Annotated in this window: 54 protein-coding genes and 1 tRNA gene (1 of these 55 cut by a window edge); 29 read left to right on the top strand and 26 right to left on the bottom strand. The window is 67.7% G+C overall.

Going from position 1 to position 56,868, the window contains the following annotated elements; translation table 11 throughout:
* From V1Y59_RS16485 to V1Y59_RS16410, 16 genes are all read left to right on the top strand, one after another.
* On the top strand, positions 1-521 hold the 3' portion of the coding sequence (locus V1Y59_RS16485) for a TlyA family RNA methyltransferase (RefSeq protein ID WP_330506030.1). It extends 415 nt beyond the left edge of the window; the window shows 521 of its 936 coding nt (coding positions 416-936); its start codon lies beyond the left edge, outside the window; the stop codon is at positions 519-521.
* A 17-nt stretch (positions 522-538) separates the two neighbouring features.
* Positions 539-1,552, top strand: a complete 1,014-nt coding sequence (locus tag V1Y59_RS16480; protein ID WP_330437372.1) for an NAD kinase — start codon at positions 539-541, stop codon at positions 1,550-1,552.
* A 2-nt stretch (positions 1,553-1,554) separates the two neighbouring features.
* Positions 1,555-3,336 (top strand): DNA repair protein RecN, encoded by a 1,782-nt coding sequence (recN, locus tag V1Y59_RS16475; RefSeq protein ID WP_330506043.1) that lies wholly within the window; start codon positions 1,555-1,557, stop codon positions 3,334-3,336.
* Positions 3,337-3,444: 108 nt separating this feature from the next.
* A complete protein-coding gene (steA, locus tag V1Y59_RS16470; protein ID WP_330506029.1) occupies positions 3,445-4,632 on the top strand; it encodes a putative cytokinetic ring protein SteA in 1,188 nt (395 codons plus the stop codon).
* Positions 4,633-4,635: 3 nt separating this feature from the next.
* The gene (locus V1Y59_RS16465) at positions 4,636-5,571 is read left to right on the top strand and encodes a copper transporter (RefSeq protein ID WP_330506028.1); all 936 of its coding nucleotides are present in this window, start codon (positions 4,636-4,638) and stop codon (positions 5,569-5,571) included.
* 166 nt (positions 5,572-5,737) lie between these two features.
* Complete coding sequence (gene pyrG / locus V1Y59_RS16460) at positions 5,738-7,489, top strand: CTP synthase (protein ID WP_330506027.1); 1,752 nt, start codon at positions 5,738-5,740, stop codon at positions 7,487-7,489.
* Complete coding sequence (locus V1Y59_RS16455) at positions 7,486-8,142, top strand: NUDIX hydrolase (RefSeq protein ID WP_330506026.1); 657 nt, start codon at positions 7,486-7,488, stop codon at positions 8,140-8,142. Before pyrG ends, V1Y59_RS16455 begins: the two co-directional genes overlap by 4 nt.
* 11 nt (positions 8,143-8,153) lie before the next feature.
* A complete protein-coding gene (gene xerD, locus V1Y59_RS16450) occupies positions 8,154-9,080 on the top strand; it encodes a site-specific tyrosine recombinase XerD (RefSeq protein ID WP_330506025.1) in 927 nt (308 codons plus the stop codon).
* Between the two features lie 119 nt (positions 9,081-9,199).
* On the top strand, positions 9,200-10,138 hold the full coding sequence (locus tag V1Y59_RS16445) for a ParA family protein (RefSeq protein ID WP_330506024.1): 939 nt from the start codon (positions 9,200-9,202) through the stop codon (positions 10,136-10,138).
* On the top strand, positions 10,135-11,004 hold the full coding sequence (locus V1Y59_RS16440; protein WP_330506023.1) for a segregation and condensation protein A: 870 nt from the start codon (positions 10,135-10,137) through the stop codon (positions 11,002-11,004). The genes V1Y59_RS16445 and V1Y59_RS16440 overlap by 4 nt, the downstream gene beginning before the upstream one ends.
* Entirely contained in the window at positions 11,001-11,741 is a 741-nt protein-coding gene (gene scpB / locus V1Y59_RS16435) for an SMC-Scp complex subunit ScpB (RefSeq protein ID WP_431309194.1), read from the top strand. Before V1Y59_RS16440 ends, scpB begins: the two co-directional genes overlap by 4 nt.
* Position 11,742: 1 nt before the next feature.
* Complete coding sequence (locus V1Y59_RS16430; RefSeq protein WP_330506022.1) at positions 11,743-12,747, top strand: pseudouridine synthase; 1,005 nt, start codon at positions 11,743-11,745, stop codon at positions 12,745-12,747.
* Entirely contained in the window at positions 12,744-13,442 is a 699-nt protein-coding gene (gene cmk / locus V1Y59_RS16425) for a (d)CMP kinase (protein ID WP_330506021.1), read from the top strand. Before V1Y59_RS16430 ends, cmk begins: the two co-directional genes overlap by 4 nt.
* Positions 13,439-14,881, top strand: coding sequence for a ribosome biogenesis GTPase Der (gene der / locus V1Y59_RS16420; RefSeq protein ID WP_330506020.1), 1,443 nt, complete (start codon positions 13,439-13,441; stop codon positions 14,879-14,881). Before cmk ends, der begins: the two co-directional genes overlap by 4 nt.
* A 42-nt stretch (positions 14,882-14,923) precedes the next feature.
* Positions 14,924-15,187, top strand: a complete 264-nt coding sequence (locus tag V1Y59_RS16415) for a GlsB/YeaQ/YmgE family stress response membrane protein (RefSeq protein WP_330437384.1) — start codon at positions 14,924-14,926, stop codon at positions 15,185-15,187.
* A 75-nt stretch (positions 15,188-15,262) separates the two neighbouring features.
* A tRNA-Pro gene (locus V1Y59_RS16410) sits at positions 15,263-15,336 on the top strand.
* Between the two features lie 284 nt (positions 15,337-15,620).
* Here V1Y59_RS16410 and V1Y59_RS16405 read toward each other — a convergent pair.
* Together V1Y59_RS16405 and V1Y59_RS16400 are read right to left on the bottom strand one after the other, a co-directional pair.
* On the bottom strand, positions 15,621-16,034 hold the full coding sequence (locus tag V1Y59_RS16405; RefSeq protein WP_330506019.1) for a type II toxin-antitoxin system VapC family toxin: 414 nt from the start codon (positions 16,032-16,034) through the stop codon (positions 15,621-15,623).
* Positions 16,031-16,285, bottom strand: a complete 255-nt coding sequence (locus V1Y59_RS16400; RefSeq protein ID WP_330437390.1) for a FitA-like ribbon-helix-helix domain-containing protein — start codon at positions 16,283-16,285, stop codon at positions 16,031-16,033. The genes V1Y59_RS16405 and V1Y59_RS16400 overlap by 4 nt, the downstream gene beginning before the upstream one ends.
* Before the next feature lie 158 nt (positions 16,286-16,443).
* Here V1Y59_RS16400 and V1Y59_RS16395 point away from each other — a divergent pair, with 158 nt between their 5' ends.
* The 3 genes from V1Y59_RS16395 (at position 16,444) to V1Y59_RS16385 (ending at position 18,517) form a co-directional block, all read left to right on the top strand.
* Positions 16,444-17,076: a class I SAM-dependent methyltransferase gene (locus tag V1Y59_RS16395; RefSeq protein WP_330506018.1), complete on the top strand. Its 633-nt coding sequence runs from the start codon at positions 16,444-16,446 to the stop codon at positions 17,074-17,076.
* 67 nt (positions 17,077-17,143) lie between these two features.
* Positions 17,144-17,566, top strand: a complete 423-nt coding sequence (locus V1Y59_RS16390) for a nitroreductase family deazaflavin-dependent oxidoreductase (protein WP_330437392.1) — start codon at positions 17,144-17,146, stop codon at positions 17,564-17,566.
* An 84-nt stretch (positions 17,567-17,650) separates the two neighbouring features.
* Positions 17,651-18,517 carry an alpha/beta fold hydrolase gene (locus V1Y59_RS16385; RefSeq protein WP_330506017.1) on the top strand — a complete coding sequence of 289 codons (867 nt, stop codon included), beginning with the start codon at positions 17,651-17,653 and terminating at the stop codon, positions 18,515-18,517.
* A gap of 69 nt (positions 18,518-18,586) precedes the next feature.
* On the opposite strand, the gene ppsA is transcribed toward V1Y59_RS16385, so the two are convergent.
* The 3 genes from ppsA to V1Y59_RS16370 all read right to left on the bottom strand — a co-directional run bounded on the left by ppsA (position 18,587) and on the right by V1Y59_RS16370 (position 22,888).
* Positions 18,587-20,968 (bottom strand): phosphoenolpyruvate synthase, encoded by a 2,382-nt coding sequence (gene ppsA, locus V1Y59_RS16380; protein ID WP_330506016.1) that lies wholly within the window; start codon positions 20,966-20,968, stop codon positions 18,587-18,589.
* An 11-nt stretch (positions 20,969-20,979) separates the two neighbouring features.
* Positions 20,980-21,819 carry a pyruvate, water dikinase regulatory protein gene (locus tag V1Y59_RS16375; protein ID WP_330506015.1) on the bottom strand — a complete coding sequence of 280 codons (840 nt, stop codon included), beginning with the start codon at positions 21,817-21,819 and terminating at the stop codon, positions 20,980-20,982.
* A gap of 103 nt (positions 21,820-21,922) precedes the next feature.
* Positions 21,923-22,888 (bottom strand): helix-turn-helix transcriptional regulator, encoded by a 966-nt coding sequence (locus V1Y59_RS16370; protein ID WP_330506014.1) that lies wholly within the window; start codon positions 22,886-22,888, stop codon positions 21,923-21,925.
* A gap of 68 nt (positions 22,889-22,956) precedes the next feature.
* Between V1Y59_RS16370 and V1Y59_RS16365 the strand changes: the two genes are divergently transcribed.
* Both V1Y59_RS16365 and V1Y59_RS16360 read left to right on the top strand, forming a co-directional pair.
* The gene (locus V1Y59_RS16365; protein WP_330506013.1) at positions 22,957-24,087 is read left to right on the top strand and encodes an epoxide hydrolase family protein; all 1,131 of its coding nucleotides are present in this window, start codon (positions 22,957-22,959) and stop codon (positions 24,085-24,087) included.
* A 40-nt stretch (positions 24,088-24,127) separates the two neighbouring features.
* Complete coding sequence (locus tag V1Y59_RS16360; protein ID WP_330506012.1) at positions 24,128-24,283, top strand: DivIVA domain-containing protein; 156 nt, start codon at positions 24,128-24,130, stop codon at positions 24,281-24,283.
* Between the two features lie 13 nt (positions 24,284-24,296).
* Here V1Y59_RS16360 and V1Y59_RS16355 read toward each other — a convergent pair whose 3' ends face one another.
* The 8 genes from V1Y59_RS16355 to V1Y59_RS16320 form a co-directional block, all read right to left on the bottom strand.
* A complete protein-coding gene (locus V1Y59_RS16355; RefSeq protein WP_330506011.1) occupies positions 24,297-24,785 on the bottom strand; it encodes a GNAT family N-acetyltransferase in 489 nt (162 codons plus the stop codon).
* A gap of 125 nt (positions 24,786-24,910) precedes the next feature.
* Complete coding sequence (locus V1Y59_RS16350; RefSeq protein WP_330506010.1) at positions 24,911-25,795, bottom strand: haloalkane dehalogenase; 885 nt, start codon at positions 25,793-25,795, stop codon at positions 24,911-24,913.
* 72 nt (positions 25,796-25,867) lie between these two features.
* On the bottom strand, positions 25,868-26,668 hold the full coding sequence (locus V1Y59_RS16345; protein WP_330506009.1) for an MBL fold metallo-hydrolase: 801 nt from the start codon (positions 26,666-26,668) through the stop codon (positions 25,868-25,870).
* Between the two features lie 15 nt (positions 26,669-26,683).
* A complete protein-coding gene (locus V1Y59_RS16340; protein WP_330506008.1) occupies positions 26,684-27,445 on the bottom strand; it encodes a maleylpyruvate isomerase family mycothiol-dependent enzyme in 762 nt (253 codons plus the stop codon).
* Positions 27,442-28,041: a TetR/AcrR family transcriptional regulator gene (locus tag V1Y59_RS16335; protein WP_330506007.1), complete on the bottom strand. Its 600-nt coding sequence runs from the start codon at positions 28,039-28,041 to the stop codon at positions 27,442-27,444. Before V1Y59_RS16335 ends, V1Y59_RS16340 begins: the two co-directional genes overlap by 4 nt.
* 73 nt (positions 28,042-28,114) lie before the next feature.
* Positions 28,115-28,327 (bottom strand): hypothetical protein, encoded by a 213-nt coding sequence (locus V1Y59_RS16330; protein WP_330506006.1) that lies wholly within the window; start codon positions 28,325-28,327, stop codon positions 28,115-28,117.
* Positions 28,324-28,890 carry a recombinase family protein gene (locus tag V1Y59_RS16325; protein WP_330506005.1) on the bottom strand — a complete coding sequence of 189 codons (567 nt, stop codon included), beginning with the start codon at positions 28,888-28,890 and terminating at the stop codon, positions 28,324-28,326. The genes V1Y59_RS16330 and V1Y59_RS16325 overlap by 4 nt, the downstream gene beginning before the upstream one ends.
* A 200-nt stretch (positions 28,891-29,090) precedes the next feature.
* Positions 29,091-30,272 carry an acyltransferase family protein gene (locus V1Y59_RS16320; protein WP_330506004.1) on the bottom strand — a complete coding sequence of 394 codons (1,182 nt, stop codon included), beginning with the start codon at positions 30,270-30,272 and terminating at the stop codon, positions 29,091-29,093.
* A gap of 213 nt (positions 30,273-30,485) precedes the next feature.
* Here V1Y59_RS16320 and V1Y59_RS16315 point away from each other — a divergent pair, with 213 nt between their 5' ends.
* The 4 genes from V1Y59_RS16315 (at position 30,486) to V1Y59_RS16300 (ending at position 35,780) form a co-directional block, all read left to right on the top strand.
* Positions 30,486-31,475 (top strand): Acg family FMN-binding oxidoreductase, encoded by a 990-nt coding sequence (locus V1Y59_RS16315; RefSeq protein ID WP_330506003.1) that lies wholly within the window; start codon positions 30,486-30,488, stop codon positions 31,473-31,475.
* Between the two features lie 73 nt (positions 31,476-31,548).
* Entirely contained in the window at positions 31,549-32,190 is a 642-nt protein-coding gene (locus V1Y59_RS16310) for a hypothetical protein (protein ID WP_330506002.1), read from the top strand.
* A gap of 153 nt (positions 32,191-32,343) precedes the next feature.
* Positions 32,344-33,765: an aldehyde dehydrogenase family protein gene (locus V1Y59_RS16305; protein ID WP_330506001.1), complete on the top strand. Its 1,422-nt coding sequence runs from the start codon at positions 32,344-32,346 to the stop codon at positions 33,763-33,765.
* A 44-nt stretch (positions 33,766-33,809) separates the two neighbouring features.
* A complete protein-coding gene (locus V1Y59_RS16300; RefSeq protein WP_330506000.1) occupies positions 33,810-35,780 on the top strand; it encodes a GMC family oxidoreductase N-terminal domain-containing protein in 1,971 nt (656 codons plus the stop codon).
* 17 nt (positions 35,781-35,797) lie between these two features.
* Here V1Y59_RS16300 and V1Y59_RS16295 read toward each other — a convergent pair whose 3' ends face one another.
* Positions 35,798-37,066 (bottom strand): PucR family transcriptional regulator, encoded by a 1,269-nt coding sequence (locus V1Y59_RS16295; protein WP_330505999.1) that lies wholly within the window; start codon positions 37,064-37,066, stop codon positions 35,798-35,800.
* Positions 37,067-37,222: 156 nt separating this feature from the next.
* Here V1Y59_RS16295 and V1Y59_RS16290 point away from each other — a divergent pair, with 156 nt between their 5' ends.
* Positions 37,223-38,701, top strand: a complete 1,479-nt coding sequence (locus V1Y59_RS16290; RefSeq protein WP_330505998.1) for a class I adenylate-forming enzyme family protein — start codon at positions 37,223-37,225, stop codon at positions 38,699-38,701.
* A gap of 31 nt (positions 38,702-38,732) precedes the next feature.
* Here V1Y59_RS16290 and V1Y59_RS16285 read toward each other — a convergent pair whose 3' ends face one another.
* Entirely contained in the window at positions 38,733-40,352 is a 1,620-nt protein-coding gene (locus V1Y59_RS16285) for an FAD-dependent monooxygenase (protein WP_330505997.1), read from the bottom strand.
* Positions 40,353-40,508: 156 nt separating this feature from the next.
* Here V1Y59_RS16285 and V1Y59_RS16280 point away from each other — a divergent pair, with 156 nt between their 5' ends.
* Positions 40,509-42,878: a Tex family protein gene (locus V1Y59_RS16280; RefSeq protein ID WP_330505996.1), complete on the top strand. Its 2,370-nt coding sequence runs from the start codon at positions 40,509-40,511 to the stop codon at positions 42,876-42,878.
* A gap of 9 nt (positions 42,879-42,887) precedes the next feature.
* Here the strand turns inward: V1Y59_RS16280 and V1Y59_RS16275 are convergent, their stop codons facing one another.
* Both V1Y59_RS16275 and V1Y59_RS16270 read right to left on the bottom strand, forming a co-directional pair.
* Positions 42,888-44,225, bottom strand: a complete 1,338-nt coding sequence (locus V1Y59_RS16275; protein WP_330437407.1) for a glycoside hydrolase family 183 protein — start codon at positions 44,223-44,225, stop codon at positions 42,888-42,890.
* A gap of 138 nt (positions 44,226-44,363) precedes the next feature.
* The gene (locus V1Y59_RS16270) at positions 44,364-44,753 is read right to left on the bottom strand and encodes an SRPBCC family protein (protein ID WP_431309197.1); all 390 of its coding nucleotides are present in this window, start codon (positions 44,751-44,753) and stop codon (positions 44,364-44,366) included.
* Between the two features lie 67 nt (positions 44,754-44,820).
* Between V1Y59_RS16270 and V1Y59_RS16265 the strand changes: the two genes are divergently transcribed.
* A complete protein-coding gene (locus tag V1Y59_RS16265; RefSeq protein WP_330505994.1) occupies positions 44,821-45,648 on the top strand; it encodes a shikimate 5-dehydrogenase in 828 nt (275 codons plus the stop codon).
* 2 nt (positions 45,649-45,650) lie between these two features.
* Here the strand turns inward: V1Y59_RS16265 and V1Y59_RS16260 are convergent, their stop codons facing one another.
* From V1Y59_RS16260 to V1Y59_RS16245, 4 genes are all read right to left on the bottom strand, one after another.
* Entirely contained in the window at positions 45,651-46,511 is an 861-nt protein-coding gene (locus V1Y59_RS16260; RefSeq protein ID WP_330505993.1) for an arylamine N-acetyltransferase family protein, read from the bottom strand.
* On the bottom strand, positions 46,508-46,912 hold the full coding sequence (locus V1Y59_RS16255) for a PIN domain-containing protein (RefSeq protein ID WP_431309196.1): 405 nt from the start codon (positions 46,910-46,912) through the stop codon (positions 46,508-46,510). Before V1Y59_RS16255 ends, V1Y59_RS16260 begins: the two co-directional genes overlap by 4 nt.
* A 90-nt stretch (positions 46,913-47,002) precedes the next feature.
* Positions 47,003-48,442 carry an FAD-binding protein gene (locus V1Y59_RS16250; RefSeq protein WP_330505991.1) on the bottom strand — a complete coding sequence of 480 codons (1,440 nt, stop codon included), beginning with the start codon at positions 48,440-48,442 and terminating at the stop codon, positions 47,003-47,005.
* Between the two features lie 141 nt (positions 48,443-48,583).
* The gene (locus V1Y59_RS16245) at positions 48,584-51,871 is read right to left on the bottom strand and encodes an ATP-binding protein (RefSeq protein ID WP_431309193.1); all 3,288 of its coding nucleotides are present in this window, start codon (positions 51,869-51,871) and stop codon (positions 48,584-48,586) included.
* A 71-nt stretch (positions 51,872-51,942) separates the two neighbouring features.
* Here V1Y59_RS16245 and V1Y59_RS16240 point away from each other — a divergent pair, with 71 nt between their 5' ends.
* Positions 51,943-52,509, top strand: coding sequence for a mismatch-specific DNA-glycosylase (locus V1Y59_RS16240; protein ID WP_431309195.1), 567 nt, complete (start codon positions 51,943-51,945; stop codon positions 52,507-52,509).
* Between the two features lie 5 nt (positions 52,510-52,514).
* Here V1Y59_RS16240 and V1Y59_RS16235 read toward each other — a convergent pair whose 3' ends face one another.
* The 5 genes from V1Y59_RS16235 to V1Y59_RS16215 all read right to left on the bottom strand — a co-directional run bounded on the left by V1Y59_RS16235 (position 52,515) and on the right by V1Y59_RS16215 (position 56,664).
* Positions 52,515-52,811: a DUF503 domain-containing protein gene (locus V1Y59_RS16235; protein WP_330506041.1), complete on the bottom strand. Its 297-nt coding sequence runs from the start codon at positions 52,809-52,811 to the stop codon at positions 52,515-52,517.
* Between the two features lie 33 nt (positions 52,812-52,844).
* Positions 52,845-54,107, bottom strand: coding sequence for a polysaccharide pyruvyl transferase family protein (locus V1Y59_RS16230; RefSeq protein ID WP_330505988.1), 1,263 nt, complete (start codon positions 54,105-54,107; stop codon positions 52,845-52,847).
* 44 nt (positions 54,108-54,151) lie between these two features.
* Positions 54,152-54,988 carry a polyphosphate kinase 2 gene (gene ppk2, locus V1Y59_RS16225; protein ID WP_330505987.1) on the bottom strand — a complete coding sequence of 279 codons (837 nt, stop codon included), beginning with the start codon at positions 54,986-54,988 and terminating at the stop codon, positions 54,152-54,154.
* 65 nt (positions 54,989-55,053) lie between these two features.
* Entirely contained in the window at positions 55,054-56,046 is a 993-nt protein-coding gene (locus V1Y59_RS16220; RefSeq protein ID WP_330505986.1) for a malate dehydrogenase, read from the bottom strand.
* 15 nt (positions 56,047-56,061) lie between these two features.
* Entirely contained in the window at positions 56,062-56,664 is a 603-nt protein-coding gene (locus V1Y59_RS16215) for an META domain-containing protein (RefSeq protein WP_330505985.1), read from the bottom strand.
* Positions 56,665-56,868 lie beyond the last annotated feature (204 nt).

The raw sequence follows: 56,868 nt of genomic DNA, 5'->3' as shown, positions 1-56,868 counted from the left end.
TGCGGCACCTGCGAGCCGACGACATCGGCGGCCGGGTGGACCTCGTCGTCGCGGACCTGTCGTTCATCTCCCTCGGGCTGGTGCTGCCGGCGCTCGCCGGCGCGGTGCGACTCGGGGGTGACCTGATCCCGATGGTCAAGCCGCAATTCGAAGTGGGCAAGGACCGCGTCGGCTCGGGCGGTGTGGTGCGCGATCCGGCGCAGCGGATCGATGCGGTCCTGGGAGTGGCGCGGGCTGCGCGGCAACTCGGATTGTCGACGCTGGGCGCGATCGCGAGCCCCTTACCGGGACCGTCCGGCAACGTCGAGTACTTTCTGTGGCTGCGTCGGGACCACGCGGACCACCGCGGCGCCATTCCGGACCCGAACCGGCCCGGCACGGATCCCGGGGTGCCGGATAGGGTCGGAGATCGAGCAGATGAGGCGCCGGATGACGACGTCGTCGCCGGCGACTCCGGGGCATCCGACGACCCGGAATTGGTCGCGATGATCACACGGGCCGTCGAAGACGGGCCCCGCTGACAGACGAAGGGACCACAGTGGCCAATGACGAGGTCGCCGGTCCGGGGGAGCATCGGGAGTTCCTGGTGGTCGCTCATACCGGTCGAGAAGTCGTCACGCAGACGATGGACTCCATCGCGCGGTATTGCGCTGCGGCCGGTGTACGGCTCCGGGTGGTCGACTACGACACGAAAACCCGTGACACGGTTGCCACGGAGTCCGACGAGGGCCCGACCGGACGGGCGCGCCCGGTGAGCCATCCGGTCGACACCGAACATCTGCGCGATCTGGGTGCCGCCGTGCAGCTGGCATCGCCGGAGCCGGCGTCTGCCGAGGGGTGCGAACTCGTGATCGTGCTCGGTGGTGACGGCACATTCCTTCGGGCCGCCGAACTGGCCTATCCGGCGCAGGTCCCGCTCATCGGGATCAACCTCGGACACATCGGGTTCCTGGCCGAAGCGGAAGCCAATCGAGTCGACGCCGTCATGCAGCAGCTCATCGCCGGTGACTATCGGGTCGAGCCGCGAATGACCCTCGATGTGACGGTCATCGACCCCGCCCGGCCCGACAACCCCGTCGCACGTACCTGGGCATTGAACGAGATCGCCATCCTCAACGCCCAGAACAAGGGCGTCCTCGAGGTGGTCACCGAGGTCGACGGCCGGCCGGTGTCCGCGTTCGGGGCCGACGGCGTGCTGGTGTCGACGCCGACCGGTTCGACGGCGTACGCGTTCTCCGCGGGCGGACCGGTGATGTGGCCGGATCTCGAGGCCATCCTGGTGGTCCCGAGCAATGCCCACGCGTTGTTCGCGCGCCCACTGGTGACCAGTCCGCTCTCACGCGTGGCGGTGGAGATCGACAAACGCGGCCGCGCCGCTGTGGCGTTGTGTGACGGGAGACGTCGGATCGATGTCTCGGCCGGTGCTCGGGTGGAGGTGGTCCGAAGTGACCGATCGGTGCTGTGGGTACGAATCGACGCCGAACCGTTCACGGACCGACTGGTGACCAAATTCGACCTACCGGTGACGGGATGGCGGGGGAGGCAGACCTGACGATGTTGGAAGAACTGTCGATCGAGGGACTCGGCGTCATCGAGCGGGCGTCGGCACGATTCCATCCCGGATTCACCGCTCTCACCGGTGAGACGGGCGCGGGCAAGACCATGATCGTGACGAGCCTGCACCTGCTGTCTGGAGCGCGCGCCGACGCGTCCCGGGTCCGGTCCGGGGATACGAAAGCGACCGTCGAGGGCCGGTTCCGGCTCGCGTCTTCGGAGTCGACCGCGGATCAACCGGTCACCGACCCCGTCGTCGGCGAGATCCTGGAGGCGTCGGGCGCCGAGGTCGACGAGGACGGCACCGTCATCGCGATCCGGTCGGTCGGTGCCGATGGGCGCTCCCGTGCCCACCTCGGCGGCCGATCGGTGCCCGTCGGCGTGATGGGACGGCTCACCAATCACCTGCTCACCATCCACGGACAGAACGATCAGCTGCGGCTGATGAAGCCCGAGCACCAGCGGGCCGCGCTCGATGCGTTCGCCGGGTCGTCGGCGACGACGGCGATCGAGGCCTACCGCGCGGCGCGCGACGAATGGATCACCGTTCTCGACGACCTCGACGCCCGCCGCACCGACGAGCGGGAACTCGCCCAGGAGGCGGACCGGCTGCGGTTCGGAGTCGACGAGATCTCCGCGGTCGATCCACAACCCGGCGAGGACGAGGATCTGGCCGCGACCATCCGGCGTCTGACCGACCTGGAGAGCATCCGCACCGCAGGTTCGCAGTCCCATGAACTCGTCGCCGGCGACGAGGGATCGGTCATCGACGGCCTGGGACAGGTCCGCAGCATCCTCGAATCCAGCGGAGATGATTCGCTGCGCGCTCTGCTGCCGAGGGTCGGCGAGGCGCTGACGGTGATCACCGATGTCGGCGACGAACTGTCCGGATTCTTGGCCGATCTCCCGGCCGACGCCGAGGAACTCGACAAGATGCTGACCCGGCAGGCGGACCTGAAGGCCCTGGTACGCAAGTACGCTCCCGACATCGACGGTGTGATCGCCTGGCGGGACACCGCCCGTGCGCGACTCGCCGAGATCGACGACCCACAGCAGTCGATCGAAGAACTCGAAGCAGCCGCTGCCGCCGCCCGGGACAAGGTGACCGAAGCGGCATCCAAACTCCGGCGCCGACGTCGCACCGCCGCCAAGTCGATGGCGACCAAGGTGTCGAGCGAACTGGGCGGACTCGCGATGGGCGATGCGGCCCTGTCCGTGGATGTCGGTATCGAAGCCGCGGCGGACGACGACCGCCTCGCGATCGAGCTCGACGGGGTGCGTGCGCACGCCGGGGCGTCGGGGGTCGATAGTGTCGAGTTCGCACTTCTCGCCCACAAGGGGGCCACTCCGCTGCCGATCGCCCGTTCGGCCTCCGGTGGTGAGCTGTCCCGACTCATGCTCGCGATGGAGGTTGTGCTCGCCGCGCCGACGAGTGGTTCGGTGATGGTGTTCGACGAGGTCGATGCCGGCGTGGGCGGTCGCGCCGCGGTCGAGATCGGCCGCCGCCTCGCGCGTCTCGCGAGCGCCCATCAGGTGATCGTGGTGACCCACCTACCCCAGGTCGCGGCTTTCGCCGACAACCACCTCGTGATCGGCAAGACGTCGGGCAGCGGCAAGAACCGTCCGCACAAGAGCACTGTCCGCACGCTCGATCGCGACGAGCGCGTCGCCGAACTCGCACGAATGCTCGCCGGCCTCGGTGATTCCGACACCGGTCGCGCCCACGCCGAGGAGTTGCTTGCCACCGCAGAAGCGGAGAGGGGCCCGGCGTCTGACGGTTGACCCCAGCGACGGGCGACACGGGTGAGTGTGTTACTCGTGTGACAAAAGTTGCAGTTGTTGCGGCGCGCCTCCCGGAAATCTCCGGGTCCCGTGTCGATCATGGGCGTCATGAAGATGCCTGCTCTGCTCGCCCGCACGACCACCGAACTGCCTGGCGTCACCGGAATCGCCAGGATCGACAAGAACACTCGGCGATTGCTCGACCGGGTCGGGCCGGGCGACATCGCCATCCTCGACGAGATCGACCTCGACCGTGTCACCGCGGACGCGTTGGTGGCCGCCAACGTCGTGGCGGTCGTCAACGCGTCGCCGTCGATCTCGGGACGCTATCCCAACCTGGGGCCCGAGGTGCTGGTCGCCTCCGGGATCGCGTTGCTGGACAACGTCGGCGACGAGGTGTTCAAGCGGGTGAAAGACGGCGCGAAGCTGCGCATCGACAACGACCGGCTCTACGTCGGTGAACGACGCCTCGCGCTCGGCACCGAACTCGCCGAGCACGACATCGCCGACAAGATGATCGAGGCCAAGACCGGTCTCGTCGACCATCTGGAAGCGTTCTCCGGCAACACGATCGAGTTCATCCGCAGCGAGTCACCGTTGCTGATCGACGGGGTCGGCGTGCCGGACGTCGACGTGAACCTCGCCGGCCGGCACGTGGTCGTCGTCGCCGACGGACCCGATCGCGAAGCGGATCTGCGGGCACTGAAGCCGTTCATCAAGGAGTACTCACCGGTGATCGTCGGTGTCGGGGCGGGTGCCGACACCCTCATGAAGGCCGGGCACAAGCCGTCGCTCATCGTCGGCGACCCGGACGAGATGAAGACCGCGACCCTCAAATCAGGTGCGCAACTGGTGCTTCCGGCGGACACCGACGGCCACGCGCGCGGCCTGGCCCGGATTCAGGATCTGGGCATCGGTGCCACCACGTTCCCGGCGGCGGGCAGTGCCGCCGACCTCGCGTTGCTGCTCACCGACTACCACGGCGCCGACCTCATCGTCACGGTCGGCTACGGCGGAACGCTCGACGACTTCTTCGATCGCTCCCGCCGCGAGAGCAACCCGTCGACGTTCCTGACCCGCCTCAAGGTCGGTCCCAAGCTGGTCGACGCCAAGGCGGTCGCCACCCTCTACCGCAGCCGGGTGTCCGGTGCCGCCATCGCGTGCGTCATCCTGGCCGCCCTCATCGCGGTCATCGCGGCGGTCATGCTGTCCAACATGGGCCCCGAGGTCATCGACTGGTCGGTCGCGCAGTATCACCAGGCCGTCGAGTGGGCCCAGGGAGCGTGGAACAGGTAAGCGATGATCTCTCTCCGGCAACATGCGATCTCGCTCGTCGCGGTGTTCCTGGCGCTGGCGCTCGGGCTGTTCCTCGGGTCGGGTTTCGTCGGGGACCGGGTCAACTCGCTCACCGGCGCTTCACGCGACCGGATCGGTGACCTGGAGACCGAGCGGGATCAACTCAACGAGCAACTCAACGCCGCCAACAGTTTCGACGCGGCGATCGCACCGCGACTGATCACCGGAGCGTTGCGCGGCCAGTCCGTGCTGGTGGTGACATCGCCCAACGCCGCCGAGACCGATGTCGACGCGGTCAAGGAGTCGTTGTCGACGGCAGGGGCCCAGTTCGCCGGCCAGGTCGCGTTGACCGACGACCTCGTCGCCGACGAGAACGCCGAGCAACTGCGCACCATCGTCGACCAGACGATCCCGGCCGGCACCACCCTGCGCGCCGAGCTGACCGATTCCGGCGGCCGTGCCGGCGATCTCCTCGGTGCATTGTTGCTGCACCCCGAGGGGCAGGCCGCAGCCGACCCCGGCGACATCCGCCTCGGCCTCGAGGCCCTACGTGAAGGTGGCTTCGTCGCCGCGGCGGACAACGCGGTCTCGGCCGCCGACCTGGTGGTGGTGGTCACCGGTGATCCTCTCGGTGACGACGCCGGTGCGCGTGGACAGCTGATGGCGCGACTCGCGGCGGCGATGGCCGCGCGTGCCCAGGGCGGCGTCCTCGTGGGTCGATCGGGCTCGGCGAGCGGAGGATCCCCCATCGCCGTGGTGCGGGCGGACCCCGCGCTGGGAAACGCGGTGTCGACCGTGGACAACGTCGATCAACAGACCGGCCTGATCACCACCGTGCTCGCTCTCGCCGACGAGGCCGAGGGCCAGACCGGCGCGTACGGGACGGGGGCGGGCGCACAGGCGATCACCGTCGGCGCCGGACCCGGTCCCGCCACCTGATCGGTGAGGACACACTTCTCGGCTGCCCGCCGGACCGCGAGCACGGCCGCGCGGTGTGGCGGCAGTCGATCGGCCGGGGAGGTGTTACCCTGGAGTCCCGTAGGTAATCAGGGTTTTCTGGCCTGGATCGGCCGACGGGAGACGGGTTTTGCGACCACTTCGCCACATGCACGATGGCACCAAACACATCTTCGTGACGGGCGGTGTCGCGTCGTCCCTGGGCAAGGGACTGACCGCATCGAGTCTCGGACAATTACTCACCGCTCGTGGCCTACGGGTCACGATGCAGAAGCTCGACCCGTATCTGAACGTGGACCCGGGCACGATGAATCCGTTCCAGCACGGCGAGGTCTTCGTCACCGAGGACGGTGCCGAAACCGACCTCGACGTCGGACACTACGAGCGGTTCCTGGACCGCAACCTCTCGCAGTCGGCGAATGTCACCACCGGACAGGTCTATTCAACGGTCATCGCGAAAGAGCGGCGCGGCGAGTACCTCGGTGAGACGGTGCAGGTGATCCCGCACATCACCGACGAACTGAAGGCTCGGGTGCTCGCGATGCGCGAGCCCGGTGAAGACGGTGAGGCCCCCGACGTCGTGATCACGGAGATCGGCGGAACCGTCGGCGACATCGAGTCGCAACCGTTCATCGAGGCGGCCCGACAGATCCGCCACGACGTGGGTCGCGACAACGTCTTCTTCCTGCACGTGTCGTTGGTGCCGTACCTCGCCCCGTCCGGCGAACTCAAGACAAAGCCGACACAGCACTCGGTCGCGGCGTTGCGCAACGTCGGCATCCAGCCCGACGCCCTGATCCTGCGGTGCGACCGGGAGGTCCCCGAGGGTCTCAAGAAGAAGATCGCCCTGATGTGCGACGTCGAGATCGAGGGCGTGATCTCCACCCCGGACGCACCGTCGATCTACGACATCCCGAAGGTTCTGCACCGCGAACAGCTCGACGCCTACGTGGTGCGGAAGCTGGGGCTGCCGTTCCGCGACGTCGACTGGACCGAGTGGGGCGAACTGCTGCGCCGGGTACACGACCCGCGTGAGACGGTGACGGTTGCGCTGGTCGGCAAGTACGTCGACCTTCCCGACGCCTATCTGTCGGTCACCGAGGCCATCCGCGCCGGCGGGTTCGCCTGGAAGGCGCGGACCGACATCAAATGGGTGCCGTCGGACGAATGCAGCACCCCGGAGGGTGCGCAGGCGGCACTCGGCGATGTACACGCCGTACTGATCCCCGGCGGCTTCGGTATCCGTGGCATCGAGGGCAAGGTCGGCGCGATCTCGTACGCACGCAAGCGTGGGATCCCGCTGCTCGGCCTGTGCCTCGGCCTGCAGTGTGTGGTGATCGAGGCGGCGCGATCAGCCGGTCTCGACGACGCGAGTTCCACCGAGTTCGACCCGGACACCCCGTATCCGGTCATCTCGACCATGGCGGATCAGGCCCAGGCCGTCGCCGGCGAGGCCGACCTCGGCGGCACGATGCGACTGGGTGCGTACCCGGCGAAACTGGAGGCCGGCAGCGTCGTCGCGAGGTCCTACGGCAGCACGGACGTCTCCGAGCGTCACCGGCACCGCTACGAGGTGAACAACGCCTACCGGGACAAGATCGCGTCGTCGGGCCTGGTGTTCTCCGGCACCTCACCGGACGGGCATCTCGTCGAGTTCGTCGAGTACCCACGGTCGATCCATCCGTTCCTGGTCGCCACGCAGGCGCACCCCGAACTCAAGAGTCGCCCCACCCGCCCGCATCCGCTGTTCCGGACGTTCATCGAGGCCGCGCTGAAGTACAAGGCCGAGGAACGTCTCCCGGTGGACATCGGCGACTACGACAGTCCGACCGAGGGCGGAGACGGATCCCACGGTCACGACCGGGCGCATGAGGGCGACGACGTGGAAGCCGACGCTTGACCGGCACGGTTCGCGGCGGTGACGGGCCGGGCAGTCACGACTTCGCGGTACAGGACACGCGGACGGTCTACGACGGAGCGATCATCACCCTGCGCATCGACGACGTCGCGATGCCCGGCGGTCGGGTTGCCGAGCGGGAGGTCGTGGAGCACTACGGTGCGGTAGCGGTCGTCGCCCGTGACGACGAGGGTCGGATCGCGATGGTGCGCCAGTATCGTCACCCGCTGCGGAGACGTCTCCTGGAACTTCCCGCCGGGCTGCTCGACGCCGGACCCGACGAATCCCCTCTCGACGCCGCGAAGCGCGAGCTCGCCGAGGAAGTCGATCTCGCCGCCGACCACTGGCATGTCCTGGTGGACCTCGCGCTGTCGCCCGGTTTCACCGACGAGGCGTTGCGCCTGTACCTCGCCGAAGGACTCCACTCGCTCGACTCCGCCGAACGCCACGACGAGGAAGCCGACATGGCGGTCGAATGGGTGAGGCTCGACGACGCCGTCGCCGGTGTCCTCGCCGGCGAGATCGTCAATGCGACGAGTGTCGCGGGCATCCTTGCGGTCGCCGCGGCGGACGTGCGCGACGGGGGTCTGCGGCCCGTCACGGCACCCTGGCCGGATGAGCCGACGGCGCTGCGCGCGCGGCGGCCGACACGGTGAGCGGGATCGCTGTGCCCACCGAGACCGTCGCCGACCAGGTCACCCGTTATCTCGACCACCTGACCGTCGAGCGCGGGGCGGCGACCAACACCGTGAACTCCTACCGCCGTGACCTGGGGAGATACGCACAGTATCTGGTCGCGCGGTCCATCGAGGGCCTGGGCGAGGTCACCACCGACGACGTGCGAGAGTTCCTGGTCGAGCTCCGCCGCGGTGACTCGGACGCCGGCCTTGCCCCGCTGGCAGACAGCTCGATCGCGCGAACATTGGTGTCGGTCAGGGGGTTTCACAAGTTTGCGGCCGCCGAGGGTATCGTCGCCGCCGACGTCGCGCACGAGGTGCGGCCGCCGCGACCGGCCCGCCGGCTCCCCAAGTCGCTGCCGATCGACGAGGTCCTGGCGATCCTGGAGTCCGCCGGAACCGACGAGCATCCCCGAGGGCTGCGTGACCGTGCGCTGCTCGAACTCCTCTACAGCTGTGGTGCCCGCATCACCGAGGCGATCTCCCTCGACATCGACGACTTCGACACCGACGCCCGCGCGGTCCGCCTCCACGGCAAGGGCGGCAAGGAGCGTGTGGTCCCGGTCGGCGGGCCGGCGATCGCTGCGATCGAGGCCTATCTGGTGCGTGGTCGACCGGCTCTGGTCCGGCGGGCCGAGCCGGCGCTGTTCCTCAACGCCCGCGGCGGACGGTTGTCGCGGCAGAGTGCGTGGCAGGTGCTCGTCGACGCAGCGCGCCGTGCCGGGCTCGACAAGGCGGTGTCCCCGCACACCTTGCGGCACAGTTTCGCCACGCACCTCCTCGACGGCGGCGCCGACGTCCGGGTGGTGCAGGAGTTGCTCGGGCACGCGTCGGTGACCACCACGCAGGTCTACACACTGGTCACCGTCAACACGATGCGTGAGGTGTACGCCACGGCCCACCCGCGCGCGCGGTGAACCCCGTCTGGCAGGAAGGCCTGTTCCACATCGGCGATGCGTCGCAGGATCCGGCAGGTCACCCACTACTCTGGGACCAGCAATTCACGAGCGGGACGAGCGAAGGGAGCGGCGGACACGTGAGCACCCCGGGGCCACCGCGGTCTGCCGACGAGCAATATCGGATACCGGTCGCGCAGTCCCACGACACGGACGACGACGATCACCACGAGAACGAGATCGGACCCACCGGTCGTCCCTACCGGGAGATCCCCGAACCCCGACCGCTCGACCGTCACGGCCCGGCCACCGTGGTCGCCGTGTGCAACCAGAAGGGCGGCGTGGGCAAGACGACGTCGACCATCAATCTGGGCGCTGCCCTCGCCGAGTACGGTCGCCGTGTCCTGCTCGTCGACCTCGACCCACAGGGCGCGTTGTCGGCCGGACTGGGTGTGCCGCATCACGATCTGGAACAGACGGTCTACAACCTGCTGGTACCGCCGCAGGCGGCCACCGACGAGGTGTTGATGCGGACCCGGATCGACGGACTCGATCTGCTGCCCAGCAACATCGACCTGTCGGCCGCCGAGATCCAGCTCGTCACCGAGGTGGGGCGTGAGCAGTCGCTGGCCCGGGCGCTGCATCCAGTTCTCGACCGGTACGACTTCGTGCTCATCGATTGCCAGCCGTCGCTGGGTCTGCTCACCGTCAACGCGCTGGCCTGCGCCGACACCGTGGTCATCCCCATGGAGTGCGAGTACTTCAGTCTCCGCGGACTCGCGCTGCTGACCGACACCGTCGACAAGGTTCGTGACCGGCTGAACCCGAGACTGACCCTCGGCGGCATCCTCGTCACCATGTTCGATGCGCGCACCCTGCATTCCCGTGAGGTGATGGGGCGGGTCGTCGAGGTGTTCGGCGACGCCGTGTACGACACCGTCATCAGTCGTACCGTGCGGTTTCCCGAGACCAGTGTGGCCGGTGAGCCGATCACGTCGTGGGCGCCGAAGTCCGCGGGCGCGAAGGCATATCGTGCGCTCGCGCGCGAGGTGATCGCTCGCGACGCCACGTCGGCATGACCGACGGTCCGGTCGGCAGTGCAGCGGTCGAGCCTCCTGTAGCCGACGCCGATGCGGCGGACAACGACACGGCTGGACCCGTCGGCTTCCAGGTGCGACTGCCCAACTTCGAGGGCCCGTTCGACCTGCTGCTCAACCTGATCAGCCAGCATCGACTCGACGTCACCGAGGTCGCGCTGCACGAGGTGACCGACGACTTCATCGCCTACACCCGTGACCTGGGTGCCGAGGTCGGACTCGAACAGACTACCGAGTTCCTCGTCGTTGCGGCCACGCTGCTCGACCTGAAGGCGGCCCGCCTGCTGCCGTCGGGTGAGGTCGACGATCCCGAGGACCTGGCACTGCTGGAGGCGCGGGACCTGCTGTTCGCGCGGCTGCTGCAGTACCGTGCCTACAAGCAGGTGGCGGCCCTGTTCGGCGAGCTCGAAGCAGCTGCCCTGCAACGCTATCCGCGTGCGGTGTCGCTGGAGAAGCAGTTCGAGGACCTCCTTCCCGAGGTGACGCTCGGAGTCGACGCGGCAGGATTCGCGAGCGTTGCCGCCACCGCGATGACACCGCGGCCGGTGCCCACGGTCGGGCTCGACCACCTGCACGACATGCACAGCGTGTCGGTGCCGGCGCAGGCCGAGCGCATCGCCGGCCTGCTCACCGCGCGGCCCGGCGCATGGCTCTCGTTTCACGAGTTGACCCTCGGATGTGCCTCGGGGCTGGAAGTCGTCGGAAGTTTCCTGGGACTGTTGGAGTTGTACCGCGAGCGAGCGGTCGCGTTCGAGCAGCCCGAGGCGCTCGGTGACCTGCGGGTCACCTGGACCGGTGACCGCACGGTGGACGACCTGGACATGAACAAGGCGGAGGACTACGGATGAGCGATCAGGCCGATTCCGCGACGGACACTGCGCCCGAAGCCGCGATGTTCGACGTCGAGCCCGAGCCGACGCTCGACGACGGGCACCTGCGCTCGGCCCTCGAGGCGGTACTGCTGGTCGTCGACACGCCGGTGACCGTCGACGAGCTCGCCTCCGCCGTCGGCGAGGACGCCGCGCGAGTACGGGCCATGGTCAGTCGCATGTCGGAGGAGCTCACCGCCGCCGGAAGCGGGATGGACCTCCGATATGCCGGCGACGGGTGGCGGTACTACACCCGCGCCGACTACGCGCCCTACGTCGAGCGACTGTTGCTCGATGGGGCCCGGTCCAAGCTGACCAGGGCGGCGCTGGAGACACTGGCCGTGATCGCCTACCGTCAGCCGGTCACACGGGCGAGGGTCAGTGCCATCCGCGGCGTCAACGTCGACGGGGTCATCCGCACCCTGGTCGCGCGGGGGCTGATCAACGAGGTCGGGGCCGACCCGCAGACCAGCGCCATCACGTACGCCACGACCGAACTGTTCCTCGAGCGGCTCGGCCTGGCATCGCTGGACGAACTGCCCGATCTGGCGCCGCTGCTGCCGGATGTCGACCTCATCGACGACCTCGACGACGAGATCTCGTCTGATCCACGATTCGCCAAACTCGGCGGTCACCGGTCAGACTCGACAGGGAACGATTCATCCGGGTCGGACGCGGACGCGCCCGAATCCGGCACCGACGATCAGGAACGATGACATGGCATCCGCTGGCCGAGACGGCACACCGGGTCCGCGCCGCAAGAAGCAGGCACGGACGCAGGGCACCGGCAAGAACACCCGCAAGACCGGAGACAAGGCGAACCCGAGGGTCGCCGGCACCTCGTCCAAGAAACCGCACCGCAAAGGTTCGTCGAAGCCCGACGTGTCGTCGGGCAAGGTGCGGCTGAACAACGCCAAGCCGGCCCGCCACCAACGGCCCGATTCCGACACCGGATGGCGCGACGACGAGTCGGGTGCGACCTATGTCGCCGACGGCGTGCGTCTGCAGAAGGTCCTGGCCGCCGCGGGTGTCGCGTCCCGACGCGGAGCCGAGGAACTGATCGCCGCGGGACGGGTCGAGGTCGACGGCGAGATCGTCACCGAGCAGGGCCTGCGGATCGACCCCGACACCGCCATCATCCGCGTCGACGGAGCCCGTGTGGTGATCGACGAGGACAAGCAGTATCTGGCGCTCAACAAGCCCAAGGGGTGGCAGTCCACGATGGCCGACGATCAGGGTCGCCCGTGTGTGGGTGACATCGTCGCCGAGCGGGTCATGGCCGGACAGCGCCTCTTCCACGTCGGACGCCTCGACGCGGACACCGAGGGGCTGCTGCTGCTCACCAACGACGGCGAACTCGCACACCGGTTGATGCACCCCTCCTATGAGGTCCCCAAGACCTACCTCGCCACCGTCCGTGGGGAAGTGCCGCGATCGCTGGGCAGAACCCTGCGCGCCGGTATCGAACTCGAGGACGGCCCGGTCGTCGTCGACGGGTTCACCCCGGTCGAGGTTCACGAGGGCCAGTCGCTGGTGCGGATCGTCCTGCACGAAGGACGGAACCGGATCGTACGTCGCCTCATGGAAGAAGTCGGATTCCCGGTGACCGGACTGGTACGCACCCACATCGGCACGGTCGCGCTCGGCGATCAGCGCCCGGGCAGTCTCCGCGTGCTCAACAAGAACGAGATCGGTGCGCTGTACAAGGCGGTGAACCTGTGACCACGCCGAACTCGAACGGTCCCCGGGTCATCGCGATCGACGGACCGGCCGGAACCGGGAAGTCGACCGTGTCGAAGATCCTCGCCGACCGCGTGGGCGCGCGGTTCCTCGATACCGGCGCGATGTACCGGGCGGCAACCCTCGCCGTGTTGAATGCCGGTGTGCCCCTGCAGGATGCCGCGTCGATCGGTACCGTCGTGGACGCGGCCGACATCCGGCTCGACGTGGCCGAAACCGGCTCCACGACCTACCTCGACGGCGTCGACGTCTCGGTGGCCATCCGCACCGACGAGGTCACCGACGCAGTGTCGGCGGTCTCCGCGGTACCGGAGGTCCGCACCAAACTCGTCGCGGTACAACGTCGGGAGGCCGACGGGTCGTTCGTCGTGGTGGAGGGTCGCGACATCGGCACGGTCGTGTTCCCGGACGCCGATCTCAAGATCTTCCTCACCGCGACACCGGAGGCCCGAGCGGTCCGACGGCACCGGCAGAATCTCGCGGCCGGCCGCGACAGCGTCCTCGACGAGGTGCTGGCCGGGGTGAACCGGCGTGATCACCTCGACTCCACCCGGACTGTGTCACCGCTTCGCCCGGCCTCCGACGCGGTCCTCGTCGACACGAGCGACCTGACCCTCGACCAGGTGATCGACACCCTCGACAACCTGGTCCGCGATCGGATCGGAGTGCAGTCGTGAGCGAACACGGTTCAGCGGGAGAGGATCTCGCGCAGCCCGGCGACGGGACGTGGTCGGACGAGTCGGACTGGGAGATGTCCGGCGTCGACGTCGACGGCCTGCCGATCGATGCGACCCCGGTTCCCGTTGTCGCCATCGTCGGGCGCCCGAACGTCGGCAAGTCGACCCTGGTCAACCGTATTCTCGGCCGCCGCGAGGCGGTCGTTGAAGACATTCCCGGTGTGACCCGGGACCGGGTGTCCTACGCCGCGAGCTGGTCCGGGCGACGATTCACCGTCGTCGACACCGGCGGATGGGAGCCGGACGCCAAGGGGCTGCAGCAGGCGGTCGCCGCGCAGGCCGAGTTCGCGATGCAGTCCGCCGACGCCATCGTGCTGGTCGTCGACGCCACGGTCGGTGCGACGGCCACCGAGGAGGCCGTGGCCCGGGTGCTGCGTCGGTCCAAGACCCCTGTCGTGGTCGCCGCCAACAAGGTCGACAGCGAGCGGGCCGAGGCGGAGGTCGCGACGCTGTGGTCGTTGGGACTCGGCGAACCCCATCCGGTGTCCGCGGCCCACGGCCGTGGCGCGGGTGATCTGCTCGACGTGATCCTCGAGGTGCTGCCCGAAACCCCCCGCGAGGCACCGTCGCTCGGCGGCCCGCGACGCGTCGCGCTCGTCGGGAAACCGAACGTCGGCAAGAGTTCGCTGTTGAACAAGCTCGCGGGATCACAGCGTTCGGTGGTCGACAACGTCGCCGGCACCACCGTGGACCCCGTCGACGAACTCGTCGAACTCGGCGGCAGCACATGGCAATTCGTGGACACCGCCGGTTTGCGCCGCAAGGTGCGAACGGCCAGCGGACACGAGTACTACGCCTCGCTGCGGACGCGCTCGGCCTTGGAGGCCGCGGAGGTGGCGATTCTGCTGATCGACGCCTCCGATCCGATCACCGAGCAGGATCTGCGGGTGCTGACGATGGTGATCGAGAGCGGCCGCGCGCTGGTCATCGCGTTCAACAAGTGGGACCTCGTGGACGAGGATCGCCGCTACCAGCTGGACAAGGAGATCGACCGAGAGTTAGCGCGGGTGCCGTGGGCGCGCCGGGTCAACATCTCCGCCACGACCGGGCGAGCGGTGCAGAAGCTGGTACCGGCACTCGACGGGGCACTGGAGTCATGGGACAAGCGGATCCCCACCGGCCGGCTGAACAACTGGCTCAAAGAGGTCATCGCCGCGACACCACCGCCGCTGCGCGGCGGTCGACAGCCGCGGGTCATGTTCGCCACCCAGGCCGCAACCAGGCCGCCGACTTTCGTTCTCTTCACCACCGGATTCCTGGAAGCGGGCTACCGCCGGTTCCTGGAACGCCGCCTGCGTGAGGAGTTCGAATTCGACGGTTCACCCGTGCGGATCAACGTGCGGGTGCGCGACAAACGGGAGCAACGCCGCAAACGCTGACCATGTGCGGCGCGAGTGGTTGGTCATGCGATACTGCCACTCGTGCTCATCATCGGAATCATCCTGTTCGGAATGCTGATCGGCGCGGGAGCGCAACTCGTCCTCGGCAAGGGCGCCAAGGGGATCGACTGGACGTTGGCGATCGTCGCCGGACTCGTCGGGTCGTTCGTCGGCGGTCTGTTGATCAGCCTGCTGTCTGGCGACGGCCTGGAGTTCCGCGCGAGCGGCATCATCGGCTCGATCGTCGGTGCCATCCTGATCACCGCAGGCTGGATGTTCTACAAGGGTCGTTCGGCCGCCAACTGACCGCGGCCTGACCAGGCGATTGGATCGGAACACCCGTCGTCGGCTAATGTCATCAGGGCCTCGTTCGCGGGGCAACGGGCTGTGGCGCAGTTTGGTAGCGCACTTGACTGGGGGTCAAGTGGTCGCAGGTTCAAATCCTGTCAGCCCGACAACGAAGCGGTTCCTTGTTCAGGGCCCATTCTTGATGGGTGGATGAACCAACACTTGGCAGCAGAGGTCCAATGGGGCAGACCCGATGGAGCCGAGCGCGTAATCCCAGCCCGTGGACCATCCCTCGTGATCGATTGCGGACCTTCCCGCCCAGGCCCACTCGGGTCAGGTCGCCCGTCGAATAGTGTTGTCGGGGAATCTCGTTCACAGCACCGCCCTCATCGTTGGCGAGGGAAGCCCAATGAACGCGGTGGCACACGTGGTCCACAGCGGCCGGGTCAGGCTATTGCCATGGGTCGATGGTGGGGACTCCAGAGGCCTGGAACGGGGCGGTGTCGCGGGTGGCGATAGCGAACCCGGCGGCGGCTGCGTTGGCGGCGATCATCCCGTCGGCGGTAGCTATCGCGGTTCCGGCGGCGCGAGCGACGGACATCAGGCGGGCGTAGTGGGCGGTAGCGTCGAGATCGTAGGGCAGGATGCGGCCGGCGAAGAGCGACAGTGTGTGCTCCAGTCGTTCGCTGAGTCCGTCGCGGCGGCGGCCGGTGGGTAGGACGGCCAGGCCATATCGCAGTTCACCGACGGTCACTGTGGTCAGGTACAGGGTCTCGAGATTCTGCATGTCGAGCCATTCGAGAACCCGCTGCTCCGGGCGGCGGCGCATGGGTTCGCTGACGACGTTGGTGTCGAGGATGATCACTCGCCGAACTCCATGGGTTCGTGATGCGTACGGTCGCGGTTGTCCAGCTGGGCGTGCTCTTCCTCGGTGAAGGGTTCGGTCGCCCAAATCTCGGCCAGTTGCGTGCCGAGCTTGATTCGGCCGGGTGGTTGCACGGCGTCGGTGAGGATCGCCCGTATCTCGGCCTCGGTGCTACGGCCGTGTTCCGCGGCGCGGATACGGATCGCCCGGTGCACTTCGTCGCTGAGATTTCGGACCGTCACGTTCTTCATCGCTATCATCCTCCCTTGTTGATATCGATGCTAGCAACGGACTCCGATTGATATCACCGGCTGCCGGGTTCGATGGCGAGTCCGTGATCAAAGGGGATTTGCCAGAATGGGCAGATGATCAGATCAGATGATCTCCGCGACGCGTCCGGAGTTGCACCGTGACGGCGTCAACCCCGGGGAACTCCCGACCGTCCACGTGGCTGGAGATCATCGCGGCCGACCCCGGACATTCGCACCGCTACCGTGAACGCTTCCGTGACCTGGCGGCACGCGGCCAGGACATCGACGGTGAAGCCAGGCTGATCGACGCGATGGTCGACCGCGGAGCGCATGTCCTGGACGCGGGGTGCGGAGCGGGACGGCTTGGCGGGTTCCTTTCCGCTGCAGGTCATTCGGTCGTGGGTGTCGATATTGATCCTGTTCTGATCGAGGCTGCCGGATCCGATTACCCGGGTCCCACGTGGCTCGTCGGCGACCTGGCGGAACTCGACTTGCGTGGCGAGGGGATCGACGCCGCGTTCGACATGATCGTCAGTGCAGGCAATGTGGTCACCTTCCTCGATCCCGATGACCGGCGGACGGTTCTCGCGCGATTCGCCGAGCACCTCGCTGCCGACGGGCGCGTCGTAGTCGGCTTCGGCGCAGGCCGAGGCTATCCGTTCGACGACTTCCTCGCCGATGCTGCCGCAGGGGGACTGGTGAGCGAGTTGTTGTTGTCGGCCTGGGATGTCCGGCCCTTCACGCCGGAGTCCGACTTCTTGGTCGCCGTGCTGCGACACTCTCCGCGCTGACTCGATGCCGTCCGTGGGGTAGCGCCGCCGCGGAATGGCGCGGGCCACGAAGACGTTGCTTAGCTACATGAGCGATCAACCAGAACTCAGCCCCGAGGGGTGGGTGCGTGACCAGACCGAGAAGATCCTGGAGCAAGGCACGACCGACGGCGTCCAGGTGATGGGCCGCCCAATCGTCCTGTTCACCACCACCGGGGCCAAGTCGGGCAAGAAGCGCTACGTGCCGTTGATGCGGGTCGAGGAGAACGGCAAGTACGCGATGGTCGCCTCCAAGGGCGGGGCACCCGGCCACCCGTCCTGGTACTTCAACGTCAAGGCACATCCGCAGATCTCGGTGCAGGATGGCACGTCGGTACGAGAACTCACCGCCCGTGAGCTCGAGGGCGAGGAGCGTGAGCACTGGTGGGACCTGTCGGTGGCCGCGTTCCCGCAATACGCCGAGTATCAGACCAAGACCGATCGACAGATTCCGGTGTTCGTGCTCGAGTGAACTGACGCCGGCGGCCGGCTGCGATGAATTCGTGGCGCTCGGGTGGTCTACAGGTCAGGATTTCCGACACCAGGAGATGAACCCATGACCACCACCGTCGACACCCGCTCGATCGCCGTTCCCGGCGCGACCATCACCTACGACGTCCATGCCGCCGGAGGCGACCGGACACCTCTCTTCATCTTCGGCTCGCCGATGGAAGCCGAGGCGTTCGGGACCCTCCGGGGCCACTTCACCGACCGCACAGTCGTCACGTACGACCCGCGCGGAGCGGGCCGCAGCGCGGTCGACGACCCGACCATCGAGATCGACCCCGGCCAACATGCCGCCGACCTGCAGGCGGTCCTCGCCGCAGCCGACCTCGGTGAGGTGGACGTCTTCGCGACCAGTGGGGGAGCGGTAAACGCCCTGGCCTGGATCGCCGCGTACCGGCCTGACGTGCGTGTACTGGTCGCGCACGAGCCGCCGGCCTCACAGTTCGTCGAGGACTGTGAGGTCATCGACGCGGTGGTCGCCGACATCTACGACACCTACCAGAAGCTGGGTGAGGGTCACGCGATGGCGAAGTTCATCGCGCTCGTCTCCCTACAAGGACCGCTGCCCGACGACTACCTCGCCGGTCCGGCACCCGACCCGGCGATGTTCGGTATGTCCGCCGACGACGACGGCTCGCGCGCCAATCCGCTTCTGGGACTGAACATGCGGACCTGCACCCCGTTCCGTCACGACCTCGCGGCACTCGCTGCGGCAGAGACCCGAATCGTGGTGGCCACCGGAGCGGGATCCGGTGAGCAGTTCGCCGCTCGCGGGGCGCGGGCACTGGCCGCAGCCGGGGACTTCGAGCACATGTCCGTGCCGGGCGATCACGGAGGATTCCTCGGCGGCGAATATGGGCAGACGGGTGAACCCGATGCGTTCGCCGAGGCGCTGCATCGCATTCTGGACAGCTGACGTCAGGTCCGCCCGACAAGTGAACCCGCTCCGACGCACAGGAGCGGGTTCACTTCTGCAGAGGTGCGATCAGCCGAGCTCGGCCAACCGTTGCCAGGTGTCGACCACGGTGTCCGGATTCAGCGACATCGACTCGATGCCCTGCTCGAGGAGCCATTCGGCCAGATCGACATGATCGCTCGGGCCCTGCCCACAGATACCGACGTACTTGCCGCGCGCCTTGCACGCCGAGATCGCCGCCTCGAGCATGTGTTTCACGGCCGGATCGCGTTCGTCGAACGAGTCGGCGACGAGCGCGGAATCGCGGTCGAGCCCAAGCGTCAGCTGCGTCATGTCGTTGGAACCGATGGAGAAGCCGTCGAAGTGATCGAGGAATGCGTCGGCGATCACCGCGTTGGACGGCACCTCGCACATCATGATCACCTCGAGCCCGTTCTCGCCGCGGCGCAGGCCGTGCGATGCGAGTAGTGAGATCACACCCTCGGCCTCGGCGAGCGTGCGGACGAACGGGATCATGATCTTGACGTTGGTCAGGCCCATCTCGTCGCGGACGTACTTCAGGGCCGCACACTCCATCGCGAAACAGTCGGCGAAGTCCTTCGACAGATACCGGGACGCGCCGCGGTAACCGATCATCGGGTTCTCCTCGTCGGGCTCGTAGAGGTCGCCACCGACGAGCTTCGCGTACTCGTTGGACTTGAAGTCCGACATGCGCACGATCACCGGGTGCGGTGCGAACGCCGCGGCGATCGTCGCGACACCCTCGGCCACCCGGTCGACGAAGAACTCGCGGGCACTCGGATACGCGGCGATCGCCTCACCGATCTGCTCCTTGAGCGGTTCGTCGAGGGTTTCGAAATCGAGGAGCGCCTTGGGGTGGATCCCGATCTGGCGGTTGATCACGAACTCCAGACGGGCCAGCCCCACACCGCTGTTCGGCAGTCGGGAGAACGCGAACGCCTGCTCCGGCGTGCCCACGTTCATCATGATCTTCGTGCTGATCTCGGGCATCGCCTCGATCGAGGATTCGGTGACGTCGAAGTCGAGCAATCCGTCGTAGACGTATCCGGTGTCGCCTTCCGCGCAGGAGACGGTCACCTCGCGTCCGGCCTCGAGTGACCGTGTTGCCCCGCCGGATCCGACGACTGCCGGGATGCCGAGCTCACGGGCGATGATCGCGGCATGACAGGTCCGTCCGCCGCGGTTGGTCACAATGGCGCTGGCGCGCTTCATGATCGGCTCCCAGTCGGGGTCGGTCATGTCCGCGACGAGCACCTCACCGGCCTGGAACTCGTGCATCTGTTCCACCGACTCCAGCACCCGGACGGCGCCGGCGCCGATGCGCGCGCCGATGGCCCGGCCTTCGACGAGGACATTGCCGGACTCGTTGAGCCGGAAGCGCTGCTGGCCCGTCACCGCAGCCCGCGACTGCACCGTCTCCGGACGCGCCTGCAGGATGTAGAGCTCACCGTCGACGCCGTCCTTGCCCCATTCGATGTCCATGGGCCGCCCGTAGTGCTCCTCGATCAGCAGCGCCTGGCGGGCGAGTGCCTCGACCTCTGCGTCGGTGAGGCTGAGTACGCGGCGATCGGCGGCGTCCACATCGACGAACTCGGTCGTCCGGCCCACCGAACGATTGTCGGTGTAGATCATCTTGGTCGCCTTCGATCCGATGCCGCGCTTGAGCACCGCCGGACGACCCGCGCGCAACGCCGGCTTGTAGACATAGAACTCGTCGGGGTTCACCGCGCCCTGGACGACCGCTTCGCCCAGTCCGTAGGAGGACGTGACGAATACCGCGTCGGCGAAACCGGATTCGGTGTCGATGGTGAACATGACGCCCGACGTACCGATGTCGGAGCGCACCATCTGCTGGACGCCCGCTGACAGGGCGACGGCGTCGTGCTCGAACTCGTGATGCACGCGGTAGGCGATGGCGCGATCGTTGTAGAGCGACGCGAACACCTCGCGCATCGCCTGCAGGATCGCGTCGATCCCGCGGACGTTGAGGAACGTCTCCTGCTGCCCGGCGAACGACGCGTCCGGCAGGTCCTCCGCGGTCGCGCTCGATCGCACCGCGAACGAGGCCTCGTCCGATCCGCCCGACAACTCGGCGAACGCGGTCCGGATGTCGTCCTCGAGGTCGGCGGGGAACGGCTGATCCATCACCGCCGCCCGGATCTCCTTGCCGGTCGCGGCCAGTGCCTGCACGTCGTCGGTGTCGAGGCCGGCGAGACGCGCGCTGATCCGGTCGGCCAGGCTGGTACCCGCCGCATCGGGCTGGTTCACGAACCGGCGATAAGCGTCGGCGGTGGTCGCGAACCCGTTGGGGACCCGGACCCCGACGTCGGTCAGGTTGCGGACCATCTCGCCGAGCGATGCGTTCTTCCCACCGACCTGCTCGAGGTCGGCGAGGCCGAGGTCGGCGAACCATCGGACGTTGCTGTTCATGAACTGGCTCCTCAATTTCCGGGGTGGGGTCTGCGTGCGAGCACTTGCAGGATGAGCGTTGACATTTCTTCGACGGACTTGGCCGATGAGTCGATGACGGGCAGGTCGTGCGTGCGGTAGAGCTCCTCTGCACGTTTGAGTTCGTAGGTGCACTGTCGCAGGGACGCGTACGTCGAATCCGGGCGACGCTCCGTCCGGACCGCGCTGAGGCGGGCCGCGGTGGTCATGATCCCGAAGCACCGGTCCTGCAGGTGTCGGATCGGACGGGGTAGGTCGGTGCTGACGAGATCCTCGTCGACCAGCGGATAGTTGGCGACCCGCAAGCCGTGCTGCAATGCGAGGTACATCGTCGTCGGGGTCTTGCCGCAGCGCGACGGTGCCACCAAGATGACGTCGGCCTTGTCCAGCGTGCGCACACTCTGGCCGTCGTCGTGCTCGATCGCGTACTCCACCGCCTGCATCCGCGCGTTGTAGCGCTTGACGTCGCCGACACCGTGCAGGCGGGCAGGTGTCCGGGCGCCCCGGGTACCCAGGATCGCCTCGACCTGCTGCATGTGCATGTCGAAGAAATCGATCAGGGGCGCCCGGGTCTGCTGCAACTCGAGACGCACGTCGTCGAGCGCAGCCGTGACGAACACGAGCGGTGTCACACCGCGGTCCACGGCCGCGTCGATCCGTCGCACGACCTGACGGGCGTCGTCGGCGGTGGTGATGAACGGGATCAGCGTCCGGTCGAACCGGTGATCGGGAAAGTGCAGCAGGAGGGCATTGCCCATGGTTTCGGCGCTGATACCGGTGCTGTCGGAGAGGAAGAAGACCGGGATCAGGTCACCGGCATACGTCTCACTCACTCGGTCATTTCCCATCGGCCGACGTCACGTTGTGCCCTCTATCGTTGCGCAGGCGTTTCGTGGACTGTCGGGCAGGTCGCTTTACCAGCTGTTGGCGACGCGTTCACGGCACTGCGGACCCGGCGACGGCTCTCGCATATCGCTCCGAGATCAGCCGGAGCCGGGGGATGAGTTCGGCGGGGGACTCCACCGTGAAATCCATCATCAGCATGCCGATGTACACGGCGACGGTGTCGAGGCTGTCGGCGCCGGTGACCAGCACACAGTGGTGCTCGTCGATGGGCTCGACGGCTCCGACGGCGGGGTTGATCCGCGCCAGAACGTCCTCGGCGGGCGCGTCGACACGAAGACGCGCATGCACGTTCCAGCCGCTCTCGGCGATCGTGCGCATCGCGAAAGCCGTGTAGTCCCCACCGGGCAGCGGCTGAGGGTCGAAGCGGCGTCGTGTCGGCATTCGCAGGTCCATCCGGTCGATGCGATACGTCGTCCAGGTGTCCGCGCGCGGGTCCCGGGCGATCAGATACCAGCGGCGTTGCCAGCACAGAAGGCGGTACGGCTCCACCAGTCGGGGTTGGTCGTCGTAGTCGAACCGGAGCCACTCGACGTCGCGGATGGCCGCGGCGACGGCCTGCAGGACCGATGTGTCGACGTGCGGGTCGGGGGCATCGGTGCCGGTGTTCTCCGGTCCGTGCTCCACGCTCGAACGGATCGCGTCGATGGTGGGCCGCAGCCGCGCGGGGAGCATCTGCTCCAGCTTCGTTAGAGCGCGGGTCCCGGCCTCGTCGACACCTGCGATCCCCACGGCTGCGCGCAGCCCGACCGTGACCGCGACGGCCTCCTCGTCGTCGAGGAGCAGCGGTGGCAACCTGCCTCCGGAGCCGAGCCGATAACCGCCGGCGGCGCCACGGGTCGCGTCGACCGGATACCCCAGTTCACGTAGCCGATCGATGTCATGCCGGATGGTGCGGGTCGAGACACCGAGACGGTCGGCGAGATCGGTACCCGAGCATTCCCGGTGGGTTTGGAGCAGGGCGAGGAGGCCGAGTAGCCGCGCGGTGGGATCGGCCATCAGAAGTCCTCACAAGTCGGGTCTTTATTAGGAACAGATCCTACCTAATTGAGGAATATCGTCGTGACATGACCACAGCAACGCTCACCGTCCAACCGTTCACCGTGTCCGTCTCGGATGCCGAAATCGCCGACCTCGACGATCGCCTCGCCCGCACCCGCCTGCCCCAACCGTCACCGACCGACGACTGGGACGCGGGAACCCCGAACGACTACCTGCGCGACGCCGTCGATGCCTGGCGCAGCTTCGACTGGAAAGCGGCCGAATCCCGGATCAACGCGGTCCCGCACTTCGTCACCGAGATCGACGGGCAGGCCATTCATTTCATCCATGTCCGTTCCGCCGAGCCGGACGCCACTCCGCTGTTGCTGGCGCACACCTATCCCGGTTCGAGCGTCGACTATCTCGACATGATCGACCTACTGGTCGACCCGGTCGCCCATGGCGGTCGTGCCGAGGACGCGTTCGACGTCGTGATTCCCGACGCCCCGGGATTCGGGTACTCGCAGCCGGTCACGGCCGGGTGGACGACGGCCCGGGTCGCCGCGGCATACGACACGCTGATGCGTGGTCTCGGATACGACAGCTACGGCATCCACGGTTCCGACAACGGTGCCCTTGTCGCGCGAGAACTCGGGCTGATCGACCCCGAAGGCTTTCTGGGACTACATGTTCTGCAATTGTTCTCGTTTCCCTCGGGCGATCCGGACGAGTTCGAGAAGCTCGAACCGGCCGACTACGCCGGTCTCGAACACATGCAGTGGTTCCAGTCCGTCGGTGGCTACAACACGATGAACGCCTCCCGGCCCCAGACCGTCGCGGTGGGGCTCAGTGACTCGCCGGTCGGGTTGCTCGCGTACAGCGAGCTGTTCAACTCCTTCGGAAACGGGACCTCGTTGGTTCCGCTGGAGACCATCCTGCTCGAGGTCAGTGTGAACTGGTTCGCGAACGCCGCGTCCGGGATGAGCCGCAGCTACCTCGAGAACGCGCGCGCGGCAACCGATCCACAGGTGAACACGGCGCGCACCGGTGTCGCGGTCTTCGCCAGCGACTTCCAGACGATCCGAGTCTTCGCCGAACGCGACAACTCGAACATCGTGCACTGGAGCCGGTTCGACGAGGGTGGGCACTTTGCCGCCCTCGAGCGGCCCGACCTGGTTGCCGGTGACATCCGGCAGTTCTTCGCGGGAGGGCGATGAGTGCTCGGGTGGGCGACAGCCCGTTTGCCACAATGAACTCATGCTCACCCCGGATGATGTCCACAACGTGGCGTTCGGCCGACCGCCGATCGGCCGACGCGGATACAACGAAGACCAGGTCGACTCGTTCCTTGACGACATCGAGGAGACGATGCGCGAGTTGTACGCGAGGCTGGAGCGCTACGAACGAAACTGACGAGCCAGCGCCGTCAGTGCGCACCCGGGGTGACGTCGCCGATCTGCTTGCGTAGCACGAACGCTCGATCGCCGGTGGCCGGATCGCGCACGGGGAAGCCGTGTCTGGCATAGAACCGATGTGCGTCGACGTCGGGCTCGTCCACCTCGATCTCGAATTCGCCCGCGCCGCGTCGTGCCGCTTCGGCCACGGCCACATCGATGACGGCGCTGCCCAGGCCACGTCCACGCTCGGCCGGAACGGTGTACAGCTCGTCGAGGAGCGCGATCCCACCCGTCGACCAGACGTTGGTGCGAATGGTGACGAGGCCGAATGCCGTGATCGGAGATCCTGCCACGACGGCGAATGTCGACTCGGTGCCCAGTAGTTCGGCCAGTCGCTGCGCGAGAAACTCCGGGCCCGGTGTCGGTTCGTCGTACTCGCGATTGAAGGCGTCGAGCAGCTGGGCCAGGACGGAGATGTCGGAGCTGGTTGCGAGACGCGCGTCGGTGTGGAGGCTCATGGGTCACCCCCCGACGGCCGAATGACGTCGGTGTGCTGTGCGGCGTTCACGTACACCTCGGGGTTGCGGTCCGGTGTGGACAAGCCCTCGGCTTCGGGGACCGGCGAAGCCACGCTCGCAACGGATCACGAGGATGCACGGTTGACGAAATCGACAATCCCGCGCGCGAGCTCCGGTCCCTGGTCCTCCTGGATGAAGTGTCCGCCGCGCAGTCGGTCGTGGGGTTGCCCTGCCGCGCCGGGAATGTGGCGCTGCAGGGGGCCGTCGCCGCGACCGAGGATGGGGTCCTTGGTGCCGAACAGGGTGAGGAACGGCTTGTCCCACGACGCCAGCATTTCCCACGCCGCACGGTTCGCGGGGATGGCGGGGTCGTCCTCATCGAGCGGCACGAGCCGGGGAAACGCGCGTGCGCCGGCCTTGTACTCCTTGGTCGGGAAAGGCGCGTCGTACGCTGCGCGTTCGACTTTCGTGAGTCGGGTGAGTGATCCGGTGTCGACGATACGGCTGATCGGGAAGACCGGCGTCCAGCGAGCGAACGTGCGCCACACCAGAAAAGCTGCCGACGGCGACCTCTGGGCGGTCGGCAGGAACCCGTTCGCGATGACGATCCGTGCGAAGCGTTCCGGGTGTTCGGCCGCGATCCGTAGCCCGATGAGGCTGCCCCAGTCCTGTCCGAACAGGGTGATGTCATCGAGGCCGAGGGCGGTCACCATGCCGAATGTCCAGTCGACATGCTTCTGGTACGTGTAGTCCTCGATCGACGCCGGTTTGTCGGAGCGGCCGAACCCGATGAGATCGGGGACCACCACGCGCAAGCCGGCGTCGACGAGGGTGGGGATCATCTTGCGGTAGAGGTATCCCCACGTCGGTTCCCCGTGGAGCAGGAGAACGGTGTCACCGTCGCGTGCACCCTCGTCGACGACGGCCATGCGCACGCCGTCGAGGTCGAGGTACCGCGGGGTGTAGGGAAAGTCGGGGAGATCGGCGAAGCGATCGTCGGGAGTGCGCATGATATGAGGCACCCACTCTGCTTAGCACAGGGTGGCCCGACGGCACCGGTGTTCGTCCGATGGTGATCGCGGTCAGGCCGCCGGCTCGAACTCGGCCAGCATGGCCTCGAGTGCTGCCTGGTCGGCACCGACGAACGGTTCGGACTCCGGCGCGCCGAGCACGTTGTCGAAAAGCATGCCCGTCGCCTGTGACGGAGGGAGATGGCTACTGAGAATCCACGACGGATCGACGGCCCGGAGCTCGGAGACCATGTCCGCGAAACGATTCGGATCGACGTTGTGCACCCACGGACTGTCGACACCGGCCCAGAGCAATTGCCGATCCCGGATATCGGACTGTGGTGCGGCCGCCAGGTCGGGCACCGCGGCGTCGTCGGCGGTTTCCATCACCGCGCCGAAACAGTCGGAGGAGAAGCAGGCCCCGGTGCGGGAGTCGAGAAAGCCCGTGGTGGAGGGGCTGTCGAAGAGTGGTGGGCGGAATGCGCGCAGCGTGCGATCGCCCACGTCGAGACTCTGCCCGGGGTTGAGCAGGTGGACCCGGTCCATCGGGAGGGGGCGCTCGGTGGACAGGATGCCGACACCGAGGAATGTGGTGATCACCTTGGCCTGCGGAGCGGCGTCGAGGAGATCGTAGAGTCCGCCGGTGTGGTCGCGGTCGGGGTGGGTGAGCCAGATCCACCGCACATCCGCGGGATCGAGAACCGACGAGAGTGTGCCGAGGAAGTCACGGTCGGGAAGGCTCAGACCGGTGTCGACCACGACGGGCTGATCTGCATGGAGGACGAAGGCGTTGATCGGGAGATGGCCCAGCCCGGGAATCTCGGTCTGGTCGGCGAGGACACTCACATCGGCGTCGATTCGATGGATGTTCATGGGATTTCTTTCGTGTCAAAAGGGAACCAGGGTGGTGAGAAGGCCGTTTCCGGGCGTACGTCCGGACAGGATGCGGGTGAACTCGATCGCGTCGAGTTCGATTTCCGGTCCGCCCCGCCCGTGCGACCAGTGGCCGCCGGCCGGGCCGGTCAGGTTCAGGGAGAAGGGCCTGCCGTGTCGAGCGGCCCACTCGGCGACGACGTCTGCGACCAGCACACCGTCGTGGTCGGCGGTGATGGTGTGTTCGGCGCCGGTGGCCCGGGCGATGTCGATGCGGTGCATCCACGGATCGCGGGTGAGGATCACGTCGGTGAGGTACCCGGTGGTCCAGGATTCGGCTTCGCCGCCGAACTCGCCGGGAACACCGAGTGTGCGCCGCCGGATGAGGCCAGGTGTGCGCGTACGGCCTCGGACTGCCTTCGGTGCACGCTGTGCGTAGCTGTCGATGATCTGCTCGGGGCGCATGTGCCGCCGCTCCTCGATCTGCAGAGCAGTGAGCGCGTCGATGAAGAGCCCATCCTTTCGTCGGCGGGCTGTGCGCATCTGTCGGCGCTGTTCACGCAGGGTTGCGGCCATCTCGACCATGCCGAGCATGTGGGCGGACATGTCACGAACGGTCCAGCCCGGGCAGTCGGTCGTGGACACCCACTGCTCGGGTGTCAGGGATTGGAGCAGTTCGACGACGCGGCGATACTCGGTGGCGGCCAGACCCATCGCGAGATCGTGCTGCAGGGCAGCAGGTCTCGGTTGTGACGGAGTCCGAGCGGTCGTGTTCATCGCTGCGTCTCTTCGATTCCGACTGCGTCGCAGAACATGTCGACCATCCGATGCAGTTGACGTCGCCATCGATCCCCGCCGGGGTCATTGGCGAGCTGCTGGGCGGTGAAACCACTGAGCAGTGCGGTCCAGATGTCGAGGTCGTCCTGCATGGCGACACCTGCCTGGCCCAGCGATGTCCGCAGCGTCCCGTACTGCCGGAGGCTTTCGGCGTAGGCGGCATCGCTCGGCGTGAATCCGGGAAGGGTGCGCTGGAACATCAGTTGGTATCGGGCCGGATCGGCGGTCGCGAAATCGAAGAAGACCTCCGCGACCACCTGCAGTGCGGCACGCGGGTCGTCGGGAAGTTCCATGGCGTCGAAGTCGGCCCCGAGCTGCCGGTATGCGTCGGCGAACATCGCGTCGAACACGGCGTTCTTCGAGTCGACGTGAGAATAGAGCGAGGGCGGACGCATCCCGATCCGATCGGCGATCTCCCGCAAGGTCACCGACGCCAGCCCCTCGGCATGGGCGATGTCCCACGCTGCATCGACGATCTCGCGACGGGTTGCCTCACGACGTTCGGCACGCCTATCGCGATTAGGTGAAACTTTCATGGTTAGGAGTTTGAGCTCGCCGCGCACGCTCTGTCAAGAGGTCGGTGAGACGGGTTCGAGCCGGCGAGGTCATTCAGACGGCCGAGTGTCGGAGGTAGCCGTACAGCGCAGCGCGGTAGCCGCGGGTGTAGCTCGGTCGGTCGTCGTCGCTGTCGCGCGCCGCGGCCATGATCGTGGACGCATGATGTCGAGCCCACGCCGGTGGGAAAGCGTTGAGCCGGGTGTTGGCGTCGTCGAAACCCTGCCGGAACAGGTCCGGATCGAGGTGAGTGTCGGTGATGGTCAACGGGCCGAGCGCCTTTCGGCCAGAGTGCGGTAGAGCGTCGCCCGACTGACTCCCAGGGCCGCGGCGATGGATCCGACCGGCTGGCCGTCGGCGCGCATCCGTTCGGCGAACGCGACCTGATCACCGTCGAGTGCCCGAGGGCGGCCGACACCCGTGGCACCGTGCGTGCCGGCGCCGGACGTGCGCCTCGCCGGTCCGTCCGCCTTGTCGAGTTCGGCGAGTGAGGCGAGAACTCCGACGATCATCGCGCCGGTGGTGTCGTCGGTGTCGAGACCTTCGCGCAGTGACCGCAGTCCGATCTGGTTGGTGGAGAGCTCGCGCGCGGTTGTGAGAACCTCGCGCGTCGTACGGCCGAGCCGGTCGATCCCGACCACGACCGTGACGTCGCCGGGTCGTGCATATCGCAGCAATTCCGCGAGTCCCGGACGTCCGCCGGCGGCACGGGCGCCCACCGAATGGTCGCTGTAGATCCGCTGTGGATCGACACCCGCTTGCGTCAGGGCATCGAACTGGGACTCGAGCGTGTGGGGCTGCACGCCCACGCGGGCGTAGCCGAGCATCATGCCGATGTCTCCGATCGGAACTCCGGGACCATGCGACCACCCTATCTCAAAAAGGTCTCGAAATGTGGTTGGAGCCGGGTTGAATAATGAGACGTGTCGTCAGTCGCCGATCGCTCTTATGAGCTAAATCGGTTGCATCAAGGGTGCAGAGGTCTCGATATGGTTGACACGAGAATTTCGAGACCCTTGTATTTTGGGATTCATACGTTCCGATCCGGCGTTGGCCGTGACTTCCGGGACCAGCTCTCGACCGGTGCCAGCGCCGCGATCAGTGCCAGCAGAACGGCCAGTGGCGCCAGCAGCCACAACCCGCGCTGGGCCCACCAGGCGGCGGTGGGGTCGGTGAGCAGCGTGTGGCCGGTCCCCTCGAAGATCCGCACGACGACGACGTACGCAGTCATGTGCCACAGGAACACGGTCAGCGCCACCGCATTGACGGCGACGACGCACGTCCACACCTGTGGCCGACGCAGAAGGCGCGCCAACGGGGGAGTGATCACCGCCAGCAACCCGAGTTGAAAGACCGCGAGCGCAGCGATCGCAGCGTTGGTGGGAAAGATGTTCGACTCCATGTCGGTGGTCGCGACCATCGAGTGGGGGTACTGCGCGAACACCGTCAGTGCGATCAACGTGGTGAGTCCTGCGCCGGCGATCGCCGACCGCTGGAGCAGCGGGCGCCGACCCAGCTGGAACGTACGCCAGGCATAGCCGAGGTGATGACAGAAGACCCATACGACCGCCGCGGTCAGCCACTCGACCCATGACATGCCCAGGCCGCGGCCGAGTAGGCTGCCGAGGGCGATCAATCCCGCCAGGGCTGCGAGGACGGGCACCGGATGGCGGTTGTGCCAGGCCGCGGTGATCGGCAGGGTGACGATCAGCGGGATGTACACGATCAGGAACCACACGGGCACCAGGTAGCCGGGGAACCACTGCCAGATCCATCTGTGCGGCCCCGGCGCGACGGCAGAGACGAGTTCGTAGGTGAGCCACAGGAAGGCCCACACCGCAGTGGGAATCAAGAGTCGGCGCAGTCGATCGGCGATCAACCGCCCTGACGGGACTCCCTCTGCTCGGCTGCGCTGCCAGCAGGTGAGGTTCGCATAGCCGCCGACCAGGAAGAACATCGGCATGACCTGGAGGACCCAGGTGGCCGCCCAGGCCCACGGCACGTCATCGATCGGGTTGGGCATCGTGAGCGACTCGTCGGCGGCGCGGTGGGTGACCGACAATGTCCAATGCCACAGCACCACAACCACGATGGCGACTGCGCGTGCGGAGTCGACGACGCGCTCGCGCGATTGCGGTGTAGCACGCGCCATGCGGTTCATCCGCGTCGAGAGCCCGGCGAACAGTGGCCATCGATGTGCTTTCGCGGTCATGGTGGCGCGTTCCGGGACGGAGCCGACCCGCTCGGTGCAGGGCAACAGCGGATGTCGAGGACCACAACGCGAACATACTGCTCCCGCGGGGTCTTCCGGCGCCATCACGAATTTCACCGAGCCGATCCGGCAGCATGAGGAGAAGGTCCCTATCCTGCAGTCGTTCGGCATGAAAGGGTGGGATGCAACCGCGACTCACAGGCGAGGATCACGATGGCGGACACTGCAGCGACGACGACCGATGCCGTTCTCGAACGGGCCCTGGCGCTCGCAGTCCGTGCCCCGTCGGCGCACAACACCCAACCCTGGCGGTTCCGGAAGTCGGGCGCCACGGTCGACCTCTTCGTCGACACCGACGTCGCGCTCCGCAACGCTGATCCCGACGGCCGCGATGCAACTCTCGGTCTCGGGGCGGTGCTGCACCACCTCCGGCTGGCGCTCGCCGTGGAAGGCCGACACTGCGAGATCCGCCGGTTCCCCAGGACTTTCGATCCTGATCACGTCGCCCGGATCGACTTCGCGGCACCCCACACACCCACCGATGACGAAGCGGCGCTCGCGGAGGCGATAGGACGACGCCGTACCGACCGACGGGGCTACGACGACCGAGTGTTGTCGTCCGAGCAGCGCAACGACTTGATCGCGCGCGCGGCGCGGTACGACGTCCATGCACATCTGGTGACCGATGCCGAAAGGCGAGCATGCCTGTCCGCAGCGGCTCGCCGGGCGGCCGATGTGCACGCGAAGGATCGCGCCTATCAGCTCGAACTCGCGGCATGGAGCGGTCTTCGCGGATCGGATGAGGGGGTGCCGCTGCCCAACGTCGTCCGCCCCGACCCGGATTCGGAACTCCCGGCCCGCGCATACGCGGGAAGCGCCTTGGACGCGGCAACCGGACGCGGCGTGACCGGTGACCTCATCCTCATCGCCTCCGCGGTCGATGATCGCGCCGCGCAGCTGCGTGCCGGCGAGGCTGCCAGCGAGATACTGCTCGCCGCAACAAGTGTCGGATTGTCCACGTGCCCGGTGACCGAACCGCTGGAGATCGCGTGGCTCCGAGACGAGATCAGGCAGTCGGTTCTCGACGGTGGTGCGTTTCCACAGATCATCCTGCGGGTCGGATGGCCGATGACCGGCGCGCCCCCGGTACCGGTGTCACCACGGCGGCCGATAGAGGACACGCTGGTCGACGACATCCGGTAGGTGTGAAGGCATGTACATCCGATCGACCGTACGGCCCTCGCGATCTCTCGACGAGCAATTGCGGTGCACTGCCGTGGACAACCCGGCAGTCATCGTCGAACGGCCCGGCGACTGGCGGGATCTCGTCGTCCGACCACGAGAACACGCTGAGCTCGCACCACTGGTCGACCCGGTCGTGACCTTCACCGAAAAGATCCTCGCGACAGCGATCCCGGACTACCGGCACATCGTCGGCGGTGTCGCCCTGGTGATCCGGACCGGCACAGCCGCTCACGACACATACGCGAAATGGCAAGCGGGCCACGACGTCGGCTTCGGTGACGCGGTGAAACTGGTGGCCGGTGCGACGGGGGTGGCCGCGTCGGTCATCGGCAAGAATCCGTCGCACCTGCTGGGCCGAACCGTCAATCTGGCCGCCGACGGAGTGAGCGTGATCGCCAAGGTCAACGGGGCGATCGAGGTCGAGGAATTCCGGCCCGAAGACCAGCTGCTGAACACCTACACGCAGGTCGGCGGGCCCGGCGCCGAGCTACTCGCGGCCACGGCGGGACTTTTGAAGGCGGTGGCGGCGGTCGATTCCTCGCCGGGTGCAGACTCGGCGACCTCGGTGTTGCAGACCCGCCGAGACGGGTCGGCGACGGACATCCAAGACATCCTCGACAAGATCGGGCGCACGGCGGCGTCCCACGCAGTGCCGCCGGTTTCCGAGGCCTGAAGGGCCTGGCTCACCCCGGGAGGTTGCTCGGGCACCCACCGGTGTGCGGGTGCCCATCGCCGAGCGAACACGTCGTGCGACCGCACATCGCCGGTGTGATCCGTGTGCCCCACGATGTGGTGACCGAAGCCACATCGATCCCAGGAGGCGTGCATGATCACCCGCTCCACCCATTTCATCGACGGTTCATGGATTGAATCCGAGTCGACCGAAACCATCGACGTCACCGACGCCGGCAGCGGCGAGGTGATGGCGACCGTCCCCGCCGGAACGTCGTCCGACGTCGACAAGGCGGTGGCCGCGGCACGCACGGCATTCCCTGGTTGGTCGTCGCTCGATGTCGCCGAGCGGGTCGGGTATCTGAAACTGGCTGCCGAGGAACTCGCCCGTCGGCAGAACGAGATCGCGGGACTGATCAGCCGTGAGGTCGGCATGCCGTACGCGACCAGCAACGTGGTGCAGGTGGGCCTGCCGATGATGACGCTGTCGTCGGTGCAGCAGATCGCGCTGGACTTCACCTTCTCCGAACGTGTGTACAACTCGCTGGTGGTGCGCAAGCCGATCGGCGTCGTGGCCTCGATCACCCCGTGGAACTACCCGCTGCACCAGATCATGGCCAAGGTCGCACCGGCGCTCGCCGTCGGCTGCACGGTCGTGGCCAAGCCGAGCGAGGTGGCGCCGCTGAACGCGCTGGCACTCGCCGAGATCTTCGAGACGATCGGACTGCCGCCCGGCGTGTTCAACCTCGTCACCGGCTACGGCCCCACGGTCGGCGAGGCGATGGTGGCACACCCCGACGTCGACATGGTCACCTTCACCGGGTCGACCGCTGCCGGCAAACGCATCGGAGCGGTCGCCGCCGACACCGTCAAGCGCGTCGCACTCGAGCTCGGCGGCAAGTCCCCGTTCGTGGTGCTCGACGACGCCGATCCCGTGGCGGCAGTCACCGCCGTCTCCAACGCCTGCTACCTCAACTCCGGCCAGACGTGCATCGCACTGACCCGACTCATCGTGCCCGCCGCGCGCAAGGCCGAGTATGAGGCGATTGCGAAGGCCGCGGCGGAACAGGTCACGGTCGGCAACCCGTTCGACCCGGCGGCCGTCATCGGGCCGGTGGTGTCCGCGACACAGCTGGAGCGGGTGCGCGGCTACATCCGCACCGGCATCGAGGAAGGTGCCACGCTGCTCGCCGGTGGCCCGGACGCGCCCGAGGGACTCGACGGCGGCTTCTACGTGCGTCCGACGGTGTTCACCGACACCACTCCGGACATGCGCATCGTCACCGAGGAGATCTTCGGCCCGGTGCTCGTCATCCAGACCTACGAGACCGAGGACGAGGCAGTCGCCCTCGCCAACGACACGATCTACGGCCTGAACGCCGGCGTGTACTCGGCGGACGTCGACCGTGCGGTCGCGTTCGGGCAGCGCCTCGAGTCCGGTCAGGTGCAGATCAACGACGGCGCGTTCAACATCCACGCTCCCTTCGGAGGGGTCAAGCAGTCCGGCAACGGTCGCGAACTCGGTGAAGCAGGGTTCGACGACTTCCTCGAGACCATGTCCCTTCAGTTGCCCTGATCCACTGCTGCCCAACTCCTTCCACGAATCACAGAGAGACCGAGATGACCGAAACACAGTTCACCGACGTCCGCCGCGCCACACTCGCGGCGCTGGTCGACACGTTCGTCGCCGACGTTGCGCACGAAGGTGACGACCCGCACGGCTTCTTCACCACCACCGGAAGCTCGCTGGGCGCCCATCAGGCCGTCGAGCAGTACCTGACCGAGAAACTCCCGGCCGACCAGTTGGCCGGGCTGATGGAACTCATCGACACCTTCGTCCTCACCGGACTGAAGAACCAGCCTCTGCACATCCGCGAGACCCTGGTCGGCGTGGTGTCGCGGATCGCGCCCGAGGCGGCGGTCGGTATCGGCGCGGTGCGGCAGCTGGCGATCAATTTCTCCTACGCGATCGCTGATGCCGATGGTCACTCTCCGCTGCTCGACGGCATGGGTGTCCCCGGTGTCCCGCAGATCGCCAACCGTCGATCCGCGACCCTGACCACCCGGGAGACCGCGGCCGACGAAGTCATCGAGTGCGACGCCGTCGTCGTCGGATCGGGTTCGGGTGGAGGTGTCGCGGCGGCCGAACTCGCCACGGCGGGCAAGCGTGTCATCGTCCTCGAAGCCGGTGCGTATCACACCGAGGCCGATTTCGGGCTCACCGAACTCGTCGCCTACCAGCAACTCTGCCTCAACGGCGGTGTCTTCCAGACCGCCGACGGCATGGTCAACGTGGTCGCCGGCGGCGCCGTCGGTGGTGGTTCGACGCTCAACTGGTCGAACTCCGTTCCGCTGCCGGACCGGCTGCGCAAGCGCTGGGCGGACGAGTTCGGACTCACCGACGTCGCCACCGACGAGTTCGAGGAGCACGTCCAGGCCGTGATGACCCGGATCAAGGCCAACGACAAGGTCGCCTTCCAGAACGGCCCGCACACCAAGCTGTCGATCGGGGCCGAGGCACTCGGATGGTCGTACCGCCACGCCAATCTGAACGTGGACCCGGAGCTCTTCGACCCACAGCTGGCCGGGTTCAGCGGCTACGGTGACGCGACCGGCGCCAAGCAGGGCACGATGCGCACCTTCCTGCAAGACGCCAGCGACGCCGGCGCCCAGATGATCGTGCGTGCTCGCGCCCGCCGAGTGCTGGTCGAGAACGGCGCTGCCACAGGTGTTCTGGTCGACATCGTCGACGACGGCGGCCAGGTTCGCCACAGCGTCACCGTGGCCGCACCGACAGTCGTGGTCGCCGCGGGCAGCATGGAGTCACCTGCGCTGTTGCTGCGGTCGGGCATCGGTGGCCCCGCCGCCGGCACCCGCCTGCGACTGCACCCCGCCGGACTGGTCAGCGGGCTCTACGGTGATGAGGACCTCGCGCCGTTCACCGGCCCGGCGCAGGCCGGAATCATGAACGAGTTCGGCTCCGGCACAGGGGATGTCAACGCCTTCCTCATCGAGGGCGTCCAACAGTTCCCGGGACTGTATGCGTCGGTGACCCCATGGACGTCGGCCGCCGGACACAAAGAGCTCACCGCTCGATACCGATCGCGGGCCGATTGGGTGTTCATCATCGAGGACCAGGGAACCGGACGCATCAGCATCGACGACGACGGCCGCTCGGTGGCGACGTATCCGTTCGACGACGAGAGCGATCAGCGGACGTTCCACTCCGCGGCAGCTGCGTGCGTCCGCATGCACGTCGCGGCCGGCGCCGACACCATCTGGGTCGGTGGGCAACCCACTGCGCCGTGGCGCCGCGGCGACGACGTCGAGGAGTTCATCACGCAGCTGGACTCGCTGCCCATGGGCCCCGGTGGATTGGTCGCCTTCAGCGCTCATCAGATGGGCAGCGCCGCGCTGGGTGCCGACCCCGCGACGAGCGTCGCCGACATCCACGGTCAGGTGCACGACGCACGCGGCGTCTGGATCGCCGACGCGAGTGGCATGCCCACCTGCTCGTCGGTCAACCCGATGGTCACCACCATGACCCTCGCACGGCGCACGGCGCACGCGATCCTCGCCGACGAGAGCTGACCCCGGGTGGGGCGCGGTCACCCCGACCGCGCCCCGCCCTTCGGCCCGCCGACGGACGAGAGGACAGCACGACCGAGCCGATGGTGCAGTTCGAGCGCGAGGAACACCTGCAACCGCCGGGTCTCGATCGGCCGGCCCATCAACGCCTCGGCACGCGCCACCCGTTGCAGGATCGTGTTCCGGTGCGCGAACAGTTGTTCCGCCGCCCGCGGCGCGGATTCGCCGTGTTCGAGATAGACGCGCACCGTCTCGCGCAGCGGGTCCAGCGCCGGGTCGATATCGGCGAGGCCACCGAGCGCATCGCGAACGAACTCGGCGGCCCGTGGCATGTCCTGGGCGGCGAGTGCGGCGGGCATCAGTTCGTCGTAGGTCAGGACCCGCCCACCGGATGTCGACTCCTGGATCGCGAGCGATTGGACATCGACCGTGCGGTGGTGGACGCGGCGAAAGCCGTCGGGACCCGCAGCCGACGGCCCGATGAGCACGTCGACACCCGAGGCGACGTCGGAGGTCGCCGAGCGCCACCGGGCGTCGTCGACCTGGCTGTCGGCCGCCAGCCACATCCACAACTGCCCGGTCCCGGCCGGATGACTCACCCAGCGGACACCGAGCCGTCCGGCGATGTCGCCGGCCGTGCGCTCGAGTGCTTCCGAACCGGCTTCCGACGACCAGATCGCCACGAACGTATGGGGGCCGGACACCGGGTAACCGAGTCGCGCAGTAGCGATCGCCGGGTCCACCGGCGCGCCATCGAGAAGCAGACGGATCGTCTCCGCGCGCCGGGTCATCCCGCCCTGGTTGAGTTCATCTCGTTGGTGCTGAATCTCTGAGACCTCGAGGGCCAGTACATCATTGATGTAGCTGAACACGAGGTCGGCACTTCGCTGCAACACGTCGATCAATTCGACCCGGTCCTCGACGATGTCGGCGGCCACCGACATCCACCGGCGCCACAACGATTCCTGCCCGAACCGGTAGGCCTGGATGACCACGTCGAGGTCCACCCCGCGCCGAACCAGATTGCGCGCCTTGTCGACGGCCTCGGGCGGCACCTGCACCGGAACGGGACGGTCGGGCCGTACGGCCACCGAATGCAGGAAGTGCAGCAGGGTCAGCCGATTGGACGCGACGGTGTCGCGCGCGATGGCGGCGTCGTCGGCCAGGGCCGGCGCACCCTCCGCCACTGCCGTGTTCATCTCCTCGATCGCGGCGTCCGCGGTCGCGAGGATGCGGTCGGCGATGGCAGCGACGTAGTGCTCGGTCGTCGACGGAACCGACGTGCTCATGAACCGATGCTATGACCGCGATGTGCGGGCGCACAATCGGCGGCACCCGATGCGGTTGGTTGCACATCGTGTCGGGACGCCGCCGCGCCTAGTTTCAAGGTCGAGCATCCGATCACGACCTGCGTGACCGACCACGTCCACCGAGAGGATCCCGTCTTGGACACCGACGCCATTGCCACTCTGCCCGATCGGCGTGCGAGCGCCGAGCCCGACGGCCGGTGTCTTGCCGACAGCGAGACCACGTTGAGCAACGCCGACTTCGCCGACGCCGTGTCGCGGGCGGCGGGTCACTTCTCGGCCCTCGGGGTTCGGCGTGGCGATGTCGTGGCGGTGATGATGCCCAACCGCGTGGAACTCGTGGTGTCGATGTTCGCCGCATGGCGACTCGGTGCGGCATGCACCCCGATGAACCCGGCACTCACCTCCGACGAGGCTCTCTACCAGCTCACCGACTCCCACTCCGCGGTCGTCGTGGCCGATGAGGCGAGCGTAACGAAGCTCGGCGACGCCACAGCGACAGTGGTCCCGGTGGCGGATCTGGGAGCGACGTCCGGTGCTTCGACGGTCCACGGTGCCGACGCAGCTGACGTCGCGCTGCTCATCTACACGAGCGGCACCACCGGGCGGCCCAAGGGTGTCATCCTCGACCACGCCAACCTCACCGCCATGGCGTCGATGGTCATCGAATGGTTCGGCATGACATCTGCTGACCGTGCCCTCCTCATCCTGCCGCTGTTCCACATCAACGGGATCATGGCGAGCATCGTGTCGCCGCTGCTTGTCGGCGGCAGCTCGATGATCGCACCGCGGTTCGACCCGGCCGCGTTCTGGGGGATCGTCGCCGAGGAACAGCCCACCTTCACCTCTGGTGTTCCCACGATCTACGCCATGCTCGCCAACCTGCCCGCCGACGTCGTCGTCGAGGCGAACCCCCTGCGGTTCGTGGTCTGCGGTGCGGCCCCGATGCCGCCCGGGCTGATCTCGGCGTTCGAGGATCGCTACGGCGTTCCGGTCGTCGAGGGCTACGGGCTGTCGGAGACCTCCGCCGCCTGCACCATCAATCCCGTTGCGGGTGAACGACGGTCGGGCTCGGTCGGCCTGGCGTTGCCGGGCGTCGACATCCGCATCGTCGCCGAGGGGGTGGTGCGGTCCGTCGGAGAATCCGGCGAGGTCGAGGTCCACGGACCGAACGTGATGCGTGGGTACCTCGGCCGTCCGGAGGCGACCGCCGATGCGCTGCAGGACGGCTGGTTGCGAACCGGAGACGTCGGCAGACTGGACGAGGACGGATACCTGTATCTCGTCGACCGCGTGAAGGACATCATCATCCGCGGCGGAGAGAACATCTATCCGCAGGAAGTCGAGAACGTCATCCTGCGTCACCCCGCGGTGGCGGAGGCCGCGGTGGTCGGTCGGCCCGACGACACCTACGGCGAGCAGCCCGTCGCCGTCGTCGTGGCGACTCCGGGCGCCTCGCTGGATGCCGCGGAAATGGAGACGTTCTGCCGGTCACGACTGGCGCGCTACAAGGTGCCGCGGGAGATCCACGTGGTGGATGCGTTGCCGCGCAACAGTGTCGGAAAGGTCGTCAAGGGAACGGTGCGCGACATGATCGCCGAGGTGGTCCGCGCCTAGTGTCCCGCGCCGGCCGTTGCCACCGGCGGTGTCAGCGAAACGTCAGGGCCAGATGATCGAGCGCCGAGGCGACGTCGGCTGTCGGGCCCCGATACCCGAGGTAGCCGTCCGGCCGGACGATGAAGATCGACGAGCCGGCCGGAGCATAGCCGGCCGCGAACAGGCCGGCGCTGTCCCGGATCAACGGCAACGCGGTCGACCCGACCTGCGCCTCGGGTGAGGCGACGACGTAGACGCCCATCCGGTCCCGTCCCGCCTGACGTAGTCGGTCGGCGAGTTCCTCGAAGTCGACGACCTCCGCCGGACCGGCGTCGGGGTCCGCGTACAGCACCGCCGTGTGATCCCGCCGATCCAGCAGCGAATACAGGCGGATGTCGAAGCTGATCACCTCGCGGGTCAGGCCGCTCGCATCGGGCGCCCGCTCACCGGGCTGTGGCCCGCCAGAACCGTTCGGCGCGCCCACGATCGGGCTGTCCGCGTAGCTGATCAGTAGCTGCGCTTCGCGACGCATGACGTAGGAGGGATCCGACGAGTCGGCGCCGACGCCCTCCCGGGCGTTGCGTACCGTGCGGCCGACGACCTCTTCACCGACCGGTCTGCGTTCGGCGTCATACGTCGCGAGCAGATCGTCGGCGGCGAGGCCGTCGACCGCGAGCGCGAGCTTCCACGCCAGGTTGTGCGCGTCCTGGATGCCGGTGTTCATGCCCTGGGCGCCCGTCGGCGGATGAATGTGTGCGGCATCGCCGGCGACGAAAACCCGGCCCCGCGAATAGGAATCGACGATGCGGTGGCTGATACGGAAGACCGATGACCACCGGAGGTCGGAGACCGTGGCGGGCTCGGGGGCGAGTCGATCGACGACCGCCTGGATGTGTTCGAGACCGGGTTTGCGGGTGCCTTCGAAGCCGTGCGCGACACCGTCGCCCACCGGTGCCGACGATGCGGACGCCAGTTCGTCGGGCACCACCATCGACATCCGATACCGCTGGTGCCCCGGAAGCGGGATGCACACCAGCCCATCATCGGTGACGCCGTCGGTCTGATGCGTCGACCGGATGCTGTAGCCCCGCGGCGCTGACCAGTCCACCGCGACGTCGCCGAGCATGTACTGCTCCTCGAACGCGGCACCCTCGAACGTGAGGCCCAGTCCCTTGCGAACGGTGCTGTGCGCACCATCGCAGCCGACGAGATAGCCGCAGCGGATCGTCTCCTCACCCTGCGGGCCGTCGAGCGTGGCGGTCACCCCGTCGGCGTCGTGGTCGAAGCCGAGGAGTCGGGTGCCGCGGTCGACGGTGGTGCCGAGATCGTCGAGGCGCTCGGCGAGAATCCGTTCAGTCGCATACTGCGGGAGGCAATGAAACCGGAACGGGACATCGGCGGGCATCTCCAGATCGATGCGGGCGACCTCGGTGCTGTTGACGTACATGAGTTGACCGCGCATCTCGAGCCCCGCGTCCAGGACCTGACGCAGCACTCCCATGCCCTCGAAGATCTCGAGTGTCCGCGGCTGGATGCCGACGGCCTTCGCGTACTGGGGAGGCTCCACGAGTGGGTCCACGATCCGGATCCGCACACCGTGTCGTCGCAGTTCGATCGCGGCGGTGAGGCCGATGGGTCCGGCGCCCGCAATGAGTACATCGACGTCGTTCATCGTCACACCTCTCGGCAGGCCCTGGTGTACCTGTCGATTATCGCTGCGCAGGTCATGCGGCGTGTGGACTTCGTCAGACCGGCTCCGGTGGGGTCGTTCGACATCCGTCGGTGCTGCCTCCGGGAAGTGTCGGCAGACTTCGGTAGGGTCCTCCGGGTGAATGCGAGCCCAGCAGTGAAGTCCGTCAACGCACGCCTCGCCGAGGAGTTGTCGGTCGGGGAGGGGCAGGTCACCGCGGCCGTGCGCCTGCTCGACGACGGTTCGACCGTGCCGTTCATCGCGCGTTATCGCAAAGAGGTCACCGGCAGCCTCGACGACGCTCAGCTGCGTACCCTCGACGAGCGCCTGCGCTACTTGCGCGAACTCGACGAGCGCCGCGAGGCCGTCCTCGCATCGATCGACGAGCAGGGGAAACTCACCGACGAGCTGCGTGCGGCCCTGATGACCGCCGACACCAAGGCCCGCGTCGAGGACATCTACCTGCCGTACAAACCCAAACGCCGCACCAAGGCGCAGATCGCCCGCGAAGCCGGGCTCGAACCGCTCGCGGATCGGCTGCTCGCCGATCCGGGCCTCGTGCCCGACGAGGCGGCCGGGGAGTTCGTGAACGACCAAGTGTCCGATGTGACTGCCGCCCTCGACGGCGCGCGCCAGATCATCATCGAACGGGCCTCCGAGGACGCCGAACTGGTGGGGGCCATCCGCGAGAAGTTCTGGACGGACGGATCGGTCCGTACAGCCCCACGTTCGGAGGCCGCGGCGGCGTCGCCCGCCGCACAGAAGTTCCGCGACTACTTCGACTTCACCGAACCGTTGGACTCGATGCCGTCGCACCGGGTGCTCGCCGTGCTGCGCGGGGAGAAGGAGGAGGCGCTCACGCTGACCCTCGACGGCGGCGACGACGAGGCCTACGAGGCGATGGTCGCGGCCACACTCGGCATCGACGCCGCACATTCCGGTGCCGCGACTCCGTGGCTGGCCACCACCGCCCGGTGGGCGTGGCGCACCAAGCTGATGGTGTCGGCGTCGATCGAGGCGCGCGTCGCCCTCCGGCGGCGCGCCGAGGCCGACGCGGTCGCCGTGTTCGCGACCAACCTCAAGGACCTGTTGCTCGCGGCTCCGGCCGGGACCCGCCCCACCCTCGGTCTGGACCCCGGATTCCGCACCGGGGTGAAGGTCGCGGTGGTCGACGGCACCGGCAAGGTGCTCGACACGTGCGCCGTCTACCCGCACCAACCACAGAAGCAATGGGACCAGGCCAAGGCCACGCTGGGTGCTCTCATCACGCGCCACGACGTGGAACTGGTCGCCATCGGCAACGGTACGGCGTCACGCGAGACCGACGCGCTGGCAACGGAGTTGATCGGTGAGATCCGTGAGGCCGGCGCGCGGGCGCCCGCCAAGGCGGTCGTGAGCGAAGCCGGGGCGTCGGTGTACTCGGCCTCGGAATACGCGTCGAAGGAACTCCCGCAGCTCGACGTGTCGTTGCGCGGCGCCGTGTCCATCGCCCGGCGGCTCCAGGATCCGTTGGCCGAACTGGTGAAGATCGATCCCAAGTCCATCGGCGTCGGCCAGTACCAGCACGACGTCACCGCGGGGACTCTCGCCCGCAGTCTGGATGCCGTCGTCGAGGATGCGGTGAACGCGGTGGGCGTGGACCTGAACACGGCGTCGGTGCCGTTGCTGTCCCGGGTGTCGGGGGTGACCCCCGCGCTCGCCGCGGCGATCGTCGCCCACCGCGACAGCACCGGGCCGTTCCGTAGCCGTACCGGGCTTCTCGACGTACCCCGCCTGGGCCCGAAGGCCTTCGAGCAGTGCGCCGGATTCCTCCGGATACGTGGTGGCGACGACCCACTGGACGCCTCGGGCGTACACCCCGAGGCCTATCCGGTGGTGCGGCGGATCCTCGACCGGTCGGGATTGGCGATCACAGAGCTGATCGGTGACGCCACGTCCCTGCGGGGTCTGCGTCCGGCGGATTTCGCCGATGATCGCTTCGGTGTCCCGACCGTCACCGACATCCTCGCCGAACTCGAAAAGCCGGGCCGCGATCCGCGTCCCGCGTTCGAGACCGCGACCTTCGCGGCCGGGGTGGAGAAGGTGGCCGACCTGAAGCCGGGGATGATCCTCGAGGGTGTCGTGACGAATGTCGCCGCGTTCGGGGCCTTCGTCGACGTCGGTGTGCACCAGGACGGACTGGTCCACGTCTCGGCGATGTCGGACAAGTTCGTGTCCGATCCGCATGAGGTGGTCCGGTCGGGGCAGGTGGTCCGGGTCAAGGTGATCGATGTCGACGTCGACCGCAAGCGCATCGGACTGACCCTGCGACTCGATGACGAGCCGGGCGCCGACGCCAAGCGTTCGGCATCGAAGAAGAACGGGGACAAGCGAACCAGCCGCGCTCCGCGCGACGATTCGCGTGGCAACCGGTCGACCAAACGCGGCCGCCAGTCGGGCCAGGGCAGCCGAAGCCGGCCGAACGGTTCGATGGCGCAGGCGCTGCGCGACGCCGGCTTCGGGCGGTGACGGGTCCCGTTACCGCGGCACCCGGCTGAGATCGGAACGCAGCAGCATCACGTTGTAGTCGCTCCACCGTGACGCGTTGAAGTAGAGCTCGGGGGAGTCGCCCTGCAGTGCGGGGGAGTTCGGCAACATCATCGGGCCGTAGACGACGATGGTGTTGGGCACGACCAGGTATCGGGGTGCGCTCCACGGTCCTTCGGGTCGATCGGCGGTGCGCATCCGGATTCCGTTGTCGCCGTCGAGCATCACGTACTTGTCCAGATAGGGGCTCCACGCGACCGACAGCTCGGTGACCGGTTGCTGCACGACGCGCGACTCGACATCGGGCATCTCGGCCAGGCCGACCCAACCGAGCGCCTCGCCTCCCCAGTACTCGTAGCGGTCGAGGTCGAGGATGTCGGCCGGTCTGAAGCGGGCGAGGAACGCGGCCCCGAACCTGCCGTTGGGTGTGCCGAACTGGTAGACGTAGTCGCGCTGATCGGCCATGTCCGGCCGCCCGCGGACGTAGGCGTTCTGCTGGAACTTGCCGTTGTTGTACTCGACATCGGGCAGCGCCGCGGGCAGAGCCAGCGAGATCGGTGAGTTGATGCGGATGGTGTTCTGGTCGGTCTGCCACGTCTGGCCGTTGTCGTCGGAATGGGCGATCGCGGAGAAGTTGGTGATCCAGTTGCCGGCCGACCCCCAGGATCGCACCGACATGTAGTTGATGTACTGCCGGAATCCGTCGCCCCGTGGCAGCGACATCGCGGCGGTCGGGATCGTCGTCACCTCGATGGCGGAGATGCCCACCGAGGGAATGAGTTCCTGCGCGTAGTTCGGCTCGCCCGGAGCGATCACGGTGCCGGACGAGGGGTCGCCGACCACCCCGTCGGGTACCCGGATACCGTCGGCCAGACGGTCGTCATTCGTGCGCAGCAAGACGTTGTGCCGCCACTGCTGACCGAGGGCGTTGCAGTCTCCGAACGTGTCGCCGAATGCCATCAGCGTCTGTCCGCGCCCGTTGTCCCAGCTCACGCCGAGGTCGGTGCCGCTGATACCGAAGCGGCTGAACGTCCGGTTCGGGCTCAGCGGGCCGGTGACCCAGGCGACCGAGCGGGTGCTGACCCCGAAGTACGGTGGCAACGGTCCCTGCGGGCCGATGTTGGGGACTCCGGAACTGCCGAGTGAACCGGTCGAGCCCGTCGAACCGAGCGAACCGCTCGAACCCAGTGATCCGGTGTCGGGCACACTCGACCCGAATCCGCCGTTGCCGCAGGGCGCCGCCGCTGCCACGCCTGCACCGAGCGTCGTGCCGAGCACGCAGGCCGAGAGCCCGACGACACCGACAAGGGTGAGTCGGGCAGTACGCATGAGACGACCCCGCACGGTACCTCCGAAGTGGTGGTGTGACGCATGTGACTGGTGAGGTCATTGTGACTGATGGTTCGCGCGAACCGAAGTCGGCCGCGGTCACGATCTGGTCTCACCGGTCGCGGGTGAGCGGTGTCGTCAGCGGCCGATGACCGCGTCGCGCAAGGTCTCCAGGTCCCGTTGTACCGCCGCGCAGTCGGCGTCGAACTCGTCCTCGGAGAGGTCACGCTGACGGACGGTGAACACCACTTCGGCACCGTCAGGATGCGCGATCACCCGCAGCGGGTTGTCGACGACGGTGCCGTCCGGGAGGGTCACGGCGTGATCGAGTATCCCGAACGGGTTGGCAGGCGCGAATCGAACGCGGACCTCGCCCATCGGCGACTGGGTGATCAGGGAGTCGCCGTCGCGGGCAACGCCCGATGCCAGCCCCGCCGCCCATGCCGGGAGATTCTCTGGACCCGAGGCGTATTCGTACACCACGGACGGCGCCGCCGGGATCACCACAGATATATGTCGGCTGCGCATCTCACCCATCGCCCGAGGCTACCGTTCTCGAGCGAATGCCTGTGGGGCACGCGTTAGAGTTGACCTCATGCCGATCCTGAACAAGGACATGACGCTGTGCATCTCGCTCGCGGCCCGACCGTCGAACATCGGGACCCGATTCCACAACTACCTGTATGACGAGTTGGGGCTGAACTTCGTCTACAAGGCCTTCACCACCGACGACATCGAGGGTGCGATCCGGGGGGTGCGGGCACTGGGCATCCGGGGCTGCTCGGTGTCGATGCCGTTCAAGGAAGCTGTGATTCCGCTCGTCGATGAGATGGAGGAGTCCGCCTCGGCGATCGAATCGGTCAACACCATCGTGAACGACGACGGTCGGTTGACGGCATCCAACACCGACTACGAGGCGGTGGCGGCCCTGATCGCGACGCATGAGCTCGACAATGCAGCGTCGGTGGCGATCCGGGGCTCCGGGGGCATGGCCAAGGCGGTCGTCGCGGCTTTCCGCGGAGCCGGATTCGACGACGTTACGGTGATCGCCCGCAACGAGATGGCCGGGGCTGCACTGGCGGAGAAGTACGGCTACACCCACGTCACGGGCGATCCGGAACCCGGGACGTCGGTCCTGGTGAATGTGACGCCGCTGGGCATGCGAGGTGCCGATGAGGACGCGCTGTCGTTCGACGACGCGCAGGTCGATGCCGCCGAGGTCGTGTTCGACGTCGTCGCATTCCCGGCGGAGACGCCCCTGATCCGTGTGGGCCGCGAGATGGACAAACGGGTCATCACGGGTGCCGAGGTGATCGCGCTGCAGGCGGCCCGGCAGTTCGAGCGGTACACCGGCGTTGCGATCACCCCCGAGCAGGTGGCGCGGGCCTCCGAGTTCTCGAGGGACGTTCCCCCCGGCCCCTGAGCTCAGGAACCGGGCAGGTCACCCACGACCTGCGCCACGCGCTCCTCGATTCCCTCGATCCCTGCGAGATCTATGCCGAAACGACTTCCGAGCAGATCGAGAACCTCAGCAGCAGAAGCGAGTTCACGCTTCTCGCGGGTTCCGTCGGCGTGGTACACGGCAAGGTGTCGATTGTTGAGATTCCACCGCGTGTCGTCGACGATCAGGCAGACCATGAGCGCGTTGGGAAATGGTGCACTCGGATTCGTCGAGGCGAACCAACTCCCGACAACGCTGTCGACCGGGGGACGCGCACGTTCGGTGAACAGGTACAGCGGTTGCCACCGCCCTCCGACCTTGGACTCCATGACGTGGAAGAGCCCGTCGTCGGAGTGCGTGATCCGGAACGGTTCGAGGTCGGTGGTTTGCTCGGTTCCGATCTCGAAACGCAGTGGAGCCGTGGGTGTCTGGCCCCCGAACCCGACATCGACGAGCCAGCTGCCGTCGTGCCCGGGCACGCGAACCGAGAGGAGTTGATGGGTCTCCGCGGGTAGGGGACCGGGCTCCTTCATCCACACGACACGGCCGGCCAATTGGTCGACCGCAAACCCGAGGTCCAGCAGGACATGGCGGAACAAACCGTTGTGTTCGTAGCAGAAACCGCCGCGCCGCCGGGCGACCAACTTGTCGTGCAGACTCTCTCGATCGAGGTCGGCCACCGGGGTGCCGGTCAGCGGATCGAGGTTCTCGAACGGGATGTGCCGTACGTGTGCGGCAACGAGGCCGGTCAGTGTGTCGAGCGACGGAGTCGCCGGGCCGGTGTACCCGATCCGATCGAAGTATGCGGCGGTCATCGTCGATAGGTCGGCTTCGCTCGAGGTCATGTCCCCATCCTGGCATCGGGTAGTGCCGACGGTCCCATTACGTCGGCGCCGAGATCGGTCACCCGCCGCCGCAATTCGCGATCGGCAGTCACCACGGTCATCTGTCGACCTCGGTGTTCGGACACCAAGTCGACGATGCGATCATCTCCGGATCGTGGCGCCGGTTCGGTCGACACGGTCGGTGACGGTGCCACGTGTCGCGCCTGCCCTTCGACGACCATGACGACCTCGACCGGGCCCGGGATGCCCGGTAACCCGGTTTCGGCGAGTCCCACCAACCGGTCTCGGAGTCGTTCCGTGGCTCCGTGCCGGTCGCGCCACCATCCGTCGGGCTTCGATCCGACGACGTTGGCGGCGTCGACGATGATCAGCGGAGGTCGGGGCGTGGTCACACCGCCAATGTACGCACCACTCGGGTGCCATCGACAAAGCGCCACAGAGGGCCCCGGCCGGGGTGTGCCGGGGCCCCTCCCGCAGTGGGGTCGGTCGTCCTAGTGGAGCGCGACCCCGTGGCAGAAGCGGTTCTCGGGGTCGAGCGCCGCCTTGATGGCGACGAGTCGCCGGTGGTTGTCTTCGCTGAACGACGTCGCCGACCGCGCGGTTTTCTCGTCGAACTCGACGAAGTTCAGATACGCGGCCCCGGTCACGTAGGGCTCCAGGGCCTTGCGGGTGAGTCGCAAGGCGGACTCCACCGCCAGGCCGACGTGCGGATCGGGCACCATCGATGCCAGCTCGAGCAGGAAGGTGCCTTCGCGCCCGCGATCGTTGGGGGACGTCGCGGCCCCGCGCGCCACCGCACCGCCGGCGTGCCGGATTTCGGCGAACAGCACCAGCGGAAGGGTTCCCGGCTTGGGTCGGACGCGGTCGACCACGATGTCGATCGCAGCGTCGGGCAGCTCGTCGAGCCACTCGGTGGTGACCATCGCCGGTAGCGGATCGGTCGGGTCCATGCTGATCGCGTCGGCCGCTGCGAACGGCATCTCCGCCCACAGATCGACCTCCGGGGTCTTCCACTGCCGCCACTCGTCGATCACCCGGGCACCGTCGGCGACGTCTCCGGACCAGCAGCCGCGGACCAGTGTGAAGGTCTTGCCGCGGAAGGGTTCCGGGACGATGTCGAGCGGTGGGAAGTTCATCACCGTCACCGCCGACGTCAGATCCTCGGACTGCCGCGGCGCCCACTCGGCGAACCGCCGTAGCACCTCCGGCGCGTCCTCGGCCGAGTAGAACAGATTGCCGGCGTAGACGGTGCTGACGGGAAAGAGGTCGATCACGACATCGGTGATCACGCCGAGACTGCCACTGCCACCGCCGCGCAACGCCCAGAAGATGTCCGGATGACTCGTCGCGCTGACCCGGAGCGGGTTGCCGTCCGGCGTGACGATGTCGAAGGAGCGGACGGCGTCCGACGACAATCCGTACTTACGTCCCAGCCAGCCGAATCCGCCGCCGAGCGTGTATCCGACGACGCCGACGTCGGTGGTGGACCCGAGCAAGGGGGCCAGCCCGTGCGCCTGGGCCTGGGCGAGTACCGGCGCCCACTTGGCACCGGCCGCGACGGTGGCGGTGCGGGCTGCCGGGTCGACGCTGACGTCGGTCATCTTCGAGGTGTTGATCAGCAACGCGCCGTCGGCGGCCGAACCCGGACCGTGCCCGGTGGCCTGGATCGCAACCCGAAGCCCCTCGTCCGCGGCGAACCGGACCACCTCGATCACGTCGTGGCTGTTCGCGGGAACGGCGATCACGGCGGGACGGTGGTCGGCCAACAGGTTGAAACCGGTGCGGGCCTCGTCATACCCGTGGTCTCCGGGCCCGAGGACGTCGCCGGCGATGCGGTCGGCGAGTTCGGCGAGGACCGAGGTCTGCGGACGGACCTCGAGCCCTTCCGGGGAGTCGGGGTGGGTGGCCGGACGGGTGGTCTGAATGGTCATCGAGTGGTTCCAATCGCTGTGCGCCGAAGTCGTCGGCTGGTCGGGGTCCGGATGTCCCGGATGACACCAACTCTCGACGGCACCCCTTGAGAGGTACTTGGGACCGACTTGGAGACCCGACCTCAAGTCGATTCGCGCAGGTCAGCGGGCGAGATCTGGATACCCGTGATCGGTCGCGAACGAATCGATGCGGGCGCGTAGCGCATGAGCCTCCTGCCGTGCGGCCACCCGCCGGGCCTCCCGCAACGTGTCGCGGACAGTGGTGGCGGGATGCTGCGTGGCGTGCTGGAACTCGGCGCAGACGAGAAGGCGATGGGCGTCGGGATAACGTTGACCCGTTCGTTCGGCGAACACCTGCGCGTGCTCGAGCAGCACCGGGACGTCCTCGAATCGGCCGGCGGCGACCAGCGCCTCGGCGTAGAGCGCCCACCACAGGCCGATTCCGGTGCGCTGCTCTTGGCGTGGGTCGTGCAGACGCTCGATGTGGTCGAGGGCCTCGTCCGGCGAATCCCCGACCGCCCGAGCCCACCAGTACATTCGTTCGCCGCCTGTCCGCAGGTACTCCAGCGCGTTGTGGGCTGATGAACGCACGAGGCGCTCACCGACCTCGCGGGCCCAGTCCACGTCCCCGATGAGAGCGGCGCCGGTGACGGCGAAGATCGCTGTTCCGAGGTACGACATCGGTTCGTCGGGTCCGGTGTCGATCTGCTCGAACAGTTCGCGGCCGACCGCGGGGCCCTCGGACAGGGTTGCCGCGACCGCCCGGAAACCCTGTCCGATCATGAGCTGGTCGAGTTGGAGACCACTGACTGCTCGGTCGATCGGCGCATAGGTCTCGAGCACCCGGAGCGCCTGACCGATGTGACCTCGGTCGAACAGGTCGATACCGGTTGCCTGCATCCCGAGGTGCTTCACCACGGGGTTGTCGGACTGTCTCGCCCGGGCCGCGAGTTCGTCGGCATGGCGATGCGCGCCACGGATATCGGCGATCTGTGAATGTGCCGCAAATCTCGCGTAGTCGAGCCGTGCGAGCAGCGCGTCGTCGGCATCGGCCTCGCCGAGTTCCCGTGCCCGGCGGAGTAGCTCCCGATCGGCGGCGAAGTACCCGTTGCGGGCCACATCGCTGGCGATCAACGTGGTGATCGCCTGCAACTCAAGGTCGCGGTCGTCGATACCGCGCGCCAACCGGGCAGCATCGGCGAGCCACCGGGTTGCGGTGTCGAAGCTGTAGCTACGCAGGGCGATTCGGCCGGCTTCCACGAGCGCACGGGCGGTTCGGGCGCGGTCGGCCAGCGGGCCCGCCGAGAAGAGGTGGGTGGCGCGCTGGGTGGTCGCGCCGGCCGTCGGATCGCCTTCCAACTGATCGGCGACGGCGAGATGGAGGCGACAGGCTCGCGAGGTGGAGATGCGCCCGGCGATCGCCTCACGGATCAGGTCGTGGTCGAAGCGAAACGCGAACGGGTCGTCCGGTTCGGCGCCGATCAAACCCGCGGCGTCGGCGGGTTCGAGTGCCTCGAGGGTCTCGTCGATCGGCCGTCCGGCCGCCGCGGCGAGCAAGCTGAGGTCGACCCGGCTGCCGATCAGCGCCGCCAACTCGAGTAGTTCCACCGTCGCCGGGGGCAGCGGACCGAGGCGTTCACGGACGACGTCACGCACCCCGGCCGGAACCGAACGGTCGTCAATGGACCCGCGGTCGGCCAGGATCCGGGCCAATTCGCGCACAAAGAACGCGTTGCCGCGGGTGCGGTGGGAGATCGACGCGACCGTGCCGGGGGTCGGCCAGTCCCCGGTCTCGCGGCGGACCATGGCCGAGATGTCGTCGTCGGTGAGGGGGCCGACCTCGATCCTGCGGTGTTCGGGTAGCCGGGAGACCGTGGCCAACGCGTTGCCGACCGCCTGCCGCCGGGTCCGCGTGCGCAGCGACGCGAAGAACGTCACCCCGGGCGTGCGCCGTGCGGCCATGTGCGCGAACAACTCCAGCGATGCGCTGTCGGCCCATTGCACATCGTCGAGGACGATGATCAGCAGATGTCGTTCGGCCACCCCGGCGAGAATGTTCGCGGCCTGATCGTAGAAGCGGAAACGTGCTGTCGCATCCGGCATCTCACGGGGTGGTGGGATGACGGTGGTGTCGTGGGTGACCAGGCGTCCGAGGTCGTTGTCGAGGAGGGCGGCTCGGTCTTCCGGGGCCAGATCCGGCAGAACGGTTCCCAGGATCTGCACCCACGGCCACATCGACGGGGCCGCTGCATCCTCGACACATCGTCCCCACAGCACCTTCAGGTCGGCCGCGGCGGCCGCACGGCGGGCGGCTTCCTCGATGAGGGCGCTCTTGCCTGCGCCGGGGTCCCCCTCGACGATGACCACGCCGCCCGGCCCCTGCAGCGACGCGAGGACCGCGCGGTGCAGGACCGACAGCTCGTCGGTTCGTCCGATCAGAGAGCCCGTGGCCGTCCCGGCTGCGTCCTCGGGTGATCGAGCATCGGGGCCGGTGATCGCCGTGCTGTCGCCTCGGGGCGACTGGGCGAGCGCGTTCGGGGCGGTCGGCGACGCGGTGACGGGATCGCCCGGACCGACCAGTCGCGGTGTCCGGTGTTCGGTGCCGTCGGGCAGCACCAGGTCGGGTGCGTGGTCGAGGATGTCGCGTTCCAGATCCCGAAGGCGCGGACCAGGATCCACGCCGATCTCGTCGGCGAGTATCCGGCGGGCGTCGGCGATCGCCGCGAGCGCATCGGACTGGCGTCCCAGTCGGTATCGCGCGGTGGCGAGAAGCACCCAGAGCCCCTCGTCGAGCGGTGAGCGGCGAACGGCCTGCTCCAGCTCGGGTACAAGGGCCCGATGCTCGCCCAGCGCGAGACGCACCTCGTACGAGAACTCGAGGGCTTCGGCGATCGTGCGGTCCAGCAGGGCCGCGGCCTCGTCGCGAAAGGCCAGGCCCTCGAACTCCGGCAGCAGTGGGCGATATCCGTCCAACGCGGCCCTCAACTGCACAGCGGCTTCGGCGGAGTCGCCGCGGCGGTGTTGCGTGTGGGCGTCGGCGATCACACGGGTGAGCCTGCGCGCGTCCACCTGATCGTCGTCGGCGACCAGTGCGTACCCGGCGCCCCGGGTGACGAGTACGGATGACGGGGCTCGTGGTTTGCGGCCGGGTTCCAGAGCTTTGCGCAGGCCCGAGATGTACGCCTGCACCGAGACGTCGGCGCGGTCGGGTGCACTCGCTCCCCAGATGCCTTCGATCAGGCGATCGACGCTGACCTGGGTACCCGCCGCGAGGATCAGCTGAGCGAGCACCGCACGCTGCTTGCGCGTGCCGAGTTCGGCGGGCTCGGAATCGATCTGCGCGCCGAGTCCGCCCAGGACCGTGTATGCGAGCCGAGCCACCAGCGAGAGTTTAGACCTGATCGGCGTGAGTCGCCCGCGGATGTCCATTTGTTCGGACTACGCTGGCGCCGTGTCCGATTCCGTGAACCGGGACGCCGGTCGAGCAGTTCGTGAGAGAGGTGGCGGGCGTGCGGCGTGAACAACTGCTGGAGTATCGCGGTGTCGAGGTCCCCGATCTCATCGGCGACGATTGTCGATTGCTGTTCGTCGGCATCAACCCCGGCCTGTGGACCGCCGCGGTCGGCGCTCATTTCGCACGCCCGGGCAACCGGTTCTATCCCGCGCTGTATCGGGCAGGCATCGTCGACCGAATGATCGACGCCTCCGCGGGGATGTCCGACGACGATCGTGACATGTTGTGCCGCAGCGGTGTCGGCATCACCAACGTCGTCGCGCGCGCGACGGCGACGGCAGCGGAGCTGTCGGCCGACGAGCTTCGTACCGGCGGCGCGCAGCTGCGCGCGCGGGTCGCCGAGATCGGACCTCGAGTGGTCGCGGTCGCCGGGATCACCGCCTACCGCTCGGCGTTCGGGATGCCGCGGGCTGTCGTCGGTCGTCAGGAAGACCGGTGGGACGGCGCCGAGGTGTGGGTGGTCCCCAACCCGAGCGGGCTCAACGCGCACGAGACCGTCGAATCCCTGGCGGTGGCCTATGGCGACGCGGCTCGCGCGGCGGGTGTCCTCTAGTCGGATCAGAAGTCCGACGACGAGAAGACACGTCGCCGCACCGCCAGGAGTTCGACCTCGGGGCGTCCGCCGGCGAACCGTTCGACGGCGTCGAGCACGTCCACGACATGTGAGCGGTCGGCGGCGACGACGCTGACGCCGATGACGGTGCGGCGGTGGGCGTCGAGGTGCCCGACCTCGGCGGTGGACACCGCGAATCGGCGTCGGATCTCCGCGATGATCGGCCGTACGATCGATCGCTTGTGCTTGAGTGAGTGGACGTCGCCGAGCAGATAGTCCAGTTCGGCGAATCCGATCCACATCGTCGAGTTGGTCACGGGTGTCGGGGATTCAACTCAGCGGGGATACAACTCGTCGGCCAGTGCACGCTTGGTCGACACCGCACGTCGTCGCGCCGCGCCGTCGAAACCGCCGGCACTCGGAGGTTCCGGGATCACCTCGGGATCGTCGACGACCGTCCACCGGGATCCGCCCGCGGTCAGCGACCCGTGTTTGGTGGCGTAATAGTCGGGCCGGGGGATCACGGCGACGCCGGAGTCCCCGGCTGCGGCCGCGACGAGATGCGGATGGAACCGGGTGCTGATCCAGGTGTCGCCGAAACCGACCGGCAGGCCGCGGCGCCACACCCCGAGGAACGGGATCGTCCGCGCACCTTTGAGTCGTTCTCCGAGTCTCAGCGGAACCTCGCGGTCACGGCCCGGAATTCCCTCGATGACGGTGACCGCTTCCCCTGGCACCTCCCAGGCGTCGAGGGTGGCCCGCACGAACTCGGTGAGCGCGTCGAGTCCGGTGCGGCCCCTCGCGCTGAACTCATCGGCGAGATCGCCTTGGACGCAGAGTGTCACACCTGCCCCGGCCCCACCAGGGTTCGACGACCCCGGTTTCTGCTCGAGGTCCGGCGTCCGGACGACGTCGGGATCGTCGAGGCCCAGCCAGGCGTCGTCGCCGGTGTGCCGGGTCGATCCTGCACCCGCAAGCGCATCGGCCGACGCGGCGTCGCGACAGTCGAAGACGGCGAAGTCCTCGATGCCCTTGCGCAGGACCGACCACGCGGGTTCTCCCAGCTGCGGAAGCAGTCCCTGCCCGGTGGCGTACACCGGGACCCCGGTGGCGCGGGTGAGTTCGGCGACCGCGGCCACCAGCGAGACATGCTGCGGCCAGACGGCGTTGAGGTATCCGCCGCCGAGGATGTGCACCGAGGTCGCCCGTCGGAACACGTCGACACCCTCGGCGAGCCGCGGTGCCGGGCCGAGGCGAGTGGCGGCATCGGCGACCCAGATCCAGGGCGTGTCGGGATCGGGGCCGTCGGTGCGTTCCCGGTCGGATGCGTAGTGGGTCAGTTGCCAGAGGGTGTCGACGAACACCGCGCGTGGGTGCAGGTCGCGCAACAGGAGACCGGCCTGGCCTGGGCTGTGACAGTCGAGGACGACCATCGCCCGCGGACGGCGGCGGGCCAGCTCGCGCAGCCACGCACGCGCGATCAGTTCGTCGCCGTAGTTGGGGAATCCGGCCGGGGAGATGAGGTAGATGATCTCGTCGTCGCCGCGCCGGTTGCGAAATCGGTCACGGAGAGCGGTGGGGACACCGGGCACTGGCACTCATGGGATGTTACCCACCGTCGGCGCGCCGCATGCACGCTCTGTCAGTGATCACCGCCGAGGAGTTCGGCGACATGGTCGGGGACGTACTTCGACAGCGACCGCGGCGGTCGCCGGTAGTTGCCGGAGTCGATCGGCTTCTTCGGCAGGTCGACCTTGGGCCGCGGCACGTCCTCGTACTCGATGGTCGACAGCAGGTGCGAGATCATGTTGAGACGGGCATGCTTCTTGACATCCGACTCCACCACATACCACGGGCTCAGCGCCGTGTCGGTGTGCACCATCATCTCGTCCTTGGCCCGGGAGTAGTCCTCCCATCGGTAGACGGCCTCGAGATCCATCGGACTGAGCTTCCACTGCCGCACCGGGTCGTCGAGCCGGGAGCGGAAACGTTTGAGCTGCTCCTCGTCGGACACGGAGAACCAATACTTGCGCAACAGGATTCCGTCGTCGATCAGCATTTGTTCGAAGATGGGTGTCTGGCGCAGGAACCGGGTGTGCTCCTCCGGAGTGCAGAATCCCATGACCTTCTCGACACCGGCCCGGTTGTACCAGGAACGGTCGAACAGGACGATCTCGCCGGGCGCCGGGAGATGCGCGACGTAGCGCTGGTAGTACCACTGGCCCCGTTCCCGGTCCGTCGGCGCCGGCAACGCCGCGATGCGCGTGACGCGTGGGCTGAGGTATTCGCTGATCCGCTTGATGGTGCCGCCTTTGCCGGCGGCGTCGCGGCCCTCGAAGATGACGACGACGCGAGTCCCGGTGGCCCGGACCCACTCCTGCAGCTTCACCAGCTCGGTCTGCAGCCGAAAGAGCTCGGCCTCGTAGACGGCGTTCGGGATCTTCTTCGCGGCCTTGCCATCTGTCGACTTCTTCGCCATGAGGAGAGAATACGGCGAAGGAGCGGCCGCCGGACCGCAGACCGGGTCCGAAGACCCGCTCGGCCTCAGGCCGGCAGCAGATCCCCGACCGCGGCGATCTCACCCGCCAGTTCGGCCACCGACGCGTCGATACGGGCGCGGGAGAAGTCGTTGATGTCGAGACCCTCGACTATCTCCCACCGCCCGGCCACCGCACGTGCCGGGAACGAACACACCAGACCTTCCGGCACACCGTAGACACCGGGTGACGGCAGCGCCGCCGACGTCCAGTCGTCTGCCGGTGTGCCCAGGACCCAGTCGTGCACATGGTCGATGGTGGCGCTCGCAGCCGACGCCGCCGACGACGCGCCACGGGTCTCGATGATCGCGGTGCCGCGTTTCGCGACGGTGGGGATGAAGTCGCCCTCGAGCCACGCGCGGTCCGTGGCCAGTTCGGCTCCGCTCCGACCCGCGACCCGGGCATGGAAGATGTCCGGGTATTGGGTGGGGGAGTGGTTGCCCCACACCGTGACCCGGCTGATCTCCCGGGCCACGCACCCGGCACGGTGCGCCAGCTGCGCGATCGCCCGATTGTGGTCGAGGCGGGTGAGTGCGGTGAACCGCTCCGCCGGGATATCCGGTGCGTGCGCCGATGCGATCGCGGCATTGGTGTTCGCGGGATTGCCCACCACGATCACGCGGAGGTCTTCGGCGGCAACGTCGTTCAGGATCGCACCCTGTTCGGCGAAGATCGCGGCGTTGGCCTGCAGCAGGTCCGCGCGTTCCATTCCCTTGCTGCGTGGCCGTGAGCCGATCAGCAGGGCGAAGTCGGTGCCGTCGAATGCGGCGCGTGGGTCGTCGTAGATGTCGACCGACAGCAATTGCTCGAACGCGCCGTCGTCGAGTTCCATCGCGGTTCCGGCCGCCGCGGACACCGCGTGCGGCAGTTCCAGGAGGCGTAGGTGGACGGGCCGCTCGCGACCGAGCATGGCGCCGGCGGCGATCCGGAACAGGGCCGCGTAGCCGATGTGGCCGGCGGCACCGGTCACGGTCACGACGGCAGGGTGCGACGATGACATCGGGACCTCTCGTGGTCAGCGGGTCGACGGTTGCTGTTCGACGAGAACGACCGTCTGCACGGGACTGGACAGTGCCAGGACGGGGCCCAGCACACGCCAGGTCAGCGGCACCGACGTGAATCGTGTCAGCCACCCGTCGGCCTCGGATCGTGGCGCCGGACACGCCATCATCGTCGACGCCAGGCGGTCGATGCGGAGTTGGTCGACGTTCACCGTCACGGCTCCGGCGTGCTGGTTGCACCCGGCGTCGAGACCGACGCGACGTTCATCCTCGGCGAAGGTCACGGTCAGCGGCCCTCCGCCGGGGATCGCGCCGCCGATCACGCCGATCGACGAATACGAGTTGCCGGCGAGCAGGGTATAGGGGTCGTCGGGCAGTACCGGCGGGACCGGAGCGGGACGGATCGGCGCCGGCGGCACCGGCACCGGCGCGGCGGTCGCGGCACCGATGCCGACAACCGGGGCGATGAGGGCGACGAACGCCACCGCCAGCAGAACCGACCGGAGCGAACCACGTGCTTTCGGCGCCGTGACCTGTCGGTTCCCGCGCTCTGGGGCGCCGCGCGAGATGGGATGATCATCCTGTGTCGCCACCGTCTGCGCACCAGTGCAAAGCATGAGTCAACGGTACCCAACCGCACGGTTTGCCGTGCGGCGTTGTGTCGGTGACGGCCCGGTCAGGAGATCGACAAGCTCGGGTCAGCCGATCGAACGGGCGGGGGACCTGATGCCTTCGACGTCGCCACGGTGCGCGGCGCGTACCGTGGACGGCGACCTCGGGGCGCCCGTGGTGGTTCGTCGTGGCGTCACCCCATTGTCGCC

The sequence above is a fragment of the Gordonia prachuapensis genome, assembly GCF_036350515.1.
Lineage (GTDB): Bacteria > Actinomycetota > Actinomycetes > Mycobacteriales > Mycobacteriaceae > Gordonia > Gordonia prachuapensis.
The sequence above is the reverse complement of the archived record's forward strand: the minus strand, read 5'-3'. Positions and strand labels throughout refer to the sequence as shown.

Bases quoted from the DNA above. Each gene is read 5' to 3' on its own strand.
- recN (WP_330506043.1), top strand. From the start codon at position 1,555: ATGTTGGAAGAACTGTCGATCGAGGGACTCGGCGTCATCGAGCGGGCG.
- steA (WP_330506029.1), top strand. From the start codon at position 3,445: ATGAAGATGCCTGCTCTGCTCGCCCGCACGACCACCGAACTGCCTGGC.
- V1Y59_RS16465 (WP_330506028.1), top strand. From the start codon at position 4,636: ATGATCTCTCTCCGGCAACATGCGATCTCGCTCGTCGCGGTGTTCCTG.
- pyrG (WP_330506027.1), top strand. From the start codon at position 5,738: ATGCACGATGGCACCAAACACATCTTCGTGACGGGCGGTGTCGCGTCG.
- V1Y59_RS16440 (WP_330506023.1), top strand. From the start codon at position 10,135: ATGACCGACGGTCCGGTCGGCAGTGCAGCGGTCGAGCCTCCTGTAGCC.
- scpB (WP_431309194.1), top strand. From the start codon at position 11,001: ATGAGCGATCAGGCCGATTCCGCGACGGACACTGCGCCCGAAGCCGCG.
- V1Y59_RS16430 (WP_330506022.1), top strand. From the start codon at position 11,743: ATGGCATCCGCTGGCCGAGACGGCACACCGGGTCCGCGCCGCAAGAAG.
- V1Y59_RS16400 (WP_330437390.1), bottom strand. From the start codon at position 16,285: ATGAAGAACGTGACGGTCCGAAATCTCAGCGACGAAGTGCACCGGGCG.
- V1Y59_RS16390 (WP_330437392.1), top strand. From the start codon at position 17,144: ATGAGCGATCAACCAGAACTCAGCCCCGAGGGGTGGGTGCGTGACCAG.
- V1Y59_RS16385 (WP_330506017.1), top strand. From the start codon at position 17,651: ATGACCACCACCGTCGACACCCGCTCGATCGCCGTTCCCGGCGCGACC.
- ppsA (WP_330506016.1), bottom strand. From the start codon at position 20,968: ATGAACAGCAACGTCCGATGGTTCGCCGACCTCGGCCTCGCCGACCTC.
- V1Y59_RS16370 (WP_330506014.1), bottom strand. From the start codon at position 22,888: ATGGCCGATCCCACCGCGCGGCTACTCGGCCTCCTCGCCCTGCTCCAA.
- V1Y59_RS16365 (WP_330506013.1), top strand. From the start codon at position 22,957: ATGACCACAGCAACGCTCACCGTCCAACCGTTCACCGTGTCCGTCTCG.
- V1Y59_RS16360 (WP_330506012.1), top strand. From the start codon at position 24,128: ATGCTCACCCCGGATGATGTCCACAACGTGGCGTTCGGCCGACCGCCG.
- V1Y59_RS16355 (WP_330506011.1), bottom strand. From the start codon at position 24,785: ATGAGCCTCCACACCGACGCGCGTCTCGCAACCAGCTCCGACATCTCC.
- V1Y59_RS16350 (WP_330506010.1), bottom strand. From the start codon at position 25,795: ATGCGCACTCCCGACGATCGCTTCGCCGATCTCCCCGACTTTCCCTAC.
- V1Y59_RS16345 (WP_330506009.1), bottom strand. From the start codon at position 26,668: ATGAACATCCATCGAATCGACGCCGATGTGAGTGTCCTCGCCGACCAG.
- V1Y59_RS16340 (WP_330506008.1), bottom strand. From the start codon at position 27,445: ATGAACACGACCGCTCGGACTCCGTCACAACCGAGACCTGCTGCCCTG.
- V1Y59_RS16335 (WP_330506007.1), bottom strand. From the start codon at position 28,041: ATGAAAGTTTCACCTAATCGCGATAGGCGTGCCGAACGTCGTGAGGCA.
- V1Y59_RS16325 (WP_330506005.1), bottom strand. From the start codon at position 28,890: ATGATGCTCGGCTACGCCCGCGTGGGCGTGCAGCCCCACACGCTCGAG.
- V1Y59_RS16320 (WP_330506004.1), bottom strand. From the start codon at position 30,272: ATGACCGCGAAAGCACATCGATGGCCACTGTTCGCCGGGCTCTCGACG.
- V1Y59_RS16315 (WP_330506003.1), top strand. From the start codon at position 30,486: ATGGCGGACACTGCAGCGACGACGACCGATGCCGTTCTCGAACGGGCC.
- V1Y59_RS16305 (WP_330506001.1), top strand. From the start codon at position 32,344: ATGATCACCCGCTCCACCCATTTCATCGACGGTTCATGGATTGAATCC.
- V1Y59_RS16300 (WP_330506000.1), top strand. From the start codon at position 33,810: ATGACCGAAACACAGTTCACCGACGTCCGCCGCGCCACACTCGCGGCG.
- V1Y59_RS16295 (WP_330505999.1), bottom strand. From the start codon at position 37,066: ATGAGCACGTCGGTTCCGTCGACGACCGAGCACTACGTCGCTGCCATC.
- V1Y59_RS16285 (WP_330505997.1), bottom strand. From the start codon at position 40,352: ATGAACGACGTCGATGTACTCATTGCGGGCGCCGGACCCATCGGCCTC.
- V1Y59_RS16275 (WP_330437407.1), bottom strand. From the start codon at position 44,225: ATGCGTACTGCCCGACTCACCCTTGTCGGTGTCGTCGGGCTCTCGGCC.
- V1Y59_RS16270 (WP_431309197.1), bottom strand. From the start codon at position 44,753: ATGCGCAGCCGACATATATCTGTGGTGATCCCGGCGGCGCCGTCCGTG.
- V1Y59_RS16265 (WP_330505994.1), top strand. From the start codon at position 44,821: ATGCCGATCCTGAACAAGGACATGACGCTGTGCATCTCGCTCGCGGCC.
- V1Y59_RS16260 (WP_330505993.1), bottom strand. From the start codon at position 46,511: ATGACCTCGAGCGAAGCCGACCTATCGACGATGACCGCCGCATACTTC.
- V1Y59_RS16250 (WP_330505991.1), bottom strand. From the start codon at position 48,442: ATGACCATTCAGACCACCCGTCCGGCCACCCACCCCGACTCCCCGGAA.
- V1Y59_RS16245 (WP_431309193.1), bottom strand. From the start codon at position 51,871: ATGGACATCCGCGGGCGACTCACGCCGATCAGGTCTAAACTCTCGCTG.
- V1Y59_RS16235 (WP_330506041.1), bottom strand. From the start codon at position 52,811: ATGTGGATCGGATTCGCCGAACTGGACTATCTGCTCGGCGACGTCCAC.
- ppk2 (WP_330505987.1), bottom strand. From the start codon at position 54,988: ATGGCGAAGAAGTCGACAGATGGCAAGGCCGCGAAGAAGATCCCGAAC.
- V1Y59_RS16220 (WP_330505986.1), bottom strand. From the start codon at position 56,046: ATGTCATCGTCGCACCCTGCCGTCGTGACCGTGACCGGTGCCGCCGGC.
- V1Y59_RS16215 (WP_330505985.1), bottom strand. From the start codon at position 56,664: ATGCTTTGCACTGGTGCGCAGACGGTGGCGACACAGGATGATCATCCC.